The 55,188-nt window shown below is 62.2% G+C and carries 58 protein-coding genes and 1 pseudogene (2 of these 59 only partly in view); 26 read left to right on the top strand and 33 right to left on the bottom strand.

Annotated features, from left to right (window positions below):
- Positions 1–3 carry the 5' portion of a peptidylprolyl isomerase gene (locus tag JHW44_RS08115; protein WP_089343445.1) on the bottom strand. Its footprint begins 504 nt before the window's first position, so only the first 3 of its 507 coding nucleotides appear in the window; its start codon is at positions 1–3; its stop codon lies beyond the left edge, outside the window.
- 162 nt (positions 4–165) lie between these two features.
- Between JHW44_RS08115 and JHW44_RS08110 the strand changes: the two genes are divergently transcribed.
- The 3 genes from JHW44_RS08110 (at position 166) to JHW44_RS08100 (ending at position 4,771) form a co-directional block, all read left to right on the top strand.
- The gene (locus tag JHW44_RS08110) at positions 166–1,368 is read left to right on the top strand and encodes a phosphoglycerate kinase (RefSeq protein ID WP_089343446.1); all 1,203 of its coding nucleotides are present in this window, start codon (positions 166–168) and stop codon (positions 1,366–1,368) included.
- Positions 1,369–1,654: 286 nt separating this feature from the next.
- On the top strand, positions 1,655–2,581 hold the full coding sequence (locus tag JHW44_RS08105; RefSeq protein WP_089343447.1) for a class I fructose-bisphosphate aldolase: 927 nt from the start codon (positions 1,655–1,657) through the stop codon (positions 2,579–2,581).
- Between the two features lie 168 nt (positions 2,582–2,749).
- A complete protein-coding gene (locus tag JHW44_RS08100; RefSeq protein ID WP_089343448.1) occupies positions 2,750–4,771 on the top strand; it encodes an ASKHA domain-containing protein in 2,022 nt (673 codons plus the stop codon).
- Here the strand turns inward: JHW44_RS08100 and JHW44_RS08095 are convergent.
- The 10 genes from JHW44_RS08095 to mdh form a co-directional block, all read right to left on the bottom strand.
- Entirely contained in the window at positions 4,768–5,304 is a 537-nt protein-coding gene (locus JHW44_RS08095) for a lytic transglycosylase domain-containing protein (protein WP_245846892.1), read from the bottom strand. The genes JHW44_RS08100 and JHW44_RS08095 overlap by 4 nt on opposite strands.
- A complete protein-coding gene (lpdA, locus tag JHW44_RS08090) occupies positions 5,297–6,691 on the bottom strand; it encodes a dihydrolipoyl dehydrogenase (protein WP_089343449.1) in 1,395 nt (464 codons plus the stop codon). Before lpdA ends, JHW44_RS08095 begins: the two co-directional genes overlap by 8 nt.
- A 93-nt stretch (positions 6,692–6,784) precedes the next feature.
- Positions 6,785–7,174, bottom strand: a complete 390-nt coding sequence (locus JHW44_RS08085) for an MAPEG family protein (protein ID WP_089343450.1) — start codon at positions 7,172–7,174, stop codon at positions 6,785–6,787.
- Positions 7,174–7,428, bottom strand: a complete 255-nt coding sequence (locus tag JHW44_RS08080; protein ID WP_089343451.1) for a hypothetical protein — start codon at positions 7,426–7,428, stop codon at positions 7,174–7,176. The genes JHW44_RS08085 and JHW44_RS08080 overlap by 1 nt, the downstream gene beginning before the upstream one ends.
- A gap of 222 nt (positions 7,429–7,650) precedes the next feature.
- Positions 7,651–9,159, bottom strand: coding sequence for a 2-oxoglutarate dehydrogenase complex dihydrolipoyllysine-residue succinyltransferase (gene odhB / locus JHW44_RS08075; RefSeq protein WP_089343452.1), 1,509 nt, complete (start codon positions 9,157–9,159; stop codon positions 7,651–7,653).
- 4 nt (positions 9,160–9,163) lie between these two features.
- Entirely contained in the window at positions 9,164–12,130 is a 2,967-nt protein-coding gene (locus JHW44_RS08070; RefSeq protein WP_089343453.1) for a 2-oxoglutarate dehydrogenase E1 component, read from the bottom strand.
- A 44-nt stretch (positions 12,131–12,174) separates the two neighbouring features.
- Positions 12,175–12,450, bottom strand: a complete 276-nt coding sequence (locus JHW44_RS08065) for a hypothetical protein (RefSeq protein ID WP_089343454.1) — start codon at positions 12,448–12,450, stop codon at positions 12,175–12,177.
- 325 nt (positions 12,451–12,775) lie between these two features.
- Positions 12,776–13,660, bottom strand: a complete 885-nt coding sequence (sucD, locus tag JHW44_RS08060) for a succinate--CoA ligase subunit alpha (protein ID WP_089343455.1) — start codon at positions 13,658–13,660, stop codon at positions 12,776–12,778.
- A 5-nt stretch (positions 13,661–13,665) separates the two neighbouring features.
- Positions 13,666–14,859 (bottom strand): ADP-forming succinate--CoA ligase subunit beta, encoded by a 1,194-nt coding sequence (gene sucC, locus JHW44_RS08055; RefSeq protein ID WP_089343456.1) that lies wholly within the window; start codon positions 14,857–14,859, stop codon positions 13,666–13,668.
- Positions 14,860–15,102: 243 nt separating this feature from the next.
- Positions 15,103–16,065 (bottom strand): malate dehydrogenase, encoded by a 963-nt coding sequence (gene mdh / locus JHW44_RS08050; RefSeq protein ID WP_089343457.1) that lies wholly within the window; start codon positions 16,063–16,065, stop codon positions 15,103–15,105.
- 157 nt (positions 16,066–16,222) lie between these two features.
- Between mdh and JHW44_RS08045 the strand changes: the two genes are divergently transcribed.
- From JHW44_RS08045 to JHW44_RS07990, 12 genes are all read left to right on the top strand, one after another.
- Positions 16,223–16,972 carry a sulfite exporter TauE/SafE family protein gene (locus tag JHW44_RS08045; protein ID WP_089343458.1) on the top strand — a complete coding sequence of 250 codons (750 nt, stop codon included), beginning with the start codon at positions 16,223–16,225 and terminating at the stop codon, positions 16,970–16,972.
- An 81-nt stretch (positions 16,973–17,053) separates the two neighbouring features.
- Complete coding sequence (locus tag JHW44_RS08040; RefSeq protein ID WP_089343459.1) at positions 17,054–17,905, top strand: HpcH/HpaI aldolase/citrate lyase family protein; 852 nt, start codon at positions 17,054–17,056, stop codon at positions 17,903–17,905.
- A gap of 41 nt (positions 17,906–17,946) precedes the next feature.
- Complete coding sequence (locus tag JHW44_RS08035; protein ID WP_089343460.1) at positions 17,947–18,492, top strand: NnrU family protein; 546 nt, start codon at positions 17,947–17,949, stop codon at positions 18,490–18,492.
- Between the two features lies 1 nt (position 18,493).
- A complete protein-coding gene (locus tag JHW44_RS08030) occupies positions 18,494–18,700 on the top strand; it encodes a DUF1737 domain-containing protein (RefSeq protein ID WP_089343461.1) in 207 nt (68 codons plus the stop codon).
- Complete coding sequence (locus JHW44_RS08025) at positions 18,697–19,731, top strand: MaoC family dehydratase (RefSeq protein ID WP_089343462.1); 1,035 nt, start codon at positions 18,697–18,699, stop codon at positions 19,729–19,731. The genes JHW44_RS08030 and JHW44_RS08025 overlap by 4 nt, the downstream gene beginning before the upstream one ends.
- Before the next feature lie 237 nt (positions 19,732–19,968).
- Positions 19,969–20,361, top strand: a complete 393-nt coding sequence (gene sdhC, locus JHW44_RS08020) for a succinate dehydrogenase, cytochrome b556 subunit (RefSeq protein WP_089343463.1) — start codon at positions 19,969–19,971, stop codon at positions 20,359–20,361.
- Between the two features lie 14 nt (positions 20,362–20,375).
- Complete coding sequence (locus JHW44_RS08015) at positions 20,376–20,762, top strand: succinate dehydrogenase, hydrophobic membrane anchor protein (RefSeq protein WP_089343464.1); 387 nt, start codon at positions 20,376–20,378, stop codon at positions 20,760–20,762.
- Between the two features lie 7 nt (positions 20,763–20,769).
- Positions 20,770–22,572, top strand: a complete 1,803-nt coding sequence (sdhA, locus tag JHW44_RS08010; RefSeq protein WP_089343465.1) for a succinate dehydrogenase flavoprotein subunit — start codon at positions 20,770–20,772, stop codon at positions 22,570–22,572.
- On the top strand, positions 22,572–22,943 hold the full coding sequence (locus tag JHW44_RS08005; RefSeq protein ID WP_089343466.1) for a hypothetical protein: 372 nt from the start codon (positions 22,572–22,574) through the stop codon (positions 22,941–22,943). The genes sdhA and JHW44_RS08005 overlap by 1 nt, the downstream gene beginning before the upstream one ends.
- A 4-nt stretch (positions 22,944–22,947) precedes the next feature.
- Positions 22,948–23,268 (top strand): hypothetical protein, encoded by a 321-nt coding sequence (locus tag JHW44_RS08000; RefSeq protein ID WP_089343467.1) that lies wholly within the window; start codon positions 22,948–22,950, stop codon positions 23,266–23,268.
- Positions 23,269–23,270: 2 nt separating this feature from the next.
- Positions 23,271–24,119, top strand: a complete 849-nt coding sequence (locus JHW44_RS07995; RefSeq protein WP_143811437.1) for a hypothetical protein — start codon at positions 23,271–23,273, stop codon at positions 24,117–24,119.
- Between the two features lie 12 nt (positions 24,120–24,131).
- Positions 24,132–24,911, top strand: coding sequence for a succinate dehydrogenase iron-sulfur subunit (locus tag JHW44_RS07990; protein WP_089343469.1), 780 nt, complete (start codon positions 24,132–24,134; stop codon positions 24,909–24,911).
- A 366-nt stretch (positions 24,912–25,277) separates the two neighbouring features.
- Here JHW44_RS07990 and JHW44_RS07985 read toward each other — a convergent pair whose 3' ends face one another.
- From JHW44_RS07985 to JHW44_RS07950, 8 genes are read right to left on the bottom strand one after another with little or no spacing between them, the layout of a single operon-like run.
- A complete protein-coding gene (locus JHW44_RS07985) occupies positions 25,278–25,793 on the bottom strand; it encodes a DUF3299 domain-containing protein (protein WP_419182495.1) in 516 nt (171 codons plus the stop codon).
- Complete coding sequence (locus JHW44_RS07980) at positions 25,790–27,040, bottom strand: ABC transporter permease (protein WP_089343470.1); 1,251 nt, start codon at positions 27,038–27,040, stop codon at positions 25,790–25,792. The genes JHW44_RS07985 and JHW44_RS07980 overlap by 4 nt, the downstream gene beginning before the upstream one ends.
- Complete coding sequence (locus tag JHW44_RS07975) at positions 27,037–27,732, bottom strand: ABC transporter ATP-binding protein (RefSeq protein WP_089343471.1); 696 nt, start codon at positions 27,730–27,732, stop codon at positions 27,037–27,039. Before JHW44_RS07975 ends, JHW44_RS07980 begins: the two co-directional genes overlap by 4 nt.
- A gap of 2 nt (positions 27,733–27,734) precedes the next feature.
- Positions 27,735–28,397, bottom strand: coding sequence for a zinc uptake protein ZrgA (zrgA, locus tag JHW44_RS07970; protein WP_089343472.1), 663 nt, complete (start codon positions 28,395–28,397; stop codon positions 27,735–27,737).
- Between the two features lie 39 nt (positions 28,398–28,436).
- Positions 28,437–29,894 (bottom strand): ABC transporter ATP-binding protein, encoded by a 1,458-nt coding sequence (locus tag JHW44_RS07965; RefSeq protein WP_089343473.1) that lies wholly within the window; start codon positions 29,892–29,894, stop codon positions 28,437–28,439.
- The gene (locus JHW44_RS07960) at positions 29,891–30,364 is read right to left on the bottom strand and encodes an ABC transporter permease subunit (protein WP_245846913.1); all 474 of its coding nucleotides are present in this window, start codon (positions 30,362–30,364) and stop codon (positions 29,891–29,893) included. Before JHW44_RS07960 ends, JHW44_RS07965 begins: the two co-directional genes overlap by 4 nt.
- A 2-nt stretch (positions 30,365–30,366) precedes the next feature.
- Positions 30,367–30,711 (bottom strand): hypothetical protein, encoded by a 345-nt coding sequence (locus JHW44_RS07955; protein ID WP_245846894.1) that lies wholly within the window; start codon positions 30,709–30,711, stop codon positions 30,367–30,369.
- Positions 30,708–31,040, bottom strand: coding sequence for an ABC transporter permease (locus JHW44_RS07950; protein WP_336385698.1), 333 nt, complete (start codon positions 31,038–31,040; stop codon positions 30,708–30,710). The genes JHW44_RS07955 and JHW44_RS07950 overlap by 4 nt, the downstream gene beginning before the upstream one ends.
- On the opposite strand from JHW44_RS07950, the pseudogene JHW44_RS20425 reads away from it, so the two are divergent.
- Positions 30,963–31,145 (top strand): annotated as a pseudogene (locus JHW44_RS20425) (ABC transporter permease); the annotation flags it as partial. The gene JHW44_RS07950 and the pseudogene JHW44_RS20425 sit on opposite strands and share 78 nt — an antisense overlap.
- 18 nt (positions 31,146–31,163) lie before the next feature.
- Here the strand turns inward: JHW44_RS20425 and JHW44_RS07945 are convergent.
- From JHW44_RS07945 to JHW44_RS07910, 8 genes are all read right to left on the bottom strand, one after another.
- Entirely contained in the window at positions 31,164–31,637 is a 474-nt protein-coding gene (locus JHW44_RS07945; protein WP_245846898.1) for an ABC transporter permease family protein, read from the bottom strand.
- On the bottom strand, positions 31,634–32,677 hold the full coding sequence (locus JHW44_RS07940; RefSeq protein WP_272850261.1) for an ABC transporter substrate-binding protein: 1,044 nt from the start codon (positions 32,675–32,677) through the stop codon (positions 31,634–31,636). The genes JHW44_RS07945 and JHW44_RS07940 overlap by 4 nt, the downstream gene beginning before the upstream one ends.
- Positions 32,674–32,910: a DUF6525 family protein gene (locus JHW44_RS07935; RefSeq protein WP_245846900.1), complete on the bottom strand. Its 237-nt coding sequence runs from the start codon at positions 32,908–32,910 to the stop codon at positions 32,674–32,676. Before JHW44_RS07935 ends, JHW44_RS07940 begins: the two co-directional genes overlap by 4 nt.
- 62 nt (positions 32,911–32,972) lie before the next feature.
- Entirely contained in the window at positions 32,973–33,587 is a 615-nt protein-coding gene (locus JHW44_RS07930; RefSeq protein WP_089343474.1) for a DUF1826 domain-containing protein, read from the bottom strand.
- The gene (locus tag JHW44_RS07925) at positions 33,584–34,792 is read right to left on the bottom strand and encodes a GTP-binding protein (RefSeq protein WP_089343475.1); all 1,209 of its coding nucleotides are present in this window, start codon (positions 34,790–34,792) and stop codon (positions 33,584–33,586) included. The genes JHW44_RS07930 and JHW44_RS07925 overlap by 4 nt, the downstream gene beginning before the upstream one ends.
- 833 nt (positions 34,793–35,625) lie before the next feature.
- Positions 35,626–37,884: a glycine--tRNA ligase subunit beta gene (gene glyS, locus JHW44_RS07920; RefSeq protein WP_089343476.1), complete on the bottom strand. Its 2,259-nt coding sequence runs from the start codon at positions 37,882–37,884 to the stop codon at positions 35,626–35,628.
- Positions 37,884–38,360, bottom strand: a complete 477-nt coding sequence (locus JHW44_RS07915; RefSeq protein ID WP_089343477.1) for a DUF6446 family protein — start codon at positions 38,358–38,360, stop codon at positions 37,884–37,886. Before JHW44_RS07915 ends, glyS begins: the two co-directional genes overlap by 1 nt.
- Positions 38,357–39,280 (bottom strand): glycine--tRNA ligase subunit alpha, encoded by a 924-nt coding sequence (locus JHW44_RS07910; RefSeq protein WP_089343478.1) that lies wholly within the window; start codon positions 39,278–39,280, stop codon positions 38,357–38,359. The genes JHW44_RS07915 and JHW44_RS07910 overlap by 4 nt, the downstream gene beginning before the upstream one ends.
- A 120-nt stretch (positions 39,281–39,400) precedes the next feature.
- Here JHW44_RS07910 and JHW44_RS07905 point away from each other — a divergent pair, with 120 nt between their 5' ends.
- On the top strand, positions 39,401–40,717 hold the full coding sequence (locus JHW44_RS07905) for a hypothetical protein (protein ID WP_089343479.1): 1,317 nt from the start codon (positions 39,401–39,403) through the stop codon (positions 40,715–40,717).
- Here the strand turns inward: JHW44_RS07905 and JHW44_RS07900 are convergent, their stop codons facing one another.
- On the bottom strand, positions 40,718–42,169 hold the full coding sequence (locus JHW44_RS07900; RefSeq protein ID WP_089343480.1) for a TrkH family potassium uptake protein: 1,452 nt from the start codon (positions 42,167–42,169) through the stop codon (positions 40,718–40,720). It abuts the gene before it with no gap.
- A gap of 295 nt (positions 42,170–42,464) precedes the next feature.
- Here JHW44_RS07900 and JHW44_RS07895 point away from each other — a divergent pair, with 295 nt between their 5' ends.
- Both JHW44_RS07895 and JHW44_RS07890 read left to right on the top strand, forming a co-directional pair.
- On the top strand, positions 42,465–44,108 hold the full coding sequence (locus JHW44_RS07895) for an ABC transporter ATP-binding protein/permease (RefSeq protein WP_089343481.1): 1,644 nt from the start codon (positions 42,465–42,467) through the stop codon (positions 44,106–44,108).
- Entirely contained in the window at positions 44,105–45,694 is a 1,590-nt protein-coding gene (locus JHW44_RS07890) for an amino acid ABC transporter ATP-binding/permease protein (RefSeq protein WP_089343482.1), read from the top strand. Before JHW44_RS07895 ends, JHW44_RS07890 begins: the two co-directional genes overlap by 4 nt.
- Here the strand turns inward: JHW44_RS07890 and JHW44_RS07885 are convergent.
- Genes JHW44_RS07885 through JHW44_RS07875 form a run of 3 tightly spaced genes read right to left on the bottom strand, consistent with a single transcriptional unit; the run spans position 45,684 to position 47,845 of the window.
- Positions 45,684–46,655: a methyltetrahydrofolate cobalamin methyltransferase gene (locus tag JHW44_RS07885; RefSeq protein WP_089343483.1), complete on the bottom strand. Its 972-nt coding sequence runs from the start codon at positions 46,653–46,655 to the stop codon at positions 45,684–45,686. The genes JHW44_RS07890 and JHW44_RS07885 overlap by 11 nt on opposite strands.
- Before the next feature lie 10 nt (positions 46,656–46,665).
- The gene (locus JHW44_RS07880; protein ID WP_089343484.1) at positions 46,666–47,547 is read right to left on the bottom strand and encodes a 5,10-methylenetetrahydrofolate reductase; all 882 of its coding nucleotides are present in this window, start codon (positions 47,545–47,547) and stop codon (positions 46,666–46,668) included.
- Position 47,548: 1 nt separating this feature from the next.
- Positions 47,549–47,845 (bottom strand): virulence factor, encoded by a 297-nt coding sequence (locus tag JHW44_RS07875; RefSeq protein ID WP_089343485.1) that lies wholly within the window; start codon positions 47,843–47,845, stop codon positions 47,549–47,551.
- A gap of 178 nt (positions 47,846–48,023) precedes the next feature.
- On the opposite strand from JHW44_RS07875, the gene JHW44_RS07870 reads away from it, so the two are divergent.
- Positions 48,024–49,145 carry a Ppx/GppA phosphatase family protein gene (locus JHW44_RS07870; protein WP_089343486.1) on the top strand — a complete coding sequence of 374 codons (1,122 nt, stop codon included), beginning with the start codon at positions 48,024–48,026 and terminating at the stop codon, positions 49,143–49,145.
- Entirely contained in the window at positions 49,145–49,900 is a 756-nt protein-coding gene (locus tag JHW44_RS07865; RefSeq protein ID WP_089343487.1) for an RlmE family RNA methyltransferase, read from the top strand. The genes JHW44_RS07870 and JHW44_RS07865 overlap by 1 nt, the downstream gene beginning before the upstream one ends.
- Here the strand turns inward: JHW44_RS07865 and JHW44_RS07860 are convergent.
- Positions 49,888–50,709 (bottom strand): helix-turn-helix domain-containing protein, encoded by an 822-nt coding sequence (locus tag JHW44_RS07860; protein ID WP_179217653.1) that lies wholly within the window; start codon positions 50,707–50,709, stop codon positions 49,888–49,890. The two genes, JHW44_RS07865 and JHW44_RS07860, sit on opposite strands and share 13 nt — an antisense overlap.
- 293 nt (positions 50,710–51,002) lie before the next feature.
- Positions 51,003–51,890 (bottom strand): tRNA (adenosine(37)-N6)-dimethylallyltransferase MiaA, encoded by an 888-nt coding sequence (miaA, locus tag JHW44_RS07855; protein ID WP_089343626.1) that lies wholly within the window; start codon positions 51,888–51,890, stop codon positions 51,003–51,005.
- A gap of 85 nt (positions 51,891–51,975) precedes the next feature.
- Between miaA and pyrH the strand changes: the two genes are divergently transcribed.
- From pyrH to JHW44_RS07830, 5 genes are all read left to right on the top strand, one after another.
- On the top strand, positions 51,976–52,710 hold the full coding sequence (gene pyrH, locus JHW44_RS07850) for a UMP kinase (RefSeq protein WP_089343488.1): 735 nt from the start codon (positions 51,976–51,978) through the stop codon (positions 52,708–52,710).
- A 9-nt stretch (positions 52,711–52,719) separates the two neighbouring features.
- Positions 52,720–53,541, top strand: a complete 822-nt coding sequence (locus tag JHW44_RS07845) for an ion transporter (protein ID WP_089343489.1) — start codon at positions 52,720–52,722, stop codon at positions 53,539–53,541.
- Positions 53,542–53,676: 135 nt separating this feature from the next.
- Entirely contained in the window at positions 53,677–54,240 is a 564-nt protein-coding gene (gene frr / locus JHW44_RS07840) for a ribosome recycling factor (protein WP_089343490.1), read from the top strand.
- 7 nt (positions 54,241–54,247) lie between these two features.
- On the top strand, positions 54,248–54,979 hold the full coding sequence (uppS, locus tag JHW44_RS07835) for a polyprenyl diphosphate synthase (protein WP_089343491.1): 732 nt from the start codon (positions 54,248–54,250) through the stop codon (positions 54,977–54,979).
- A 14-nt stretch (positions 54,980–54,993) separates the two neighbouring features.
- Positions 54,994–55,188, top strand: partial view of a phosphatidate cytidylyltransferase gene (locus tag JHW44_RS07830; RefSeq protein WP_089343492.1) — the 5' end (the start) only. 636 nt of this gene lie beyond the right edge of the window; only the first 195 of its 831 coding nucleotides appear in the window; its start codon is at positions 54,994–54,996; its stop codon lies off the right edge, out of view.

Here is a 55,188-nt window from a genome sequence, read left to right as displayed (position 1 = left end):
CATCCGGCCCTCCTTTACCATGTTCACGCATGGTCTAGGGGTTCAGGCCCGCAAGGGCAACGCAGTTCACCACAGTTCGTGGTTCACGCCCTCGTCAGCAGTTGACCTTGCGCCCACCATGCGGGAGAACGCCAGCCAAAGCCCCACAGCCCGAAGGGACGCGAAATGGCCAAATTCAACACCATTGATGATATGAATCTGGACGGCAAGATCGTGCTGACCCGCGTTGATCTGAATGTTCCGGTCGAAAATGGCCGGGTCACGGATGCGACGCGAATCGAAAAGATCGTGCCCACCGTCAAGGACATTCAGGCCAGGGGCGGCATTCCGGTGCTGCTGGCCCATTTCGACCGGCCCAAGGGAAAACGCGTCGAGAGCATGAGCCTGAAGCAGATCGTTCCGGCTCTGGAAGAAGCGCTGGGGCAGCCGGTGAAATTCGGCGATGACTGCATTGGCGGCCCGGCCAAGCGCCTGGTTGCCAGCCTTGAGGCCGGCGATGTCGCCCTGCTTGAGAATACCCGTTTTCACGAAGGCGAGGAAAAGAATGATTCGACCTTCGCGGCCTCGCTGGCGGCCCTGGGCGGTGCCTATGTCAATGACGCCTTCTCTGCGGCCCATCGCGCCCATGCCTCGACCGAGGGGCTGGCCCGCTTGCTGCCCGCAGGGGCAGGGCGACTGATGGAGGCCGAACTGAAGGCGCTGGACGCAGCACTTGGCAATCCGCAACGCCCGGTGATGGCGGTCGTCGGCGGTGCCAAGGTCTCGACCAAGCTGGACCTGTTGATGAACCTGCTGGACCGGGTCGATCATCTGGTGATCGGTGGCGGCATGGCCAATACCTTCCTTGTCGCCAGGGGGATCGAGGTCGGAAAATCGCTGGCCGAACGCGATATGGCCGATACGGCGCGCGCCATCATGGAAAAAGCCGAAAAGGGTGGATGCACGATCCATCTGCCGGTGGATATCGTCGTGGCCCGCGAATTCAAGGCAGGCGCCGACAACGAGGTGCTGCCTGTCGATCAATGCCCCGCCGATGCAATGATCCTGGACGCCGGACCCGATACGGTCGCGGCCCTGCGTGGCGCCATGGAGCACTGCCGCACCCTGATCTGGAACGGGCCGATGGGTGCTTTCGAGATCGAGCCTTTCGACCGTGCCACCAATGCTGCCGCGCAGGCCGCCGCCGAATTGACCCGCAAGGATGAACTGGTTTCCGTCGCTGGCGGCGGAGATACCGTTGCGGCGCTGAACAAGGCCGGTGTCGCGGGCGATTTCACCTTTATCTCGACCGCAGGCGGGGCCTTCCTCGAATGGATGGAAGGCAAGGATCTGCCGGGGGTCGCGGTGCTTGAAGCAGCGGTCGACTGACCTGCCGGGGCATTTGCCCGGAGCAAGGAACTGACATTGAAACCGGTGCCGGCATGTCCTTTGCCTGCACCGGTTTTTCTTTGCGCGGTCGCGCGAAGCCGGGGCGATCCGGCACTGAATCGGCATGCCCGGGCATGAGTTGCAAGACCATCGAAAATCACCGACAACGGCCAGAATGTCGGTGTTTTGCAAGCGAGTTTCAGTCTTGTTGCGACCGTTAGCGTCAACAGCGTTGCCTCCGCCGACCCCCGTGCTATTCAGCCGGCATCATCATAGGAGACATTTCATGCAGATGACCGACACAGTTCGCCGGATCCTCGCCAATTACGAGGGTGAGACCCCCGGCGTAAAAGCTCAACTGGCGCGGATGCTGATGACCGGCAAGCTGGCTGGTACCGGCAAGATGATCATCCTGCCCGTCGACCAGGGGTTCGAACATGGCCCCGCGCGGTCCTTTGCGCCCAATCCCGCTGGCTATGACCCGCATTACCATTACCAATTGGCCATCGATGCTGGGCTGAACGCCTATGCCGCGCCTCTGGGCATGATCGAGGCCGGGGCCGACACATTCGCAGGCCAGATCCCGACCATCCTCAAGGTCAACAGCGCCAACAGCCTGATGTCCGAAACCGCCGGCAAGAACCAGGCCGTGACGGCCTCGGTGGATGATGCGCTGCGTCTGGGCTGTGCCGCGATCGGTTTCACGATCTATCCGGGTTCGGACATGGCGCTGGACATGTTCGAAGAGATCGTCGAAATGCGCCGCGAAGCTGCGGCCAAGGGTGTGGCCACCGTGATCTGGTCCTATCCGCGCGGTGAAGCGATTTCCAAAGACGGCGAAACCGCCATTGATATCGCCGCCTATGCAGCACAGATCGCCGCCCTGATCGGCGCGCATATCATCAAGATCAAGCTGTCGACCGATCACCTGGAACTGCCCGAGGCCAAGAAGGTCTATGAGGAAAAGGCCATCGACATCTCGACCCAGGCGAAACGCGTCGAGCACTGCATGCAGGCGGCCTTCGGTGGTCGTCGTATCGTGGTGTTCTCGGGTGGTGCTGCCAAGGGCGCGGATGCGGTCTATGACGATGCCCGCGCAATCCGTGATGGCGGCGGCAACGGCTCGATCATCGGTCGCAACAGCTTCCAGCGTTCGCGCGAGGATGCGCTGGACATGCTGGGCAAGCTGGTCGACATCTACAAGGGCGCCTGAGGCCCCGGGACAGGCAGATGACAAAAGGGGCGGTTTCCGCCCCTTTTTTTGACTGTGGGCGAATGCGCCCGCTGGCGGCGTCGCAATTCCTCGTGCAGTTGCCGCATTTGCGGTTTCGGTGATCCGCTTCGTGCCGTTACTCTGGACCTTGCAGGAACGAGGTGCGCGATGTCGGATGATGTCTTGGTGGTCTTTACCCCTTCCGGGAAAAGGGGGCGGGTGCCTGCCGGAATTTCGGTGCTGGATGCGGCGCGAAAGCTTGGTGTCGATCTGGATTCCGTTTGCGGTGGACGGGGCATCTGTTCGAAATGCCAGGTGGCACCGGGGGCGGGACAATTTGCCAAACATGGCATTGCCATGGCTCCGGACGCGCTGACTGCGATAAATGAGGTCGAACAGCGCTATGATCGGCTGCGCGGGTTGCAGGCGGGACGGCGTCTGGGCTGTCAGGCCCGGTTGCAATCGGACGCGGTGATCGATGTGCCGCCTGAAAGCCAGTTGCACCGCCAGGTGATCCGTAAATCGGCGAGCGAACGGGTGATGGTCATGGACCCCGCCGTGCGCAGCTATTTCATCGAGGTCACACAGCCGAGCCTGCATGATCCCGACAGCGACTTCGATCGGATTTCCAGCGCCTTGGCGCAGCAATGGCAGATCGAGGGCCTGACCGCGGATCTGCCGGTTCTGGCGCGAATCCAGAAGGTGCTGCGCAAGGGCGACTGGCAGGTGACGGCGATCATTGGACAGGCCGAGGGCATGGCGCCGCGTCTGATCGACCTGATCCCCGGTTTTGACCAGCAACCCCTGCTGGGTCTGGCGGTGGATCTGGGCACGACCACCATTGCCGGCCACCTTGTGGCGCTGGATGATGGGCGCGTTCTGGCCTCGGACGGGCTGATGAACCCGCAGATCCGCTTTGGCGAGGATCTGATGAGCCGGGTCAGCTATGGCATGATGAATGACTCGGGCGCGGCCGAGATGACCGCTGCCGTGCGGGCCGGGCTGGGTGATCTTGTCGCGCGATTGGCGGATGAGGCCGGCGTTTCCGCCCGGCAGATCGTCGATGCGACCATCGTGTGCAACCCGGTGATGCATCACCTGCTGCTGGGACTTGATCCGGTCGAACTGGGGCAGGCGCCTTTCCCGCCGGTGGTCTCGGATGCGCTCTCTCTGCCGGCACGTGATCTGGAGGTTCCGATCCATGAGGCCGCGCGAATCTATATCCTGCCGCTGATCGCGGGCCATGTCGGCGCGGATGCTGCCGCCGTTGTCCTGTCCGAGCAGCCGCAGAAATCCGCCGCACCGGTTCTGGTCGTCGATGTCGGGACCAATGCCGAACTGATCCTGGGGGACGAAACGCGGGTTCTGGCCTGTTCATCGCCCACCGGGCCGGCATTCGAAGGGGCACAGATCAACAACGGCCAGCGCGCCGCACCCGGTGCCATCGAACGTGTGCGGATCGATCCGGTCACGAAGGAGCCCCGCTTCCGCGTCATCGGTGTCGAAAGCTGGTCCGATGAAGATGGCTTCGAGGATGCGGTGAAGGCGACGGGCATCACCGGCATATGCGGGTCGGGGATCATCGAGATCGTGGCCGAGATGCGCATTGCGGGCATCATCGACCGCTCGGGCCTGATAGGTTCGCCCGAACAGACCGGCACCGCCCGTTGTATCCCTGACGGGCGGACCTTTTCCTATCTTCTCCATGATGGCAGCGAAACCGGCGGACCGCGCATCGCCGTGACACAGGGCGATATCCGCGCCATCCAGTTGGCAAAATCGGCGGTCCATGCGGGCGCTCGACTGCTGATGGATGAATTCGGCATTGAAGAGGTGGATCGCGTCGTGCTGGCCGGAGCCTTTGGCGCCCATATCTCGCCACTGCATGCGCTGGTTCTGGGGATGATCCCCAATTGCGATCCCGCGCGTGTGACCAGTGCGGGGAATGCGGCGGGGACCGGCGCACGAATGGCGCTGTGCTCGCGGGCCGCACGGCGCGAGATCGAGGCCGAAGTGCGCAGGATCACGCGGATCGAGACCGCCATCGCGCCGCTGTTCCAGCAGCATTTCGTGGCGGCCAATGGTATTCCACATGCCACGGATGCCTTTGACAAGCTGGCCGGGGTGGTCACCCTGCCGGATGTCGGGTTTCAGGCTTCGGCGGGGCGGGCGCGGCGCAGGCGCGGCTAGCTGCGCAGGCCGGTTTTCTTCAGCAGACCCTTGCGCTTGGCCTCATAGTAATAGCCGCGTGAATACCATTTGATGGTGTCATCTGGGTCGCCCTCTGCCACCAGCCATGCGCCGCGCAGATATTTCACGCCATAACGCAGGTTGGTATCGGCATCCAAGAGGCCCGAAGCCGGACCGCGATAGCCCATGGTGCGCGCGGTTTGCGGCAGGATCTGCATCAATCCGTAATAAGGGCCATTGCGTGCCTCGGGCCGATGCGAGGATTCACGGATGACGACCCGCTGCACGATTTCTGCCGGGATATTGTAGTGGCGGGCCCAGTAATTGATCCGGCTGCGCAGATAGGGCGTTTCATTCGGATACAGCCCGTTTGCGCCCAGGCCGGATGGCATCCTCTGGGTTCGCGACCGACCGCCACAGGCTGCCAGGGCCAGGGTGCCCAGGATCAGTGTGCGCCGCGAAGGCCCATGGCGGCGCATTGGCCCGCCATGGGACAAGGGCAGGCGCTTGTCGCCTGCCACCTGATCAGGCATGGATTGCGCCATCGCCACATGCCAGAGCCGCTTCGCGCACGGCCTCGGAGGTTGTGGGATGGGCGTGGCAGGTCAGGGCGATATCCTCGGCAGAGGCACCGAATTCCATCGCGACACAGACCTCGTGGATCATCTCGCCGGCATTGGGGCCGACAATATGGCAACCCAGAACCCGGTCGGTCTCGGCGTCGGCAATCATCTTGACGAAACCATCGGCCTGCATCATCGCCTTGGCACGGGCATTGCCCATGAAGGGGAATTTGCCGATCTTGACCTTGTGGCCGGCGGCCTTGGCCGCCTCTTCGGTCATGCCGACATTGGCAACTTCGGGGGTCGTGTAGATGACGCCGGGAATGACATCGTAATTCACGTGACCATGCTTGCCGGCGATGACCTCGGCCACGGCCATGCCTTCGTCCTCGGCCTTATGGGCCAGCATCGGGCCGGGGACGCAATCGCCGATGGCATAGATGCCTTTGACATTGGTCGCCCAATGCTTGTCGACCTTGACGAAACCGCGATCCGTCATCTCGACGCCAACCTTGTCCAGCCCGACGCCATCGACCTTGGGCCGACGACCCGTCGCGACCAGCACGCATTCAGCCTCGATGCTGTGTTCGCTGTCGTCCTTTTTCAGCGCATAGGTCACGGTCGCCTTGCCCTTGGTGACACTTGTGCCCTTGACGGCGGCGCCCAGAACGAATTTCAGGCCCTGCTTGGTCAGGACTTTCTGGAACTGTTTCTGAACCTCACCGTCCATGCCGGGGGTGATGACATCCAGATATTCCACCACGGTGACTTCCGCACCAAGGCGCGCATAGACCGAGCCAAGCTCCAGCCCGATGACACCGGCCCCGATCACGACCATGGATTTCGGGATCTTCGGCAGCGAAATGGCACCGGTCGAGTCGACCACGACACCGGCGTCATTGTCCACTTCGACGCCCGGCAGGCTTGATGGGGTCGAGCCGGTGGCGACGACGATATTCTTCGCCTCATGGACCGTGTCGCCGACCTTGACCTTGCCGGGGGCTTCGATGGTTGCCCAGCCCTTGAGCCAGTCGATTTTGTTCTTCTTGAACAGGAACTCGATGCCCTTGGTGTTGCCGGTCACGGTTTCGGCCTTGTAGTTCTGCATCTTGGCCCAGTCGACTTTGACCTTGGCCCCGGTCAGGCCCATCTTGTCGAAGTTTGCGTGGGTTTCATGCAGCATGTGGCTGGCATGCAGCAGCGCCTTCGAGGGAATGCAGCCCACGTTCAGGCAGGTTCCGCCAAGCGTTTCGCGCCCTTCGACACAGGCGACCTTGAGGCCCAGTTGTGCGGCACGGATGGCGCAGACATAGCCGCCGGGTCCGGCACCGATCACGATCAGATCATAGGTGGACATGGCTTACTCCTTCTTGTCCTTCGGACCCCGCACGGCGTCCACATCACAGGTCGGGCTGAAGGCTGGTTCAGTCCCGATATTTGCAGGCTGCACCTAGAACAGCGCAGCCAAGATCATCAAATTCGTTGCGGCGAAGCCGATGCCCCAGATCACCGACCGCCACGGTACCCAGCCAAAAGCATAGGCTGGCACATAAATCACTCGGGATATCAGATAGATCCACGCCAAAGCTGCCGTCATCCCCGAACCTTTGTCGCCAAGGGTGACAACAACGACGGCCAGGGTGAACAGGATCAGACCCTCGAAGTGGTTGTTCAGCGCACGCTGCAAGCGCCCCGCATATCCCGTCAGGCTGGGCGCATCGTCGCGTGGCCCCATGGCGATCCTGGTGCCGATCTGCCGGTTGGCCGCAACCGAATAGGCTGCGAACTGCGCGGTCTGCAACAGGCCTGCCAGTGCAAGGACGGTCAGTTCCGGTGACATCATGCGGTCTCGACGAAATGATAGGAGGTGTCGATCACCCCGCCATGGCTGTAAAAGACACCAGCGGCGCCCTCCAGATAGGCGCTGGCTGCCGCAGCGTCCGAGACCGAAAACAGCGCCCAGACGTTGCGGTCATCCTCTCGCCAGAGCTGCAAGAGGGACAGCCCGTTGTTTGCGCGATCCTCGGCATCGGCATCGAAAGCCGCCTTGAACGGTGCATATTCAACAATGCTGTAATGCGCGATCATCTGCATGGAACATTCCCTTTTCCCGGAAGACCGGATCGCGGGCGGCCCGAAGAACGGGACGGATCCGGCGACGGTCCGCTGGTCAAACGGTCAGGTTGGGGCGCGGTTCCGCCCGGAACGCGCGGGTGCCTGAAATACTGTTCTGTGGTGGTGCCGTGATCGGGCATTGCAAGACCTTTGAACAGGGGGTGGCCGGGCAGCTTGTCGCCGCCCGACCGAATGGCAGGATCAGAGATCCATCAACAGGCGGCGCGGATCTTCCAGCGCTTCCTTGACGCGCACCAGGAAGGTCACGGCACCCTTGCCGTCAACGATCCGGTGGTCATAGGACAGGGCCAGATACATCATCGGACGGATGACGATCTCGCCGCCGACAACCATCGGACGTTCCTGGATCTTGTGCATGCCCAGAATACCCGACTGCGGGGGGTTCAGAATGGGCGAGGACATCAGCGAGCCATAGACGCCACCATTCGAGATGGTGAAGGTGCCGCCCTGCATTTCGGCCATGGACAGCTTGCCGTCGCGACCTTTCTTGCCCAGTTCGGCAATTTCCTTCTCGATGCCGGCAAAGCTCTTCTGATCGGCGTCGCGGACAACCGGAACGACCAGACCCGAAGGCGTGCCGACCGCAACACCCATATTGACATAGTTCTTGTAAACCACGTCGGTGCCGTCGATCTCGGCATTGACCTCGGGAACCTCTTTCAACGCGTGGCAGCAGGCCTTCACGAAGAAGGACATGAAGCCCAGCTTGACCTTGTGCTTCTTCTCGAAGGCTTCCTTGTATTCATTGCGAAGCTGCATGATGCCCGACATGTCGGCTTCGTTATAGGTGGTCAGCATTGCGGCCGTGTTCTGCGCGTCTTTCAGCCGGCGGGCGATGGTCTGGCGCAGGCGGGTCATCTTGACCCGCTCTTCACGCGAAGCATCCTGCGGGGCCGAGGGCGCGCGCGGGGCAGCCGCGGGTTTCGGGGCAGCCGCCTTGGCGACATCTTCCTTCATGACACGGCCATCACGGCCCGAGCCCTGAACGTCGTCGCGGCTCAGACCCTTTTCGGCCATGGCCTTCTTGGCCGAGGGGGCGTCCTCGACATCCTTGCCCGAGGCCGCTGCCTGGGCAGGGGCCGCCTGTGCGGCAGCAGCAGGCGCAGCCTTGGCTCCAGAAGCGCCTTCGGCAATCACCGCCAGCTTGGCCGTGGCGTCAACCGTGGCACCTTCCTGTGCCAGGATCTCGGTCAGGACACCTGCCGCCGGGGCCGGGACTTCGACCGAAACCTTGTCGGTTTCCAGTTCGCACAGCATCTCGTCTGCGGCAACCTGATCGCCGACCTTCTTGAACCAGGTGGCAACGGTTGCTTCGGTGACGCTTTCGCCAAGTGAGGGGACCATCACGTCCACGGATTTGCCGCTCATGTCCTTATTGTCCTCCGGAGATGATACTGCCGCTTCTTGTTTGGGCTTGGGTTGTTCTTTGGGCGCAGCTTTCGCGGCGCTGCCAGCTTCATCGATCTGGGCCAGCAATGCGTCAGGCGCCACGGTTTCACCTTCGGCGGCTACGATTTCCGTCAGGACACCGGCGGTCGGACTGGGCACTTCGACCGTGACCTTGTCGGTCTCCAGCTCGCACAGCATCTCATCGACGGCGACGGCGTCACCCGGTTTCTTGAACCAGGTGGCAATCGTGGCCTCGGTAACGGATTCGCCCAGGGTGGGCACACGAACTTCGGTGGTCATCGGATTATCCTTCGATAACGAGCGCTTCGTTTACCAGCGCCTCTTGTTCTGCCTTGTGACGCGATGCCAGACCGGTGGCAGGCGAGGCCGCCGCATTTCGGCCGACGTAGCGGGCGCGGCTGTGCTTGGCGCCCAGACGTTCCAGCACCCATTCCAGGTAGGGCTCGACAAAGCTCCATGCGCCCTGGTTCTTGGGCTCTTCCTGACACCAGACGACTTCGGCATCCTTGAAGCGTCCGAGCTCCTTGACCATGGCCTGGGCCGGGAACGGATAGTATTGCTCCAGACGCAGCAGGTAGACATCATTGATCTTTGCTTCGTCGCGGGCCTTCAGCAGGTCGTAATAGACCTTGCCCGAGGAAATCACGACGCGGCGGATCTTGTCATCTGCAACCAGTTTGGTCGGCGAGCTGCCCCGTTCGGCGTCATCCCACAGGATCCTGTGGAAGGTCGAACCGGTCTGGAAGTCCTCGGCCTTGCTGACGGCCATCGGATGGCGCAGCAGCGATTTCGGGGTCATCATCACCAACGGCTTGCGGAAGCCACGATGGATCTGGCGGCGCAGGATGTGGAAATAGTTTGCCGGAGTCGTGCAGTTCGCAAAGATCCAGTTGTCCTCGGCGCACATCTGCAGGAAGCGTTCCAGCCGCGCCGACGAGTGCTCGGGGCCCTGACCTTCGAAGCCATGGGGCAACAGCATGACCAGGCCGGACATGCGCAGCCATTTCTTTTCGCCCGAGCTGATGAACTGGTCGAACATGATCTGGGCGCCATTGGCGAAATCGCCGAATTGCGCTTCCCACATCACCAGGCTGTTGGGTTCGGCCAGAGAATAGCCATATTCAAAGCCCAGAACCGCATATTCCGACAGCATCGAGTCGATGACTTCGTAGCGTGCCTGACCTTCGGAGATATTGTTCAGCGGGTAATAGCGGTCTTCGGTCTTCTGGTCGATAAAGGCCGAATGACGTTGGCTGAACGTGCCGCGCGTGCTGTCCTGACCCGACAGGCGAACGCCGTGACCCTCGGTCAGCAGCGAGCCGAATGCAAGCGCCTCGGCAGTTGCCCAGTCGAAGCCTTCTCCCTTGGCGAACATCTGTTTCTTTGCCTCGAGCAGACGTCCGACGGTCTTGTGCAGGTTGAAGCCGTCTGGCGCGGTGGTCAAAGCCTTGCCGACGCGGCTCATGGTTTCGGGCGGAATACCGGTGTCGCCGCGGACATATTCAGCGCCTTCGCGTTCAAAGCCCGACCACTTCCCGTCCAGCCAGTCGGCCTTGTTCGGCTTGTAGTTCTTGCCGATCTCGAATTCTTCATTGAGATGGGCCTGAAATGCCGCCTTCATGTCCTCGATCTCGCCTTCGGGGATCAGCCCGTCCGCGACCAGCCGGTCGGTATACAGCTGCAGGGTCGTCTTGTGCGACTTGATGCCGGTATACATTGCCGGGTTGGTGAACATCGGTTCGTCACCTTCGTTATGGCCAAAGCGGCGATAGCAGAAGATGTCCAGAACCACATCCTTGTGGAACTTCTGGCGGAACTCGGTCGCGACGCGCGCGGCGTGCACCACGGCCTCGGGATCGTCGCCATTGACGTGGAAGATCGGGGCTTCGACCATCAAGGCGATATCGGTCGGATAGGGCGAGGTGCGGCTGAAATGCGGCGCGGTCGTAAAGCCGATCTGGTTGTTCACCACGATATGGATGGTGCCGCCGGTGCGATGGCCGCGAATGCCCGACAATTGCAGACATTCCGCGACAACGCCCTGACCCGCAAAGGCCGCATCGCCATGCAGCAGCACCGGCAGAACCGCCGTGCGATCGTTCAGATCGTCGCGCTGATCGCCCTTGGCACGTGCCTTGCCCAGAACCACCGGGTTGACGGCCTCGAGGTGGCTTGGGTTCGCCGTCAGCGACAGGTGCACCTTGTTGCCGTCGAATTCACGGTCAGAGGAAGCACCGAGGTGATATTTCACGTCGCCCGAGCCATCGACATCCTCGGGTTTGAAGCTGCCGCCCTGGAATTCATGGAAGATGGCGCGATAGGGTTTGGACAGCACATTTGCCAGGACCGACAGGCGGCCGCGGTGGGGCATGCCGATGACGATATCCTCGACCCCCAGGGCGCCGCCGCGCTTGATGATCTGTTCCATGGCCGGGATCAGCGCTTCACCGCCGTCCAGACCGAAACGCTTGGTCCCCATGTATTTCACATGCAGAAACTTCTCGAAGCCCTCGGCCTCGACCAGCTTGTTCAGGATGGCGCGACGACCGTTCTTGGTGAACTGGATTTCCTTGCCATAGCCCTCGATCCGCTCTTTCAGCCATGCGGCCTCTTCGGGGTTCGAGATATGCATGTATTGCAGCGCGAAGGTGCCGCAATAGGTGCGGGTCATCAGATCGGAAATCTGCCGGATCGAGGCAACCTCAAGACCCAGGACATTGTCGATGAAGATCGGACGATCCATGTCTTCGGGGCCGAAGCCATAGGTCGAGGGCTTCAGTTCACCGTGATCGGGGACATCGCGCAGACCCAGGGGGTCCAGATTGGCGTGCAGATGGCCCCGGATCCGGAAAGCACGGATCAGCATCAGGGCGCGGATGCTGTCCAGCACGGCCTGCCGCATCTGGCCGGCCGACAGGCTGACGCCTTTTTCTTCGGCCTTGGCTGCGATCTTCTTCATCGCGGCATCCGCCTCGGCCTTGTCGCCAGCAGGCCATTCGCCGGTCAGTGCCGCGGTGGTCTCATCCGCGGGCAGGGGCGGCCAGTCGGCACGGGCCCAGCTGGCGCCTTCGGCTTCGCGAACCGCATCCGCTTCCGGGTCGCCCAGCCCGCGGAAGAATTCCGCCCAGGCCTGATCTACCGCTGCCGGATCCTTGGCCCATTGGCCATAGAGCTGTTCGACATAGGCTGCATTGTGACCCTGCAAAAATGACGAGTCGCGAAAATCTGAGTTGTTGGGTTGGTCGTTCATGGCGTTTCCCCGGTCAGGGCAGGAGGAGGTTGGCTGGATGGGTCTCAGGCACAGGTAATGTCGATAATGGTCGCGCCGGGATCGGCATAGGGATCAAGGCGCGGGATATGTTCGATGGCGGCAACGGGCCGCCGCTCAAGTCCGCACAGGGCGCGGGCAGCGTCTGTTTCGGCATTCGCGGGTGCACGGGAAGGATGATAGATCAACCGCCAGCCATAATCGCGGCGCGCGACGGTGCGCACGGCATTGGGTGGCAGCGTGCTGGCTTCGTGAAGATCGGTGCTGGCGGGAATGCCGCCGGGCAGGATGTCGGAGGTCATCTTTCCTCCGCAGGCCGAGAGACTGAGAAGCGCGACCAATGAAACCGGTGCTGCCTGTCGGCGGGCAAAGCCGAAAGGACCGGATCCGGTCGATGCAGGGTCGGCGCTGGTTGGTTGATCGGTCAATTTCTTCCCCGAAGCCTCGGTTTGCCGTGCCCCCCACACTCAAGAGGGGAGCGCGACTTGTCAAATGATCAGCAACAGATGCCCGATATGGGCCGGGCCGTTGCGGCTGTCGCGCGAAGGAAGCTCATCGTGATCTCCTCATGATCGGCCCGTGACATGATGTGCCGGGATTGCCGACACATCATGTCATTTTCCCGTATCAGGAATTGATGGCCTTCAACACGGCTTCGCCAAGGCCGGCCGGGCTGTCGGCAACGACGATCCCGGCCTTTTTCATGGCTTCGATCTTCGATTCCGCGTCGCCCTTGCCACCCGAAACGATCGCACCGGCATGACCCATGCGGCGGCCCGGAGGCGCCGTGCGGCCAGCGATAAAGCCAGCGGTCGGCTTCCATTTGCCTTTCTTCTTCTGTTCGGCAAGGAATTCCGCGGCTTCTTCTTCGGCCGAGCCACCGATTTCACCGATCATGATGATCGACTCGGTCTCGTCGTCGTCCAGGAACATCTTCAGAACGTCGATATGTTCCATGCCCTTGATCGGGTCGCCGCCGATGCCGACGGCGCTGGACTGACCCAGTCCGACATCGGTCGTCTGCTTCACGGCTTCATAGGTCAGCGTGCCCGAGCGCGAGACGACGCCGACGCTGCCGCGACGGAAGATGCTGCCGGGCATGATGCCGATCTTGCATTCGTCGGGGGTCATGATGCCGGGGCAGTTCGGGCCGATCAGGCGGCTGGCGGAACCTTCCAGGGCGCGTTTGACGCGCATCATGTCCAGAACCGGGATACCTTCGGTGATGGCCACGATCAGCGGGATCTCCGCGTCGATCGCTTCCAGAATCGAATCGGCTGCGAAGGGGGGCGGAACATAGATCGCCGAGGCCGTGGCGCCGGTTTTCGCAACGGCCTCATGGACGCTGTTGAACACGGGCAGGTCCAGATGCTGGGTGCCGCCCTTGCCGGGGGTCACGCCGCCGACCATCTGCGTGCCGTAAGCAATCGCCTGTTCGGTGTGGAAGGTCCCTTGCGAGCCGGTGATGCCCTGCGTGATGACCTTGGTGCTCTTGTCTACCAGAATTGCCATCGTGATTATCCTTTCACCGCTTTGACGATCTTTTCGGCTGCGTCCGACAGATCGTCGGCCGAAGTCACGTTCAGACCGCTTGCACTGATGATCTCTTTGCCCTTTTCGACATTCGTGCCTTCAAGGCGCACGACCAGCGGAACCTGCAGGCCGACCTCTTTCACCGCGGCGACGATGCCTTCCGCGATGATGTCGCAGCGCATGATGCCGCCGAAGATGTTGACCAGGATGCCTTTGACGTTCTGGTCACTGGTGATGATCTTGAAGGCCTCGGTGACCTTTTCCTTGGTCGCGCCGCCACCGACATCAAGGAAGTTGGCAGGCTCGGCACCATACAGCTTGATGATGTCCATGGTGGCCATGGCCAGGCCGGCACCATTCACCATGCAACCGATCTCGCCGTCCAGCGCGATGTAGTTCAGGTCGAATTTCGACGCGGCCAGTTCCTTGGGGTCTTCTTCGGTCTCGTCGCGCAGCGCCATGACATCGGCCTGGCGATACAGCGCGTTGTTGTCGAAACCCATCTTCGCGTCGAGGCACTTGAGGTTGCCATCGGTGGTGACGATCAGCGGGTTGATCTCCAGCATCTCCATGTCTTTTTCAATGAACATGCGATACAGGTTTTTCACCAGCGCGACGCACTGCTTGACCTGACCACCGGTCAGACCCAGCGCAAAGGCAACGCGGCGGCCGTGGAAATCCGACAGGCCCGAAGCCGGATCGACGCTGAAGCTGACGATCTTCTCGGGGGTGTTCGCTGCAACTTCCTCGATGTCCATGCCGCCTTCGGTCGAGGCTACAAAGCTGACGCGCGAGGTCTGACGATCGACCAGCAGCGCAAGATACAGCTCGGTCTCGATGTCGCTGCCGTCTTCGATGTAGATGCGGTTGACCTGCTTGCCAGCAGGGCCGGTCTGATGGGTGACCAGAGTGCGGCCCAGCATCTGCCGGCTCATCTCTTCGGCTTCGGTGACCGATTTGGCCAGGCGCACGCCGCCTTTTTCACCAGCTTCGGCCTCTTTGAAGTGGCCTTTGCCGCGACCGCCCGCATGGATCTGGGCTTTGACGACCCAAAGCGGTCCGTCCAGTTCGCCTGCGGCGGATTTTGCCTCATCCGCTTTCATGACCACGCGGCCATCGCTGACCGGCGCGCCATACTGACGCAGCAGCGCCTTGGCCTGATATTCGTGGATATTCATCTCGACCCCCTTATCCGGTTCGACAGATTTGCAAGGTTATTGACACAACAAATGGAAAGGGAAAAACGCTTTCCCGATATTTTCACGAAAAAATGCCTGTTTCGGATTGATGTGATCACAGCCAGAAATGGCGTGATCACAAAACGGCATTCTGTTACCGCAAGCATGATGATTCGTGATGGAAACGAAAAACGGCGCGCCATTGCTGGCGCGCCGTTGAATTCAAAGCCGGCAATGCGACCCTTACGCCAGGCTGCTGTCGATCCCCTTGCAGGCTTCGACCAGACCTTTGACGGCGTCGATCGACTTGTTGAACATGACCTGCTCGTCCTTGTCCAGCTTGATGTCGATGACTTTCTCGATGCCATTGGCGCCGATGACGGTCGGCACGCCGACATAGGTGCCCTTGAGGCCGAAGGGGCCGTCGACATAGGCCGCGCAGGGCAGGACGCGCTTCTGATCCTTCAGATAGGCTTCAGCCATTTCGATGGCCGAGGTCGCGGGCGCATAGAAGGCCGAACCGGTTTTCAGCAGGCCGACGATTTCCGCACCGCCGTCACGCGTGCGCTGAACGATGGCATCCAGCTTCTCTTGCGTGGTCCAGCCCATCTTGACCAGATCCGGCAGCGGGATGCCGGCCACGGTCGAATAACGGGTCAGCGGAACCATGGTGTCGCCGTGACCGCCCAGGACGAATGCGGTGACGTCTTTCATCGAAACGTCGAATTCCAGCGACAGGAAGTGACGGAAGCGGGCCGAGTCCAGCACGCCGGCCATGCCGCAGACCTTGTTGTGGGGCAGGCCGCTGAATTCGCGCAGCGCCCAGACCATCGCGTCCAGCGGGTTGGTGATGCAGATCACAAATGCGTCAGGGGCGTGTTTGGCAATGCCTTCGCCGACCGATTTCATGACCTTGAGGTTGATGCCCAGCAGATCATCGCGACTCATGCCCGGCTTGCGGGGAACGCCGGCGGTGACGATGCAGACGTCAGCGCCCGCGATATCGGCGTAATCGTTGGTGCCTTTCAGCGAGGCGTCGAAACCCTCGGACGGCCCCGATTCAGCAATATCCAGCGATTTGCCCTGCGGCGTGCCCTCGGCAATATCGAACATGACGACATCGCCCAGTTCCTTCATCGCGGCCAAATGCGCCAACGTTCCGCCGATCTGGCCTGCACCGATAAGTGCAATCTTGGGTCGGGCCATGGTAACCTCCGGTTTCTTGGATGGATTCTTGCGTGGTGGTTAAGGGGTCGCGCAACGAATCGCAAGTCTGTCTCGCTGCATCGCCGCGATGATGGCCCTAACACTTGCCTGTCGTGCAGCCTTGTCGCATCCAGTGCCATCGGCGGATGGAGGCAAAATGCTGGAATTGACTACTCAGGGATGGATCCTTGCGGTGCTTGCGGCGATCGCGGTGGGGCTTTCGAAAGGCGGGCTGGCAATGATCGGCATATTGGCGGTGCCGCTGCTGTCGCTGGTGATCCCGCCAGTGCAGGCGGCGGGGCTGATGCTGCCGGTCTATGTGCTGTCCGATATCGGGGGGCTGCTGGCCTATCGACGAGGTTTCGATATGGCGGTGCTGCGCACGGCATTGCCCGGCGCGATGCTGGGCATCGGCTTTGGCTGGGCCACGGCCCATCTGGTTCCCGACAGCGGCGTGACGCTGATCGTTGGAATAATTGGTTTAAGTTTTGCTGCCAACGCATTGATACGACCGGATATTTCAAATGGTTCGCGCAAGCCGTCTCTGGTGAAGGGCAGCTTCTGGGGGGCCTTGGCCGGCTATACCAGCTTTGTCAGCCATGCGGGGGCGCCACCCTATCAGGTCTATGTCCAGCCGCTGCGCCTGCCCAGCATGGTCTTTGCCGGAACGACGACCTGGTTCTTTGCCATCACCAATTTCGCCAAGCTCTTTCCCTATGCGGCGTTGGGACAGTTGTCGCTGGCAAACCTCGAGGCTGCGGCGATCCTGACACCGGTCGCCCTTGTCTCGGTCTGGGTCGGTTTGCGGATCGTGCGCATCATTCCTCAGGAGCTGTTCTACAAGCTGATCACCTGGGGGCTGCTGCTTATTTCCCTGCGACTGATCTGGCAGGGGATCATGGGATGATGCTGCGGTGCAGCAGAAAAAGGCTTGCCATTTCTGACGCAACAAGGCAGCTTCGCGCAAGATAATTGCCCGGAGGTTTTCATGACTCGCCCTTACAGGTCCGTTCTCTATATTCCGGCGGCCAATGCCCGCGCGATGGAAAAGGCGCAGAGCCTGCCGACCGATGCGATCATCTTTGATCTTGAGGATGCCGTGTCACCCTCGGAAAAGCCTGCCGCGCGCGACGCGTTGGGCGCGGCGCTGGAGTCGGGCTATGGTGCGCGTGCGCGAATCGTCAGGATCAATGGAATGGACAGCGAATGGGGTGCGGATGATGCCCGCGCCTGCGCCGGACCACTGGCAGGCAAGGCCGAGGCCGTGCTGATCCCCAAGGTGAACAGCGCCGCCGATCTGGACGTGGTTGCCGGAATCATTCCCGACACTCCGCTCTGGGCAATGATGGAGACACCGCTGGCAATGCTGAACGCCGCCGAGATCGCGGCGCATCCGCGCCTGGCGGGCATGGTGATGGGCACCAATGATCTTGCCAAGGAGTTGAACAGCCGTTTTCGTGCCGACCGTCTGCCGATGCAGGCAGGGCTGGGGCTGTGCGTTCTGGCGGCCAAGGCCCATGGCAAGGTGATCATCGATGGCGTCTATAATGCCTTCAAGGATGATGAGGGGCTGCGCATCGAATGCGAGCAGGGGCGCGACATGGGCTTTGACGGCAAGACGCTGATACATCCCGCGCAGCTGGCCGTTGCCAATGCCAGTTTCGCGCCCACCGAAGCCGAGGTCGAACTGGCGCGTCGTCAGATCGCGGCCTTTGACGAGGCAATGGCGCAGGGCAAGGGGGTAGCTGTCGTCGATGGCAAGATCGTCGAGAACCTGCATATCGAGACTGCCCGCAAGACATTGGACAAGGCCCGGGCGATTGCCGAGATGGCCGGTTAGGGGCAGGGTGCTTTCATAGACATCCAGCGAAAGGAAGCCAGATGCTGATCCTGATTCTCGGTCTTGCCCTGTGGTGGGGTGCGCATCTCTTCAAGCGGGTCGCCCCCGAAAGACGGGCCTCCATGGGTGAAAGCGGCAAGCGCCTTGTGGCGCTGCTGCTGTTGCTCTCTGTCGTGTTGATGGTCTGGGGCTACAAGACCGCCGATGGTCCGATATGGTGGGGGCCGTCGCCCGCGCTGGTCGGTATCAACAACCTGCTGGTGCTGATCGGTTTCTATCTCTTTGCAGCCAGCGGCATGAAGACCCGCGTCACGGCTGTGCTGCGTCATCCGCAACTCGTCGGTTTCTCGCTTTGGGCGATTGCCCATATGCTGGTGAATGGCGATTTGCCATCCTTGCTGTTGTTTGGCGGTCTGCTGGCTTGGGCGCAGGTTGAAATCATTGTGATCAACCGCACAGCCTGGACCCCGCCCGCCGGCCCGTTCGAGACGAGGAAAGAGTTCATGGCGCTGGCCGGTGCCGTGATCGTGACATTGGTGGTGGGGCTGATCCATGGCGTGATCGGTCCTTGGCCGTTTGGAGGATGAATTGCCCAGAATCTACAGATTGATCACCGAGGATGACACTTCGGCCTTTTGTCACCGGGTCAGCGAGGCCCTGTCGAAAGGCTGGGAATTGCATGGTTCACCCTCGACCGCCTTTGACAGTGCGCGTGGCGTCATGCGTTGCGCGCAGGCCGTCACCAAAGAGATCGAAGCCGAATATCATCCTGACATGAAGCTGGGGCAACAATGACCAAGACCAATCCGGGCCGGTTCTTCGAAGACTATCAGATCGGGCAGGTGATCCGCCACGCCGTGCCCCGCACCGTCGCCGAGGGCGAGCGGGCGCTCTACCACGCGCTCTATCCTGCGCGTCATGCGCTGTATTCCAGCGATGAATTTGCCGCCTCCTGCGGGTTGGAAAGCAGCCCGATCGATGATCTGGCTGCCTTTCATATCGTGTTTGGCAAGACCGTTCCCGACATCAGCCTGAACGCGGTGGCCAATCTGGGATATGGCGAGGGGCGCTGGCTGCGGCCGGTCTGGCCGGGTGACACGCTGCGTGCGGAATCGCAGGTGATCGGGCTGAAGCAGAACAGCAGCGGGAAATCCGGCGTCGTCTGGGTCCGGACGCGTGGGCTGAACCAGATGGACGAGCCGGTGCTGGAATATGTCCGCTGGGTCATGGTGCATAAGCGCGATCCCGAGGCCCCGGCTCCGGAAACGGTGGTCCCGGACCTGGCCGCTGCCGTGCCCGCGGCGGAATTGCAGCTTCCCGAAGATCTCAATTTCTCGGACTATGATTTTGATCTGGCAGGCGAAAAGCATCGTCTGGCCGATTACGAGCTGGGCGAGAAGATCGACCATGTCGATGGCGTCACCCTGGAAGAGGCCGAACATATGCTGGCCACCCGCCTGTGGCAGAATACGGCCAAGGTGCATTTCGATGCGACCCATCGCCCCGACGGCCGCCGCCTGATCTATGGCGGCCATATCATCAGCCTGGCGCGCAGCCTGTCGTTCAACGGGCTTGCCAATGCGCAGATGATCGTCGGCCTGAATTCCGGGGCCCATGCCAATCCGGCCTTTGCAGGCGACACGGTGCGCGCATGGTCCGAGGTTCTGGACAAGGCCGAGACTGATGCGCCGGGTGTCGGCGCCATCCGGCTGCGTCTGGTCGCGACCAAGGGGGACAGCAGCAGATTTTCGCTGAAGGGCGAGGATGGAAAATATCTGCCCGATGTCCTGCTGGATCTGGATTACTGGGCACTGATGCCATTGTGAACCGGCGGTTATGGCGATTGCCCGGCCTCGCGACGGGCTGTTTGCGGTAACTTGTGATCACGGCTGCCGCAAGCGTGATCACAAACTGCCGAATCGGCCATTTTTCGCGACCCGGGGTGGCATAACCGGGTGACAGGTGGCAGAAATAGGGACAGAAGGATCGTCAATCGCCAGCCCGCGCGGCCAGCCGAAAGCCTGCGACGGGTCGAGCTTGAACCGACAAAGGAGGGCCGCACCATGGCCGACGTGAACCGGGGTAACCGGCCGCTTTCCCCCCATCTTCAGGTCTACAAGCTGCCGATCGCGGCAGTGACCTCGATTCTGACGCGGATCACGGGGCACGCCCTGGTGGCGGGCGTCCTGCTTCTGACCTGGTGGCTTGTCGCCGCCGTCAGCAGTCCGGGCGCCTTTGCAGCCGCTGACTGGGTCGTTCGTTCCTGGCTGGGCTTCATCATCCTGACCGGCTCGGCCTGGGCGCTGTGGTACCACGCGCTGGCCGGCATCCGGCACCTGTTCTATGACGCCGGAATCGGGCTTGAGATCAAGGAGGCCGAGAAATCCTCCTGGGCGATCATCATTGGCTCTGTCGTGATGACGCTGATCTCTCTGATCCTGTTTTTCATCGGTTAAGCGAGGGCAAGACCATGCGTTACATCACCCCCCGCAAGGCTGCGACCGGTCTGGGCTCGGCACGTACGGGCACCGAGCATCACTGGGCCATGACCGTCAGTGCCTGTGCGCTGATTCTGCTGACCCCGGCATTTCTGCTGGTCATCGGCAGCGCCATCGGCCTTCCGCGCGAGGCATTGATTGCCTATTTCGGGCGCCCTTATCCCGGCATCGTGACGGCCTTGTTCATCATTGTCGGCATGATCCATTTCATGAAGGGCACGCGGATCATGATTGATGACTATCTGCAACACACCGAACGCAAGGTGGCGATCATCGCATCGGTGATCTTTGGCTGGGCCGTAATTGCCGCGGCAGTCTTCGCGCTGGCGAAGATGGCGTTCATCACCATCGCGATCTGAGGACAACATGGCTGCTTACCAAACCGAAACGCATGAATACGACGTGGTTGTTGTCGGGGCCGGGGGTGCCGGTCTGCGCGCCACGCTCGGCATGGCCGAACAAGGGCTGCGCACGGCCTGCGTCACCAAGGTCTTCCCGACCCGCTCGCATACGGTTGCCGCACAGGGCGGCATTGCTGCCTCGCTGTCGAACATGGGCCCTGACAACTGGCAGTGGCACATGTATGACACCGTCAAGGGCAGCGACTGGCTGGGCGATACCGACGCGATGGAATACCTGGCGCGCGAGGCGCCCAAGGCCGTTTACGAGCTGGAACATTACGGCGTTCCCTTCAGCCGGACCGAAGAAGGCAAGATCTATCAGCGTCCCTTTGGCGGCCATACCACCGAATTCGGTGAAGGCCCCCCCGTGCAGCGCACCTGTGCCGCAGCCGACCGGACCGGCCATGCCATCCTGCACACGCTCTATGGGCAAAGCCTCAAGAATAACGCCGAATTCTTCATTGAATATTTCGCGCTGGACCTGATCATCACCGACGGGCGCTGCACCGGCGTTGTCTGCTGGAAGCTGGACGACGGCACGATGCATGTCTTCAACGCCAAGATGGTCGTGCTGGCCACCGGCGGCTATGGACGTGCCTATTTCAGCGCGACCAGCGCCCATACCTGCACGGGCGACGGGGGCGGCATGGTTGCCCGCGCCGGTCTGCCTTTGCAGGATATGGAATTCGTGCAGTTCCACCCGACCGGGATTTATGGTTCGGGCTGCCTGATCACCGAGGGCGCACGCGGTGAAGGCGGCTATCTGACCAACAGCGAGGGCGAACGCTTCATGGAGCGTTACGCACCGACCTACAAGGATCTGGCCAGCCGCGATGTCGTGTCGCGCTGCATCACGCTGGAAATCCGCGAAGGACGCGGCGTCGGGGAACACAAGGATCACATGTTCCTGAACCTGATGCATCTTCCGCCCGAAAGCCTGGCGGAACGTCTGCCCGGCATCAGCGAATCGGCCAAGATCTTTGCCGGTGTCGATGTCACCCGCGATCCGATCCCGATCCTGCCGACCGTACACTATAACATGGGCGGCATTCCGACGAACTATTGGGGTGAAGTTCTGAACCCCACGGAGGAAAACCCCGATCAGGTGTTCCCGGGCCTGATGGCCGTGGGCGAGGCCGGCTGTGCCAGCGTGCATGGTGCCAACCGTCTTGGCTCGAACTCGCTGATCGACCTGGTCGTCTTTGGTCGCGCCGCTGCCATTCGCGCGGGTTCGGTGATCGACCGCGAAGGGGCTGTCCCCGCGACCAACCAGGCCGAAGTTGACAGGGCGCTTGATCGCTTTGACGGGTTGCGTCACGCCAAGGGCAATATTTCCACTGCCGATCTGCGGCTGGAAATGCAAAAGACCATGCAGGCTGATGCCGCCGTGTTCCGGACCGACAAGACCCTGGCCGAAGGCAAGGATAAGATGGGCGGAATTGCGGCCAAGCTGGATGACCTGCATGTGACGGATCGTGGTCTGATCTGGAACACGGACCTCATGGAAACGCTGGAGCTGACCAATCTCATGCCCAATGCCTTGGCAACGATTGTCGGGGCCGAGGCGCGCAAGGAAAGCCGTGGGGCGCATGCCCATGAGGACTATCCTGATCGCGATGATGCGAACTGGCGCAAGCATTCGCTTGCCTGGGTCGAAGGAAACGAGGTTAAACTTGCCTATCGTCCCGTTCACCTTGAACCTTTGACCAAGGTGGAAGAGGGCGGAATCGAGCTGAAGAAGATCGCTCCGAAGAAAAGGGTTTACTGATGCGTTTCCAACTGACCGCGATTTCTGGCGTTGTCGCTCTGGCCTTGGCCGGATGCGTCGCGCCGCTGCCGATGGCGACTTCGCCAACGACGGCACCGGCAACAACGACCACCCCCACGGTGCTTGACGCTGCGTCGCGTCAGGCGGCGCGAACGGCAATCAATTCCGAGATGCAGAAGCGTCTGCCGGGCGTCAATGTGCAGCCCTATACCGATTGCGTCGTGAACAATGCCACGACGGCCGAGATGATCGATATTGCGCGCTTGGCTGCCTCGGATTCGACGGGGGCAGCCAACAGTGTTGCCGCCATCGTCTCGCGTCCGGCGACGACACAATGCATCGCCAGCGCGGCCAGCGCGGCGGCCACCTGATCTGATGTCCGCGCGTCCGGCCATCATATTTGCCTTGCCATGGGTGGTGCTTGTTTCAGCCTGCGGACCGGTTCCGGTCGCGCAGGCCGAAACAAGCTGCCTGCGCGATGCAGAATTGGCGGCCAGCCCGCGCGGCGAGGTCACGATGGGCGTGGCCGGGGGACATGGCGCATCTCGGGGCGTGACCGGAAAGGTCGAACTTGAGCTTTCGACCGATTACCTCGCCGGACGCGATCCTTCGGATGTCTTCAACCGCTGCGTCATGCGACGTTCGGGGCAGTTGCCGACCCGTTCCCTGTATGACCATCCCGATTGGCGGGGCTGATCATGTCGGCGGAACATATATCCGGTTCCGGCGGGCGGCGGCGACTGATCATGCATCTGGGCGTGCACAAGACCAGCAGCACAGCCATCCAGCGGCATCTGTATCGCAATGCGCAGACGCTGTCGGACAGGCTGATCGTGCGCACACCAGTTCCGCAGACGCCGATGCAGGCGCTGGGTCAGGCGGCGATGCGCTTCAGCCTGACCCCGAGTTCCGATACCGAAACCTTGCTGAAGGTCGCTCTTGGCGAGGTTCTGGACAGTCTGCCCGACAATGATCTGCCGGTGCTGATCAGCCATGAAAATGTGGCAGGTGCACCGCCGGGCAAGGGAGGAGAGACACGTCTCTATCCTGCGTTGCCAAGAATAGCGGCGTTGATCCAGAAACGGGCGCGTGACTTCGATCTGTCCTTTGTCTTCTACAGCCGGGGCATGAAGTCTTGGCGGTCCAGCCTTTGGGCGCAGATCGTGCGCAGCGAAGGCTATGATCGTGAATTCAGCGTGTTCGCGCGCGAGACCCAGGACTTGCCGGGTTGGGGCGATCTGCGCAAACGTATGGCTTCGGCTGTGGGGGGAGATCATGTCGTCCGGTTCCGGCTGGAGGATGAAGAATCCTTTGCCCGCCCGGGCACGCAATTGCTGCGCCATGCCGGTTTGTCCGACGAGCAGATCGCCGCCCTGCCTGAGCTGTCGGGGTCCTCGAATGAGAGACTCCGCCCCGCAGCAACCGAATTCATTCGGCAAGTCAATGGCTTGTCATTAAATCCTCATGCGCGAAAGAAGGTGGCCGATCTGGTCGCCGAGGCGCAAAACCTGTTCACGGCCGAGACGCCGTCCGAAGGCGCTCTTTGAAAGGAGTAACCCATGGTTCAGCTTACACTTCCCAAGAACAGCCAGATTCGTGTCGGGAAAACCTGGCCCAAGCCCGAGGGTGCCACCAACGTCAAGAAATTCCAGATCTATCGTTGGGATCCCGATACCGGTGAGAACCCGCGGCTGGACACCTATTTCGTCGATCTGGACAAATGCGGACCGATGGTTCTGGACGCGCTGATCAAGATCAAGAACGAGATCGATCCGACGCTGTCCTTCCGCCGCTCTTGCCGCGAGGGGATCTGCGGTTCCTGTGCGATGAACATCGGTGGCGGCAACCATCTGGCCTGTATCTATGGGATTGATGAGGTCGAGGGCGACATCGCGATCTATCCGCTGCCGCATATGCCGGTCGTCAAGGATTTGGTGCCGGACCTGACGCATTTCTATGCGCAACATGCCTCGGTAAACCCCTATCTGGTGACGAAATCCCCGACGCCGGCCAAGGAGTGGAAGCAGTCGATCGAGGACCGCAAGAAGCTGGACGGTCTGTATGAGTGCATCCTCTGTGCATCCTGTTCGACGGCTTGCCCGTCCTATTGGTGGAATGGCGATCGCTACCTAGGCCCCGCCGCGCTGCTGCATGCCTATCGCTGGATCATCGACAGCCGTGACGAGTCGACGGGTGAACGGCTGGATGGGCTGGAAGACCCATTCAAGCTGTATCGCTGCCATACGATCATGAATTGCACCAACACCTGCCCGAAAGGCCTGAACCCGGCCAAGGCCATTGCCTCGATCAAACACATGATGGTTGATCGGGTCGTGTGATCCGGCCTTTTGGTTCCGGGCATCTGCCGATGACATGAGCGGGCTTTCCACCCGGCCTTGCACGCAAATCAGCCGCGTCGAGATCGTCGCGGCTGAATCATGTCGGGCAACATGAGCTTGTTTGGACAGGCAGGCGAATCCTGTCTTTACGTGATGTGCAAAGGGTTTGATCCGTGGCGGTCGCCCAGCCGTGCCGTCTTGAATGATACCTGCTGCTGCAGGTCATGGCCCAGGGTAAGGCGCTATTCGGTTAGACAGGATTGCTGCTGAACTGAGGCTGACGTGAATGGCCCGAACAACTGTCAGGTCCGGCCCAAGGTGGCCCCAGTTGTCCAAGTGGAAACATCGCGGAACGGGATCAAACGCTTACCATTCGTAGATCTCGATGCTGGTTGCCACGATCTGATAGCCGATCTCGGCAATTTCTGTCGATTGCAGTCTGGTGCTGAGACGACCATAGACCCAGACCGCATCCCAGAGGTTTTCCGAGGGCCAAGGCGTGGCGGTCGTCACGAAAACAAGTTGGTTTGGCGGAGGAGGGGGGACGTGGATGCAGGCCCCCACATATGGCACCAGGATGAAGCGCGAGACCCCGTCAGCATCCGTGTCGAGCGGGATGATATAACCGGGAAGCTTCACGGAAACACCGTCCAGGGCCGTGTTCAGCTTGGTCGCATTCTCGTCGAAGATCGGCTTCCAGGTGTCGGCCTGCTCATCGATCTCGCCGTCACCAATGATTTCCGAATAGGGGACGCCGGGCGGAATCAGATCATCCCAGGTGATTTCGCGAAACGGCGATGCCATCACACCGCAAGGCAGCAATGCTCCCGCCCCGGCGGTGAGCATGAACTGACGGCGTGTGAATCGGGGAATAATCATCATATCCTGACCATCATGCCATCTGCGAGAGAGAGGCGATAGGCCCTGATCGCTGGCAAGAGGCTGGCCAGACCTGCGGCGCCGATCACAGTTGCGAGAACCCAGACTTCGCGGGCGGCGGGCGGGTTGATGGGCAGCCAGATGCCGAAAGCCGTATCGATCCACGGCTGCACCAGCGCCAGCCCCAGGTAGAGAATCGCTATGCCGAGCGCAGCGCCCGCCGCCGCCATGAGCATGGCTTCGAGAACGAGAAGACCGAGAATCGTTGCAGGACGTGCGCCCATTGCCCGCCAGATCGCCATTTCGCGCCGGCGTTCGTTGAGGCCGGAGAAGATCATCGCCATCATTCCCAGAAGCGCGGTGACCACGACCATCACCGAGACGGCCATCAGCGCCGTTTCCGCGACACCCACGATCTGCCAGAGCTCGCCAAGCGCGACCCCCGGCAGGACCGCCAGCAGGGGTTCCTCGGGGTATTCATTGATCCACCGTTGCAAAGAGAAGATCTGCAATCGCGACCTTACGCCAACCAGTGCCGCCGTGACCGCCGAAGGTGTCAGGTCCATCGTCCTGATGACTTCGACCGGCGTCGTCTGGCCCGGTCTATGTGCGCCGGACTGCCAGTCGACATGGATCGCCTCGATGGCCTCGAGACTGACGATCACCGTTCGGTCTACGGGCGTGCCGGTCTTGGCGATGATCCCCGCGACGCGGAACGGTTGGTCGTCATGCGCCGTAAAGGATGCCAGCCCGTGCGAGACGATGATCGGATCGCCGACCTCATAACCCAATGTCGCCGCCACATCTGCGCCGATGACGGCGTCGTATAGATCGTCAAGGCCATGGCCAGTCGGGATGTCAAGCGATCGGCCCCCGCGATAGCTGTAGTGCTCGAAGAAAGCCTGCGTCGTGCCCATCACCCGGAACTGGCGATGGCTGTCGCCCAGTGAAATAGGTACGATCCAGTCCACCTCGGGGCGTGCGGCGATGTCCTGATAGCTTTCCCAGGTCACGTTGTTCGTCGCATTGCCGATGCGAAAGACGGAATAGAGAAGAAGTTGCACCGCGCCAGAGCGCGCCCCCACGATCAGATCAGTCCCGGAAATCGTATCGGCAAAGCTTGCACGTGCCCCCGTGCGCATCTTTTCGACCCCGAGAAACAGCGCGACGGACAGCGCGATGGCCAGCACTGTCATGCCGACGGTCAGCGCCCGCGCAAGAAGCGATCCGATGGCGAGGCGGAGGATCATGTGGCAAGCCTTTCGGTGGTCACGATGTCTTCAAGCCGGATGATCCGGTCGAAACGCCCGCCAAGGCGTTCGTCGTGGCTGACCATCAGCAAGGACGACCCCAGCTTGTCCGCCTGACCGAAGAGCAGGCTCAGGAAGCTGTCCTGTGTTCCGGCATCCAGCGCCGAGGTCGGTTCGTCCGCGACGATCAGCGGCGGGGCCCCGATCAACGCACGCGCCACGGCGACGCGCTGCTGCTGACCCACACTCAGCCGTCCTGCCTGTGTCGCCAGAACGTCGCCCGGCAGGCCCAGTGCAGCGCAGAGCCGCGCGGCCTCGTCGCGCGCGTCGCCAGCCCGCGCCCTGCGTTCGGGCGCAAAGCGCAGTGGCAACAGGATATTGTCCGCCACCCTCGCATAGGGGAGCAGGTTGAACTGCTGGAAGATCACGCCAATCCTTTCGGCGCGGAACCGGTCGCGGGCACCTGAGCGCAAGGCACCAAGGTCGGTCCCGTCGACGACAACGTTTCCCCTGTCCGCGGCGACAATTCCGCAGACCAGAGACAGGAACGTGGATTTCCCCGAGCCGCTTGCACCAAGCAGCAGGACGCTTTCGCCCAGGTCCACCGTGAAGGACGGGCAGGCAAGCGAGAACCCGCCCCGCCCAGGCCAGGCGAAGGTGACATCGGTCAGGGCAACGGCGGGTTCAGCCATGTTCAGTTCAGCAACAGTTCCGGTGCATCGCGGCCGATTTCGGCCGACCCGGCACCCGCAGCGGTGACAAACTGCGCCTCGATTTCTTGTGCGTTCTGGAAACGCTCGAAGAACGGGAAACCCACCGTTGCCAGTTCATCGGGATGCGCACATGTGAAGATGTATCGCAGGTGGAACTCGCTGTGGCTGGCGCCTTCCTCGTGGTGGTGATCCTCGCCTTCAGCATGATCACCATGATCATGTGCTTCCCCGTGATCATGCGCCTCATCATGTGGCTCGCCCTTGGCGTGGTCATGATGGTCCGCTTCTTCGCCATGGTCGTGGTCTTCATGCTCGGCGTGGTCATGCTCGCCACCGTGCAAATGCACCAGGACTTCGCCCAGCCGGCACTCGGCAGCCTCGGGGAGGGCGACGACGTTCTCGGGCAGCAGCAGGGTGCGGATTGCGGCCTCGACGGCATCCTTGTCTGCATCCGTGCTTGCCTCATATTCGAATCCGACGATATCCATGCCGGGCGAGAGCAGGTTCATTTCGAGGATGTTGCCCTCGACGGCAAGTTCGAGGGTGCTGACACCGTGCACATGGGCGTCCATGTGACGCGTCTCCTGCGCCATGAGCGGCGCGGCGGCGACGGTGGCCAAGACTGCCATCCGGATGGTTTTCATGATCTGTCCTTTCATTCCATTGGTCGATTTTATCGCGCTTCAATGCAACCCCGAAGCGACACGGCGGTGGGAAAAGGCGTTGGCGGACGGACGCGGATTGCCCGGAACACCAAGCGTCAGAACGGTATCGGACGTATGCCGTATCAGCGCCGCGTCATGGCTGACCAGCATCAGTGCCGTGCCATCCCGTTGTGTCGTTTCGGTCAGAAGCGCGATCACCCGCGCCTGCGTGATCGGGCCCAGCCGCGAGGTCGGCTCATCCGCGAAGATGAAGCTGGGGTTCCTGAGCAGGACCCGCAGAAGTGAAAGGCGCTGCAATTCGCCCCCGGAAACGGCGCCGGGCCGACGTTTCAAAAGCCCGGCATCAAGGCCGAGCCGGTCCAGCAAGTTCTCGACATCGCCCTGACGCGCGCCCGAAAGCCGCGCGGTATCGGCGATGGTCTGGCCAAGGGTGCGCCTGCCGGGAAAGGCCGAAACCGGATCCTGATAAAGCTTCTGAAAATCATGCGGATGGGGACCGGGACGGCGCGATATCGTTCCCCGGTCTGGTCCGATCAATCCAAGAAGCGCATCGCCCAAAGAGGATTTGCCACAGCCCGAGGGGCCGGTCACACCGAAGACCCCGCCCTGCATGACGTCAAGAGAGACACCGGAAAAGAGCATTTTTCCGCCGCGAGACAGGCTGATATCTCTTGCCGAGACCACCGCAGGACCGCCACGAGCGGCAGAGGGCCGCGGAATCCAGCATTCGGGATCGGCGGCGAAGAATTCCTTGGTATAGGCATCCTTGGGGTTGGCAAAGAGTGTCTCGGTTGCGCCGCGTTCCACGACCCTGCCAGCGCGCAGGACGATCATCCGGCCACCGAGTTGCCGGGCGAGGGCCAGATCATGGGTGATCACCAAGAGCCCGCCAGTCTCTCCCATTTCGGACAAAAGAAGCGAGGCCACGTCGTCCCGGCGTGCAGCGTCCAGCCCCTTGGTGGGCTCATCCGCGATCACGATCCGGGCACCACCCGCGCGTGCGGCGGCGATTGCCACGCGCTGAGCCATCCCGCCGGAAAGTTCGTGCGGATACCGTGCCTCTGCCCCGGCAAGTCCGAGCGCTGCCAGATCCGCCATTGCCTGCCTTCGCGCGTCGCTGCGACGCAGACCCCGCACGATCTCATGGGTTTCGGCGACCTGGTCCCGCGCAGGCATCAGCGGATCAAGCGAGAGCCAAGGTTCCTGCGGCAGCACCCCGATCTTGCGTCCCCAGAGCCCGCGAAACCGCTCTGGCGCGCCCGGATTCAAGACCTGCGTGCCAATGGCGACCCGGCCCTTGGCATGAAGCTCGGGGGGCAGCGTGCCCATGAGCGCCTGCGCCATCAGGCTTTTGCCAGAACCGGTTTCGCCCAGGATCACCAGCGGCTCTCCGGGGGAAAGCTGCAGCGATACCGGCTCCAGAAGGGTTGATTTTCCGTCCTGCACCGAAATGTCTTCAGCTTTCAGAAGGGTCATGTCCTGCGGCTCCCGGCCAGAAGGGTGAGGCCCAGAAGCAGGGCGAAAGTGGCAATCACCGGCGAAAGCAGGGCCAGTGGCGCCTCACGCCAATAAGGCAGAAGTTCGACCATCATCAGGCCCAGTTCGGGTGTCGGCGCGGGCATGCCCACATGCACGAAGCCCAAAGCGGCAATCGCCATGATGGCCGTCGCCGTCCCGAAGGCGGCGGCAGTCAGCATCATCGGCGCGATTTCGGGCCAGACATGAACGCGGAACAGATACGCAGGGCCAAATCCAAGCAATCGCGACGCCTGCACCGCCGGTGAGGCCAGGGTTTCGCGCGTCGCGGCGCGGGTCAGTCTGAAAAATTCCACCCAGAGCACCAGCGACAAACCGGCCCAGAATCCGAGAGCCGTTCCAGGCACCATCGCCAGCACGATCAGCACCAGCAGAAGTCCCGGAAGCGCCAGCAAGGCATCTGCCAACATGGTCAGGAGGCGGTCGATCCACCCGCCCCGCGCCGCCGCCAGCGTCCCCACAGCAGCAACCCGGCTGTCCCCGCCGTCGCAACCGACGCCAGGGCGATCAGCGGCGACAGGCGCAATGCCTGCGCGAGCCGATGATAGACAGAGCGTCCGAGATGGTCGTATCCCAGCGGCGCAGCCGCCTCTGGCCCCGCCAGGGCCTTCATCAGAGATTGCGCGAAAGGATCCCCTGGGACCATCAGCGGTCCAAGCGCGGCGAAGAGAACCACTGCCATGATGCAGGCACCGCCGATCACGCGCGCCACGGGCTGTCCGGGATCATGCTTCTCATATGTTTCCAGAACGCTCATGCCATCCCCCGTGGATCCAGTCGGCGTATGGCCAGATCGATTGCGGCATTGACGACGACAAAGCCCAGACCGAGCACCAGGGCCGTTCCCTGCACCATCGGCACATCGCGCGAGAAGATCGCATGCACCAGCGCATGTCCGATACCCGGCCAGCCAAAGATCGATTCAACGATGATGACGCCTTCGACCAGCGTCACGAACTGCAGACCCAGATAGGTGATGAGGGGCACCGCGACATTGCGCAATTCCTGATGGCGCTGGTGCTGATCGTCCTGATCGCGGTGCAACTGCGGTGGCTGCCTGCCGCCGGGCACGGCGAGGCGCGGCATTTCATCCTGCCCAGCCTGACGCTGGCCCTGGGCCTTGCCGCCGTGAATGCCCGCATCGCGCGGGACGCGATGGCGCGCATCGCCGAGATGCCGTTCTGGCGTTTCGCGCAATGGAAAGGGCTGTCACAGCCCCAGACCTTGATCCGTCACGGCCTGCGGCACCGCCTTCAGCCCCGTGGAGACGACCAGCAACATGCGATCCAGGAGTCCGCCAGCCCTGAGCCCGGCCAGAATCCCCAGCGGTGGTCCGATCAGCAGTGACAGCAGTATCGCCATGAGCGCCAGAGAGACGGATGCGCCAAGCTGATGGGCAATCTCGGCCGCCACCGGCTGGCCGGTCACAAGAGAGTTTCCGAAATCGAGTCGCGCCAGATCTCCGAGCCATTGCATGAGCGCCGGCAGGGCCGGTCCGTCCAGCCCCAGTTCCTGTCTTACCGCCTCGGCTGCGGCTGCGTTGACGTTGTCATAGCCATAGCGCCCGGCGGCAATGCGCCAGGCGGCATCTCCGGGCAGGCTGCGCATCATCGCGAAAGTCGCAGTCCCGATCAGGACTGCAACCATGATCGCCTGCACCAGCCGGGAGGCAACTGCGCTCATTCCGCCCACCTCATGTCCTGCAGGCCAAAGCTGCGCTCGAATGGATCGATGGTCGCACCCTCGACCTTGTCCGAGACGGCCAGGGTTTGCTGATACCAGGCGATCGGAATGATCGGCAGTTCGTCCTGCAGGATGGCGGCGGCCTCGGCACGGTCCGCATCGTCACCCTCACCGCGCGCAATCCCACCGACCAGTGTTGCGAATTCCTCGTTGTGCCAGTTCATGGCTCCCCAGTCGCCGTTCCCCACATAGTCGGATAGCACCGTGCCAATCGGATCCGGGATCAGCGAGAAGTTGCGGGCCACCAGACCAAGTTCCAGCGTGCCGTTCTGATGGCCCGCCGGGATTTCGGATGAATTGGTGGTGTTGATCGTCAGTTCCACGCCGATCTGACGGAATTGCTGTTCGAGCACGGCGGCAACAAGCGGCAGTTCCGGACGGTCGGGATATGTTGTCAGAGTCAGGGTGAAGCGTTCGCCGTCGCGGGTCAGGATGCCGTCGCTGCCCTGCAGCCAGCCAAGGCCCTCCAGAAGCGCCCGAGCCTCCTCGACGTCATGTCCAAGTGGGGGAAGCGCGTCGTCATGCCAGCCTGCGACCGAGGGCGGGAAGAGTTGCGTCGCGCCCTGGGGGTAGCGCAGCACGGCTCGGGCAATTCCCTCGCGGTCGATGGCAAGGCTCCGCGCGCGGCGGGCTTCGGGCTGGGACAGGAAGGGATGTCCCGCGTTAACCACGGCATCGGCGGTCATTGCCGTGTCGTCGTGGAATCTCACCCCATCTTGCAGGGTGAAGGTCCAGCTCAACCCGTCTTCGGCAACCTGCCAGTCGCTGGCCAGACCGGGGGTCAATCGTCCGTCAGCCTCGGCATTCACAAGAGTCTCGGAGATCCCCATCCGGGTGAAGATATAGCCGCTGATCGAGGGCTCGGGCCCCTGAATCTCGAACTGGGCGGCGACATCCAGCGTCTCGCCAGATCGTGCAACCGCCGGGCTGGCAAGCATCGCGAGAACTGCGGTTGTTGTCAGAATGGAACGGGTCATCATCGGCTTTCGTGTTCATGGGACGTTTGGCCGCCGACGCACGGCGGGAATGGGTCATTGGCAAGGCCAAGGCATTTCATCTCGGTCCGGTCCAATCTTGCCAGAATCGCTTCGACAGGTTCGCCCTCCAAGCGCGCCCGCATCCAGATGCGACGGCAGGACGCGGGTGACCACGGCATCGCGGCCTCGGCCAACCAGCGGCGCAGGGGGCATGGCAGGGTGTCGAAGGTGCGCATGGGGTCCTCGGCGCGGCTTCGTCTCCTGAGCCTGGTCGCTCCAAGGTTGGATGGACGTCTCATCAGCTGATCTCGGCCTCGCCAGCGGGATCGATCACGACGAGCAGCCGCGGGCTGCCTGCGTCGCGCGGCGGCGAACGGTGAAGGATGGCGGCGCGCCCTTGCCCCGGCCAGAGCTTGCCACGGAACAGACCGACAGCACCGCGTGCCATCCGGTGAATGGACCGTGGCGCGACATCAGGCCCGACGGCACCATATTCGGTGCCGGGGCCGCGCAGGGTGCAGAGCAGCCGTCCGGGCACGGCATCGACATGCCATTTCGGACAGGGCTGGCCTTCGGTAACGTCAAGGCGAATTTCCAGCAATGGCGAGGTAAAGACCCGCATGGCATGTGCTGCAAGTGCCTCGACATCAGCGGCCAGAAGCGCGGCGCATGCACCCGCTCCCGTCGCCTCGCAGGCCTCATGGACTGCCCCGGCGACGCTGGCGGGACCAAGGCGGCGGCGAAGCCGCGGCAGACGGTCCGCCGGCAGCAGGTCGAGCGGGCTTGCAAGGTCTTCATTCAACGAGCGGTTCCACAAGGCAAGCGATACGCCCGGCGTTCCAATCGTCAGGAGCACCTGCGGATCGCTGCTGCTGTTCACTGCTGCGGCAATCGAAGGCAGGACCGTCGTCATGCCGCCGCCACGCGCTGCCAGGACGGGAAGGGATCAGGCAGATCGGGAAGTGCATCCGGGCCCTGTGCCAGATGTTCGGGGACCAGGCAGCCATCCAGTCGGGACTTCAGCCGGGGCCAGTCGATCCCCGCTCCGATGAAGACGATTTCCTGACGACGATCTCCCCATGGCTCGACCCAATGCTCAGCCAGATAGGCCCGACCACTCTCGTGATCCGGCCACCGGTCCTTCGGCACCGATGCCCACCAGGTGCCGAGCGGCTTGATCGACGACAGCGCTCCGGCCAGCGAGAATTCCGCGACCCAATCAGGCCGCGTCGCGATCCAGAAATGTCCCTTGGCGCGGATCACGCCGGGCAGTTCACCGTTGAGGACGGCAAGAACCTTTTCCGGTGCAAAGGGCCGCCGGGCGCGGTAAACATGGGATGCGACACCGTATTCCTCGGTTTCGGGCACATGGTCGGCAAAGCCGTAAAGCTCTTTTGCCCACATCGGATGTTCATGCGCCTTGTCGAAATCGAAGAGCCCGGTATCAAGGATCTTCTCCGCGGGCACTTCCGAATGGTTTGTCTCGATGATCTGCGCGTCGGCGTTCAGGCTGCGGATGATCTTGCGCGCCGCATCGGTCTGTTCAGGGCCTGCATCCGCGACCTTGTTCAGAATGACCACATCCGCGAACTCGATCTGCTCGACCAGCAGGTTGACCAGGGTGCGGTCGTCCTCTTCACCCAGAGTCTCCCCCCGGTCGCGAAGAAAGTCGTGGCTGGAATAGTCGCGCAGCAGGTTCGCGGCATCGACAACCGTCACCATCGTGTCCAGTCGCGCGACATCCGAGAGGCTCTCGCCCATCTCGTCCCGAAAGTCGAAGGTCGCGGCAACGGGAAGCGGTTCCGAGATGCCGGTCGATTCGATCAGAAGATAATCAAAGCGCCCTTCGGAGGCGAGGCGGCGCACCTCAATCAGCAGGTCGTCGCGAAGTGTACAGCAGATGCAGCCATTCGACATCTCGACCAAAGTCTCGTCGGTGCGGGAAAGTTCGGTATCGGCGCGCACGAGATCGGCGTCGATATTGACCTCGGACATGTCGTTGACGATCACCGCGACGCGTCGGCCATCACGGTTGTTCAGCACGCGGTTCAGAAGCGTCGTCTTGCCGGCACCAAGAAAGCCGGAAAGGACGGTCACGGGAAGGCGGGAGTCGGTCATGCAGCGGTCTCCATGGCGGGAACGGGAAGATGCCGCGAGGCGGGGCAGGCTGTTTCTGCCTGCGCCCCGTCAGCGAGTGTAAAATTGGTCGTTGAAGTCCGGTGAGGGGCTGGCGCGAGTAAAGCGATGCATCGCGCCATCGTCGGGGCATGGCCAATGGGTCCAGTCCGATATCCAGGTTTTCGAACTCATCCCGGATCTTGCATGTCGTCGTCGTGGAACCGCGTTTTCAGGAACATCAACAACTTAAATCTGAATCTGGATGCCTTGTTCTCATGCGAAATCCCTCTGGGTCGAAATCTGATTCTTTTGTTATCGTATAACATAACATCCCGCAACCGCTTTCATCACCCGGATATCTTGGCAACGGCCCAATCGTATGGCTGCGGGTCCAGTTTCTCGGCGCTCCCGGATGGGGCTTGGCGCCTCGGACATCAGCTTGGCGATGAAGGTCTGCACCCGTACTTTCGGAAGGGGGCCCCACCATGAATCCGTTCATTACCCGGCGCCTGACCCCGTGGACGGGACCGGTTATCGTGACGGTGATTGTTTGATGGCAAGCAGCCCATAGGTTTCGCGACGTGCTCTCGGCCATCGCACGGACTGGTCACAGCGGGCGGTGATCAGTCACTTCTTCAGATGAAAAAAGCCGGCATCTGCCAGGGCCCTGTCAAGCGTTTCGCAATGACAGTGCTGCGCGTCCGATGCCCTGCGCCGCATGCGCATGTTCAGATCAGAGGCAAAGGGTGGCCGAACTGACGGTTGTTGTCCCCGGCCTGAATTTGGATGGCATTGGCGGCAGGGCAGCAATGATGATGCCCTGCCGCCTGTTTTCAGCCCTCGATCCGCGTGAAATCGGCGATCTGGCGGCCTGCCTCGCGGATACGGCTGAGCAGGTTCAGGCGATTGCGCCGGACAATCTGGTTGTCGGTATTGACCTGAACTGCCTCGAAGAAGGCGTCGACCGGGCCGCGCAGGGCAGCGATGGCCGTCATGGCGGCGGGGAAATCCTCGGTCGTCATGGCCTGCTTGATGGCGGGTTCGGCGGTGTCCAGCGCGGCGAAGAGGGCGCGCTCTTCGTCGGTTTCGGCAAATTTCACATCGGCGCCAAAGCTGTATTCGACGCCGTCCTTTTCCTCGGCCTGCGTCAGGATGTTGCTGGCGCGTTTGATGCCTTGGGTCAGGTTCTGACCGTCATCGGTGGCCAGCATGTCGTTCAGCGCGGTCGCGCGGTTGACGACAAGGACGAGGTCGTCATTGCCCGGTTGGGCAAGAACGGCGTCGATGATGTCGTGGCGGATGCCCTGATCGCGAAGATAGACCTTGAGGCGGTCGTGAAGGAAGGAGAGGAGGGTTTGAGGGTTGGATGCTTTCGTCGCTTTCCTTGCGCTCAGTTTGGCAACAAGTTCCTGCGATTTCGTTTCGCGTTCTTCCTCGGTCGTGAGGGCGTGGCGGATCTCATCTTTCATCGAGCGCAGGTCCGCTGCGTCGACGCCCAACCAATTGGCTGCTGACTCGGCTTCTTCTGCATCCTCCTCCATGAAACGGCGCAATTCCTGGAAGTAATGCTTGATCGTTGCGCTAGAGGTGAGGGTCACAAGATCGAGGCGCGCTTCATTTTGCAACACCAGCCGAATAACCCCCAATGCGGCGCGGCGCAGCGCGAAGGGGTCTTTGGAGCCGGTCGGTTTCTCGTCAATCGCCCAGAACCCGGTCAGCGTGTCGATCTTGTCAGCCAATGCGACGGCGACCGAAACAGGCGCAGTCGGCACATCGTCGGACGGTCCCAGCGGCGAATAGTGGTCGCGGGCGGCATCGGCGACGGCTTCGGGATGGCCTGCGGCCAGGGCATAGTAGCGCCCCATGATGCCCTGCAGTTCCGGGAACTCGCCAACCATGGCGCTGCGCAGGTCCAGCTTGGCCAGTTTCGCGGCCAGTTCGGCCTGCTCGGGATCGGCACCGACCAGCGGGGCGATCTCGCGCGCCAGCGCGGCAATGCGGGAAATGCGATCGGCCTGACTGCCCAGCTTGTTGTGGAAGGTCACGGATTTCAGGCCCTCGGCCCAGATTTCCATGCCTGCCTTGGCCTCGCGCAGGTCGTTTTCATAGAAGAAGGCCGCATCAGACAGGCGCGCGGCCAGAACGCGCTGGTTGCCGGACAGGATTGCCGCGCCATCATCGGGGGTCTCGATATTGGCGACGGTGACAAAGCCCTCGATCCGGCCGGTTCCGGGGTTGCGGGCCGAGAAGAACTTCTGATGCTCTTTCATCGAGGTCTGCAACACCTCGGGGGGCAGGTCGAGGAAGCGGTCCTCGATCACGCCCATCAGCGGCACGGGCCATTCGACGAGGCCGGCAACCTCGGCCATCAGCCCTTCGTCGGGCATGATTTCCCAGCCTCGCGCAAAGGCGAGATTCTCGGCCTGCTGGCGGATGGCGGCTTCGCGTTCGGCCGGGTCGATCATCACGCAGGCCCGGCGCAGCTTGGCGGCATAATCGTCAAAGCTGGTCACGGTGAAGCTGTCGGGGGCCATGAAACGGTGGCCGCGGGTGCTGTTGCCGGCGGCAATGCCGTCCACGGTCAGCGGTACGACCTGCGCGCCTGAATCATCGGACAGGATGCAAAGGATCGAATGCAGCGGGCGGACCCAGCGCAGATTGCCCGCGCCCCAGCGCATGGATTTCGGCCAGGGGAAATTGCGGATCGCATGTTCCAGCGCTTCGGCCACGATATCGGCGGCGGGGCGACCAGGGTTCTCGATGGTGGCGAACCAGACCTGGCCCTTCTTGTCGTCGCGGACCTCAAGTTGATCGCGGGTCAGCCCGGTCGAGCGCAGAAAGCCTTCCAGCGCCTTTTCGGGGGCATCGACGCGGGGGCCCTTGCGCTCTTCGCGCGTGGTGGGGCTGTGGTCGGTCAGCCCCTCGACGGTCAACGTCAGGCGGCGCGGGGTCGAGAAGGTCCCGGCGCTGGCATAGGTCAGCCCTGCCTCGACCAATGCATCGGTCACCAGACGCAGCAGATCTTTGCGCGCGCGCGCCTGCATCCGGGCGGGGATTTCCTCGGAAAAGAGTTCGATCAGCAAGTCGGGCATCAGTCCATCACTCCGCGTTCCGGGGTCTTGTCATTGAATTGGTGCCAGCCATAGATCCGGCCATCGGGATAGACCGCCAGAATGCGGTCCACATCCGGGCGGATTTCGGACTGGCTGAGGATTGCGATGGCGGCACCGCTTTCCAGATCGCTGCCAATGCTGGCGGCGTCATAGCAATCGAACCAGCCCGGTCCGTTCAGGGGCTGGGGATCGTCAAAGGGGATCACATCGCCGGGCAAGGGGCCGTCAAGGCGCAGGCAGGCCCGCCAGCGCAGCGGAGAGCTGTTGGCGTCGATACCTTCGAATGAGCTTGCGTTCAGGGGCACGGGACCGCTGGTCGTCTGGACCAGCACCTGTGCGGCCGGGCTGTCGGGATCGATCCGGTCGTAGAAACCGTATTCCTGAGCATACCACATCCCCACGCCCGCCGCAGCCATGGAGCCGATCAGGGCAAGGCCGACGATCTTGCCGTTCACGCCGTCACCCCTGCCGCCTCGGTGGTCAGGAACAGATCGGCGCAGCTTTTGGCCAATGCCCGCACGCGACCGATATAGGCCTGACGTTCGGTGACGCTGATCACACCGCGCGCGTCCAGCAGGTTGAAGATATGGCTTGCCTTGATGCACTGGTCATAGGCGGGATGGGCCATGGGGATGCGGCGTCCCGCGCTGTCGGTTTCAGCGGCGGCAAGGATGCGGGCGCATTCGGCCTCGGCATCCTCGAAATGGCGGAACAGCATCTCGGTATCGGCCTGATCAAAGTTCCAGCGCGAATATTCCTGCTCGGTCTGGCGGAACACATCGCCATAGGTCAGCGGGATGGGCGCATCGGGGTCGTTGAAGGGCATGTCCATGACATGTTCCACGCCCAGCACATACATGGCCAGACGTTCCAGACCATAGGTCAACTCGCCCGATACGGGGCGACAGTCATGACCGCCGACCTGTTGGAAATAGGTGAACTGGCTGACCTCCATGCCGTCACACCAGACTTCCCATCCCAGACCCCAGGCCCCCAGGGTCGGGCTTTCCCAGTCATCCTCGACAAAGCGGACATCATGGATCATCGGGTCCAGACCAATGGCGCGCAGGCTGCCCAGATACAGTTCCTGCAGGTCTGGCGGGCTTGGTTTGATGATTGCCTGGTATTGATAGTAATGCTGAAGCCGGTTCGGATTTTCCCCGTAGCGGCCATCGGTGGGGCGGCGTGAGGGCTGCACATAGGCCGCCGCCCAGGGGCGCGCACCCAAGGAACGCAGCGTCGTTGCGGGGTGGAATGTCCCGGCACCGACCTCCATATCATAGGGTTGCAGCACAGCGCATCCCTGTGCCGCCCAGTAGTTCTGCAGGCGCAGGATGATTTCCTGAAAGCTGCGGGGTCGGTTGGGGCTGGTCATCGGGCCATCCTTTTGCATAGATCAGGCAAAGCGTTGGCGCCTTCTAGGCGCGGCGTACGACAGGGTCAATAAAGGCCCGAAAGACGAGGGGGGCACTTTGCCCCGAAAATGGAGAGCGGAATGCGGCGTTTGGCTTGGATCATGATGGCGGCAGGATTGCCGGCGACTGGATTTGCACAGGACGCGGTCATCCGGATCGAAGCCAAGCGGAGCGAGGCTGCGGCAGCGCAGGCGGCAGCGAACTGGGATGAGCGTTTTGACGATGTGGTGACCTTTGACCTGCCGCGCGGCTGGACTGCCATCGGATTGGGACCATTCTCGCCCGAAGAGGCTGAAAAGCGGTTGCAGGACATGAAATCCGCGCAGCAGATTCCACAGGACAGTTTTGTTGCCATTCCCGGTGATGATGTCATCCTGACCCCATTTGCGGCCGATGCCCGGGAAGCGCTGTCCGAAGGTGAACTGGCGCCCGCAGCCAAAGACACGGCTACGCCGGTCGAACTGCCAACCGGCAGCTATATTCGTCTGCAATCGCTTCAATCCGAGGCCGAGGCCCGCGATGCGCTGGAAGAATGGCGCAAGACTTTCCCGGCCGCCGGGCTGTGGGCGCTGGGAAATGGCTGGTATTCCGTTGCCCTTGGCCCGATGACGCCCGAGGCGGCGCAAGGCTGGCTGAGGGCCTTCAATGCCAGCGGTGATGTGCCCGGGGATGCCTTTGCCTCGGAAGCCGTCGAAATGGGCGATATCCTGATTGAAGGACAGGATCCGCAGCTCGGTCTTGGCGAGGCGGTCGCCTTGCCGCCGCTGGATCAGGTTCAGCGCGTCCTGAAATGGGCAGGCCGATATGATGGCGACATCGACGGCAAGACCGGCCCGATGACGCGAAAGGCCATTGCGACCGCCGTGTCGGATCTGCGGGTCTCGCCCGATGCGGGTGCGACGATCGCCGAGCTGATGCGTCAGCGGGATGCCTGGCGCGTCGAGATGGGGCTGAGCACGTTGCGCGACGAGGCAACCGGCCTTAGCTTGTCCGCCCCGATGGAGAAACTGAGCTTTGATCGCGCCGAACGGGCGCTGTCGATCTACAAGCCCAGAAACGGTTCGGGGGCGGCACTGATCCTGTTCAGCCAGCCGGGCGGTCAGCAGGAACTGCAGGATCTGGCGGGGCTGGTGACGGCGCTGGGGTGGGTGCCCCGGCCCGAACGAATGGTCGAGCGCGGCCACATCCTGCTGCGTGGTGCCAATGATGATCACATCAGCCATGCCGAAGGCTGGGTGCGTGACGGGCGTGCCGAGGGTTTCGTGCTGATCTGGCCCGGTTCGGATGCGCAGAATCAGGCCCGAATCGCGGCGGAAATCACCGACAGCCTGACGCGTCATGCGCCGGGCGCGAACGAAGCCCGTATCGCGGACCCGGCCACGGCGCTGACCCCCTGATCAAGGACGCCAGAATCGCGGCATCAGCAGGACCAGAACCGACACCAGTTCCAGCCGGCCAAGATACATCCCCAGGATCATCAGCCATTTGGACAGCGGCGGAAATTCCGCGACCGAGCCATTGGCGGTGATCTCGGGGCCCCATGCCGGGCCGACATTGGCGATGGCCGTCCAGGCAGCCGTAAGCGCGGTCTTGGGGTGCAGGCCAGAGAGCGACAGCGCGACGATCAACAGGCCGAAAGTCAGCATGAACAGCGTGAAGAAGGCCATGACCGAATTGACAACATCGCGATCCAGCGGGCGGCCCTCGTAGCGCAGGGGATAGACCCGATGGGGCGAATGCATCCGCCGCACCTGCGCGCGCACCGCCTGAAACAGCACCAGATAGCGAAATACCTTGACCGAGCAGCCGGTCGAACCGGTGCAGCCACCGATCAGCCCGACAATGATCAGGATCGCAAAGGGCAGATGCCCCCAGGCCATCATGTCGGTCGAAGCAAAGCCCGTTCCCGAGAAGGTCGAGATCGTGTTGAAGACGGTCTCGCGCACCAGCTCGATGGGATGAGCGTCCTGTTCCATGTAGATCAGCCGGTAGATGACGATGACCGCGCAGGCGTAGAATATCCAGCGCAGATAGGCGCGGACCTGTCGGTCCTGATACAGCGGCGTGAAATTTCCGCGCATTGCCTGCACCATGCGGATGAAGGGGATCGAGGCCAGCACCATGAAGATCGAGGCCGCCCATTCCGGGCCGCCCAGATAGGCCCCGAAACTGGCGTCATAATTCGAGAATCCGCCGGTCGAGCAGGTGGCCAGCGCATGGATGACCGCGTCAAAACCCGTCATGCCCAGCATGATATAGGTCAGGATGCAGGCCGCCGTCAGCATCACGTAGATGCGCGTCATCTCCGAGGCGATTTCACCGGCGCGCGGCAGGACCTTGCCAAGCGTGTCAAAGCCCTCGGAACGAAAGAACTGCATGCCGCCGACCTTCATCACCGGCAGAAAGACCATCGCCACGACGACAATCCCCAATCCACCCGACCATTGCAGGATGGCCCGCCACAGATGGGTGCCCTTGGGCAGGCCGTCCAGTCGGGGAAAGGCGGTGGTGCCGGTGGTCGTCACGCCCGACATCGCCTCGAAATAGGCATCGGACAGGCTGGCATGGGGGGCACCCAACATGAAGGGCAAGGCCCCGAAAATCGGCAGCACGGCCCATAGGCCCGATGTGATCATGAAGGCCTGCTGGATGGTCAGGGAATCATGTTTTCCCCGTGTGGCAATCGTGGTCAGAACCCCCAGAACCATGGTCAGTGCGCCACATTCCAGAAAGACGATCCAATGCGGATCGCCATGCCACATATCGACAATCATGGGCAAAGCCATCCCGGCACCCAGGGCTGAAACGATTTTTCCGATCGGGTGCGCGACGGGGCGAATATCTATCATAGGGTCTGATTGCCGCGCGACAGCGCTTGCGTCAAGCCGAACCCGATGAGGGCCAGGAGAGTGTGAGGCGGGATCAGGGCTGTTCGCGACCGGCCGGGGCAGCCAGCTTTCCGGGCATCATGGAAAACGGCGCGGCCTGCTTGAGATGGCTTTGCCGACAACCGGAAACATGATGGCATGAAAGGAAAATGACCGAATGGCCAGACCTTGTTAGGGATTTCGCCTTTGCGCAGGGACCGCAGCCGCGACCTCGCGGCGCATTGACGTCGTGGGGCCAGGACGTGAAGACCGCAGCATGAGCATTTCATCCTCTCGGGTTGCAGGAAAACTGCGCGAATTGACTGCGCCGCAAAAGCGGCAGATGCAGTTCGGCGCGCTGATGGTGGTTCTGGCTGAAATGCTGTGGCTGCCGCAGGCGGGAATTCTGGCCGCATCGCTGGGGGCGATGACGGCGGGAAGGACGCCCGACCTGTTCCTGACGGCGGGCGCTGTGCTGGGGCTTGGGCTGTTGCGTGCAGTTCTGGGCATGATCGCCGCGCGACAAAGCGAGATGGCAGCGGATGCGATCATCGCACAGGGCCGTGCAGAACTGCTGATGCGGGCGGAAAAGCGCGCACCCGGTGCCGATCTGCCCTCTTCAGCCGAAACAGCGGCGCTGCTGGTGGACAAGTTGGCCATGATGCGCGCCTATCTGCTGCGCTGGCAGGCGGCGAGGGCGCGGGTCATGGTGGTTCCGCTGTTGATCATGGCCGTCACATTTCCGGTCTCATGGGCGGCGGGGCTGATCCTGATGATCAGCGGGCCGCTCATCCCCGTGTTCATGGCCCTGATCGGCATGGCGGCCAAGGATGCCTCGGCCCGGCAGATGGACGAGATTTCCAACCTCAATTCCCTGTTGGTGGACCGTCTGGCCGCGCTGATTGATATCCGGTTGCTGGGGGCGCAGGATGCCATGCTGGAGGATTTCTCGACAAGGGCGGACCGCCTGCGCGTCAAGACCATGCAGGTGCTGCGCATCGCCTTTCTGTCCAGTGCCGTGCTGGAGCTGTTTGCGGCCCTGGGCGTGGCGATGATGGCTGTCTATATCGGTTTTACTCTGCTGGGACAGCTGGATTTCGGCAGTTGGGGGCAGGCTCTGCAACCGGCGGAAGGGATCTGGCTGCTCTTGCTGGCCCCGGCCTTTTTCCAGCCTCTGCGCGATCTGGCGGCGGCCTGGCATGACAGGGTGGCGGCGCAATCGGTGGCGGCAGAGTTGATCGGCGACGAAGATCGGCAACTGCCAACCATGCCGGGGCAGGGTGGTCGTGCCACGCCGATCACGGGGGATATTCACCTGCGCAACCTGATCCAGCGGGGCCGGGCCTATCCGGATCTGGATATCGCGGCGGGTGAAAGCGTGGCGATCACGGGTCCGACAGGCAGTGGCAAGACCACGTTGCTGTTGACGCTGGCGGGAATATTGCCGGCCTCGGGGGCGCTGCGCATCGGCGACAGGACCATTGACGAGGACGCGGCGGATGGTTGGCGCGAGTCACTGGCGCTGATCCCTCAACATGTGCATTTCCTTGATGCCTCACTGCGCTGGAACCTGACATTGGGTGCCGATTTCGATGATTCCAGCCTGGCCGAGGCGCTGAGAATCGCGCAGGCCGAACATATCCCCGCGCGACTGCCGCAGGGGCTGGATACGATTCTGGGAGAGCAGGGCGGTGGAGTTTCGGGTGGCGAGGCAAGGCGGCTGACCATCGCCCGTGCCGCGCTGTGGAACCGCCCCCATGTGCTGGCCGATGAGCCGACCGCCGATCTTGACGATCACACGGCCCGGGCGATCATCGCCGGTCTGCTGGCGATGCATGCGCGCGGGGCCAGCGTGATCGTGGCGACCCATGACCCGCGCCTGATCGAGGCAATGGACAGACGGGTGGATGTGACGCCATGACAGAGCTTTGGCAGATATTGCGACTGATCTGGCGCGCAAGACGGGCCGAGATGTCGCGGGCGTTGACACTGACGGTGGCCGTGATGCTGGCTGGACTGGCGCTGCTGGCGCTGTCGGGCTGGTTCATCGTTGCCGCAGGTATCGCCGGTCTGGCAGGCACCGGAGCGGTGTTCGATGTGTTTCGGCCCTCGGCCGGGATCCGCTTTCTGGCCATGGCCCGCACCGCAGGGCGCTATGGCGAGCGGCTCTTGTCCCATGATGCCACGCTCAAGGTCCTTGCCAGCCTGCGCGTGACATTGCTGTCGGGCCTGTCACAGGCCGGATATGCCACGCTTGTCCGTCTGCGTGGTGGCAAGGCGCTGAACCGGCTGACAGCGGATGTCGATGCGCTGGACGGCGTGGCGATCAGGCTGGTCTTCCCGGTGCTGGCCGGGCTTCTTGCCGCGCTGGCCAGCTTTGCGGCTCTGTGGATGCTGGTCGCGCCGGTTGTCGCGATCTGGGCGATCGGCAGCTATGTCGCAGGAACCGCGATTGCATTCACCTGGGGCGGGCGTTCCGCGGCCCCGGTTGCCGCATTGGCTGAAGATCTGCATCAGGACTTGCGCGCCGGAGTGATCGACCATCTGCGCGGACGGGTTCTCCTTGCGACGATGGGTCATCTGTCGGAAAGCCGACAGGCACTTTTGCAACTGGATCAGCAGGCTCGCGACACCGCCATGACGCAATCGCGGGTGGAATGGCGGGTCGCGGCGTTGTTGCAGGGCGTGGCCGCATTGACATTGGCGGGAACGATCCTGATTGCGGGCAGAATGGCTGTCGAGGCGCAGATCGGTGCCGCGCAGGCCGCGCTGGCGATCTTTGCCGCGCTGGCCCTGACCGAGCTGGGCGGAGCCATGCAGCGTGGTATTGCGGAACTGGGCCGCATGCGCAGCGCCGCGCGAAGAATCGTGCCGGCCCTGCAGCCCCAGCCTGAGCAGGTGCCCGCCCAGCCCTCGTTGCGGGTCGCAGGCGGCGGGTTGCAGTTGAAGTATGTCTCCGTCAGACCGATGCCCGGTGCTGCGCCTGTCATCCACCAATTCACCCTCTCCGTCGCGCCGGGAGAGACCGTCGCCCTGACTGGCCCCAGCGGATCGGGCAAGACGACGCTTCTGAACGCGATTTCCGGTTTGCTGCCCCTCGATGGCGGTCAAATCTGCCGGGACGGAAGACTGGGCTATCTGCCCCAACGGCCCGCCTTGATGGCCGGCAGCCTGCGGGACGCGCTGCATTTTGCCGCGCCGGACAGCGATGATCACGACAAAGACGCTGTTCTGGCGGTTTGCGCGCTGCCGGTCGCGCTGGATTACCAATTGGGAGAGGGCGGTTCCGGCCTGTCAGGTGGCGAATATCGGCGACTGGCGCTTGCGCGGGTGTTGATCCAGCGGCCCGACATCCTGTTGCTGGATGAGCCGACCGAGGGGCTGGATGCAGCAACTGCCGAAAGGGTTCTGCGTGGATTGCGCGACTGGTTGCCCGATTGCGCAATCCTGATCGCGGCGCATCGGCCAGCCGAAATGCGGCTGGCCGACCGTATCATCAGCCTTTAGCCGAACGCGATCTGCGCCCGCCACGACGTCCACTGCCCGCAGTGGACGAGGCATCCTTGCTGGCCTCGGCAAAGCTGGCGCCCTGTTCGACCGCCTCGATCACGCGCGCAAAGCGGATCCATTCGCCGCCATTGGGGTCATGGTCCATCAGCAGATTGGCAGCGCGGATGGCCTCCATCTCGACCATGCGTACGGGGTTCATGATGGCGCTGGTCATGCCCGCTCCGATGGCCATGGGCAGGAAGGCGGCATTGACCCCGTGGCGATGGGGCAGGCCAAAGCTGATATTGCTGGCCCCGCAGGTGGTATTCACGCCCAGTTCCTCGCGCAGACGGCGGACAAGGGAGAACACCTGCCGTCCGGCCGTGGCCATGGCGCCGACCGGCATGACCAGCGGATCCACAACGATATCATGGGCCGGGATGCCGAAATCGGCGGCGCGCTGGACGATCTTGCGCGCGACGGCAAAGCGGACATCGGGGTCTTCGCTGATGCCCGTGTCGTCATTGCTGATCGCGACAACCGGAACATCGTATTTCTTGATCAGCGGCAGGACCGTTTCCAGTCGATCTTCCTCGCCCGTGACGCTGTTGACCAGCGGGCGCCCCTGCGCTGTCTCCAGCCCGGCCTCAAGCGCGGCGGGAACCGAACTGTCGATGCAAAGCGGCACATCCACCAGTCCCTGGACCAGTTCGATCACCCTGCGCATCAGCGGCGGTTCGGTGATGTTGGGATCGGGGTTCGAGTTGTAGACCACCCCGGCATTCACATCCAGGACCATGGCACCACAGGCAACCTGCAGGACGGCATCGCGTTCGACGGTGGAAAAATCGCCCGCCTCCAGTTCTGCGGCCAGTTTCTTGCGGCCGGTCGGATTGATCCGTTCCCCGATGACGCAGAATGGCTCGTCAAAACCAATTGTCGCGGTCTTGGTCGCCGATTGAAGAACGGTTCGGGTCATGTATCACCTTTCATTCTGTTCGGGCCTTGTTCAGCCAGTCTGTCGAGGCCGATATTCCGCCAAGGGGAAAGAGATGGGCGGCGGAAATGGGGAAATCGGGATCATTCTGTCGGGCCTGCGCCAGCGCCGACACGAATTCGGTCGGTTCATAGGGGGTCAGCAGTTTCGTGACATCACGGGCACGGCGCTGCAACACGCGCAACGACGGGCCAACCCCGCACATGATCGCGAATTTCAGCATGGTCTGCAGTTTCGCCGGACCCGCGACACCAATCCGGATCGGCATGGAAATTCCCGCCTGCCGCAGCCTCTTGCCCCAGGCGATGACCGGCTCGGCTTCAAAGGCGAATTGGGTGACGATCTGGAATTCTGCATCGCTGCGCGCGGCGAAATCGGCTTTCCATTTCAGCGCACGCATTACCTCGGCCTCGCCGCCATCGGGGTCGATGTCGCGGTTTCCCTCGGGGTGGCCGGCAATGAAAAGCTGGCTGAAATCGCGAATGTGACCGCTGTCCAGCAATTGCATCGAATCGGAATAGGGGCCCTTGGCCTCTGCCAGTCCGCCAGCCAGCAACAGCAGACCCGAAGCGCCGCTGTCACGATAACCGCTGACCCAATCGCGCAGCGCGGCTTCATCTGGCAGCAGCCGCGCGGGCAGATGAGGCACGACGCGATACCCCTCGGCAGCCAGTCGCGAGACGGCGGCGCGCATGTCTTCGACCGCAGTGCCGTCAATATGGGCAACAAAGACCAGCGCGCCGGCGGGCAGATGGGGCCGCAGATCGGGAATCTTGTCCAGGGTGCGCGGCATGACCTCAAGCGAGGCATCCTGCAGGAACTCTGCCATCGCGGCATTCTGGGCAGGCGGAGAGCGAAAGCGCATCAGGGCCATCCTAGTCATCCTCATCTGCGGGCCGGAAACCGGCATTGTCGATCAATGCGCGAATCCTCTGGCTGTCGTATTCTGTCTCGATCTGCGCGGCGAGGCTGGCGGCATCCGGGGCATCCAGACTCTCGCGGCGCCATTGCGACAGGTAGTCATCCGTGCCGGAAAGCCCGGCCTTCATTGCCGCGCGGTCGATCGCCTGTTCAAAGCGTTCAGACAAGGACACACGGGTTGCGCCGCGGCCCTTTCCCTGCATCACCTGCGCCGGGATGTCGCGCCAGTATACCAGTGTCACGCTCGCCATCTGTCCACGTCCTTGCCGTCATGCGTCAAAGTTCGCACAGGAGTATTTCCGGAATGGTTCACTTGCGACCATGTGGATGGTCGTTTGCGACCTCCGGGTCATTTGCGGGCGCGGCCTCTTGTATGCGCATCGTCGGCAGGCTACCTTTCATTCAACTTACCATCGGAGGGCGTGTGTTATGGCGCCCAAGCGTCCTGCGGGTGCGGACGCGTTCCCGAGAAATGCGGTCGAGCCGTCGGTCACCCGCCATTCCGAGGAGGGGGCGCTTTATGCTGCCCTCGATCTCGGCACAAATTCGTGCCGGATGCTGATTGCGCGACCGCGCGGCAGTCAGTTTACGGTCGTGGACAGCTTCTCCAAGCCGGTTCAGCTTGGGCAGGGGCTGGAAGCTTCGGGACGCCTGTCCCGCAGCTCGATGGCGCGTACCGTTCACGCATTGCAGGTATGTCGGCGCAAGCTGGATCAGCATCAGGTGCGCAACATGCGGCTGGTCGCGACCGAGGCCTGCCGGCGGGCCCGCAACAGTCGCGATTTCCTGCGCACGATCCGGCGCGAGACCGGTCTGCCCTTCGAGGTGATCGGGGCCGAGGAAGAGGCACGCCTGGCAGTCATCTCCTGCGCGCCACTGGTCAGCCAGTCCACCGAGACGCTGATGGTCGTGGATATCGGTGGCGGTTCGACCGAGCTGGTCTGGATCGATCTTGAAGATGTCGAACCCAAGGAGCGTTCCCGTGCGATCATGCGGCTGTCTGATGGTTTCGGCAGCCCGCAGCCCGGTGGTGCGCGTGTGGTCGACTGGATCAGCGTGCCCCTGGGTGTTGCGACCCTGCGCGACCAGTTCGCGGATGTCGAGGAAGATCAGGGCCGTTTCGCGCTGATGAGCTGGTATTTCGAGGAACTTCTGTCCGATTTCGCGCCCTATGCCGATGGCTCGCCCGATGAGGGTTTCCAGATCATCGGGACATCAGGCACGGTCACGACGGTCGCGGCCAGCCATCTGGGTCTGCGCCGCTATGATCGCACCAAGGTGGACGGCCTGGAAATGACCAGTGACCAGATCGACAAGGTCATACATTCCTATCTGCAGTTGGGCCCGGATGGGCGACGCCGCGATCCGCGCATTGGCCGCGAACGCCATGCGCTGATCATGTCCGGTGCCGCCATTTTGCAGACATTGATGCGCGTCTGGCCGACAAATCGGCTGTCCGTGGCGGATCGCGGACTGCGTGAGGGGTTGCTTTATGCCCAGATGGTGCGCGATGGGGTGCTGACGCCGGATGGCATGAACGGAGTTGCATGATGAGCAAGGGACCAAGCAGTCGCGCTGGAAAATCCAGCGGGCGTGGGCAGCGCGACCTGCGCGTGCGGGTCAAGACGGCCAAGGGACGCAGATTGTCCAGCAAGCTTTGGCTTGAGCGGCAGTTGAACGACCCCTATGTCACGCGTGCAAAACGCGAAGGGTTTCGCGGGCGCGCGGCCTACAAGATACTGGAACTGGACGACAAATACCGTTTTCTGGTGCCGGGTGCCCGGATCGTTGACCTGGGCTGCGCGCCGGGGGGCTGGTGTCAGGTCGCCGTGCAGCGCGTGAATGCGCTTGGCGAAAGGGGCGACAAGCCGATCGGCCGCGTGGTCGGCGTTGACCTGCAGGAAGTGGACCCGATTTCAGGGGCCGAGATTCATCAGCTCGATTTCCTCTCGGAAGGCGCGGATGATCTGGTCAAGGGCTGGCTGGGTGGACCCGCCGATGTCGTGATGTCGGATATGGCCGCCTCATCCTCGGGGCACAAGACGACCGACCATTTGCGAATCGTCGCCCTTGTCGAGGCTGCGGCCGAACTGGCCTTTGACGTGCTGGAACCGGGCGGCACCTTTATTGCCAAGGTTCTGGCAGGCGGGGCCGAGGCCAATATGCAGGCCATGCTGAAAAAGGCATTCACCAAGGTGGCCAATGTCAAGCCGCCGGCAAGCCGTAGCGATTCATCCGAGAAATTCGTAGTTGCGACAGGGTTCCGTGGCCGTCCGGATATGGGCGGGGCGTCTCAGCAAAGCTGAGCGCGAAAGGCGTCCGGCGTGCGGCCCGTTGCCGCCACGAAGCTGCGGGTGAAATGGGCAAGGCTGGAATAGCCAAGCTGCGCCGCGATTCCGGCAGGCGTTTGATTGCTCTGGCGCAGCAACTCGACCGCCAGTTCCAGACGCAGCTTGTTCAGCATCTCGACCGCGCGCATTCCGCGCGCGGCAAGGCAGGCGCGATCCAGCGTGGCGACGTTGCTGTCCAGCTTTCGGGCCAGATCGGCCACCGATACCTGTCCCAGAGGTTGATGGCGCGCCAGCGTCAGAAAGCGCTCGGCCAGCGGGCGGTCCGCTGTCTGTTGAGGTCTGCTGGGCGCGTGGCGATCCAACGGGCTCAAGCCTTCAAGGATTTCCGCCAGTCCGGCCAGCGGTGCGAAAATTTCCCTTGCTTCGCAAGCGGCCAGTTTCCGCAGGCATTCCAGCAGTGCGGGCGATGTCGCTCCGATATGGCCTGCAATGCCATCTGCTGGCAGGATCGCACGCATATCCTGGATCAAGGCCGACGGAATCAGAGCGACATAGCCTTCGGTATCGCGCATCGGAATGCTGGCGAAAGCCGTGCCGGCCGGAATATATCTCAGGTCTCCGACACCAAGGCGATGTTCGCGTCGCGGAAAGTCGAGACCAAGATGGCCCCTGGTGACCCAGACCAGGCAATGCTCGGTGCGGGTTCTGGGTTTCGGACGGGGTCCGGGTGCCCCCCAGACAAAGGTCGCCAGAGGCAGAAGGCTGACGCCCTGCGGCTTGCCGTGTCTGCCATGTCCGCCCCCGCGCCCTTGCGGAGACGTCATCCGGACCGGTCGCTCTGGATGCGTGAATGTCAGGCTGTCGGATGATTTTCTTGCCGGAAACGAGGGAATCTTGCTGTCACAGATGCCGGCCCGCGCCAACCGCCGAGCCTCCTGTCCCGACACGCTGCGCGCCTTGATGCGTCCCAGACCCGCAGATTTAAAAGGAAATCCCGGTGGTAGATCTGTTCTCTCGCCATCCATTTCAGCGCCATCCCGGCCAGACAAGTCATGAGCGGATTATCGCCTATTCTCTGATTCTTCTCAAGCGATATGGGACAGCGAGGTGCAAACCGTCATTGATCGGGTCCGACCGGCCAGTTTGTCCAGTCGCGCATGCGTCCCCGAAACCAGATGCGCTGGGATTTCGCATATTGCCTGGTGGCGATGACGGCGCGTTCGGTCGCGGTTTGCAGATCCATGTCGCCCGCCAGAAAGGCCATCAACTCGGGAGCACCGATGGCGCGGGCCCATTGCTGGCCGGGATCCCAATGGGGCTGCAACTGACGCGCCTCTTCCAAAGCTCCGGTGGCCATCATCTGGTTGAAACGAAGCGCGATCCGGTCGGCCAGCCAGTCGCGATCTGCCGTCAGCACCAGATTCTGAGAATGCTGCGGCGCGATCAGGGGCGGGGGCGTGTCATCCTGCCATTCCGACAGGCCGCGTCCGGTGGCCCGCAGCACCTCCCAGGCGCGCTGGACGCGGGCGGGGTTGCGAATGTCGATGCGGTCGCGCGTGCGTGCGTCCAGATCCGCCACCATTCGCGCCAACCCGTCTTCCTGCGCCAGCAAGGTATCACCCTCGGCCCGAAATTCCGGTGGCACGGGGGGAACATAGGCCAGCCCGCGCGTCAGTGCGGTCAGGTAAAGTCCCGTTCCTCCCACAATGATCAGGCGCTGGTTCAGCAGGGGCTCGACATCGCGCAGCCAGTCGCCGACCGAATAGCTGGCCCCGCGATGCACATGCCCATACAGCCGATGTGGCGCGGCGGCCTCGTCCTGGGGGCTGGGGCGCGCGGTCAGCACCCGCCAGCAGGACCAGATCTGCAGGGCATCGGCATTGACGATCAGCCCGCCCTGCGCCTGGGCCACGGCCATCGCAAGCGAGGATTTTCCGCTGGCGGTCGGACCTGCGATCAACAGGTGGCGGGTGGAATCGATCCGGGATAGATCGGTAGGGCGCATCTGACGTTCCGGGCTGTTGATTGTCCGGGTCTTTTGCGACATTTTGCGCCGCGATGAAAGCGACGGGCCCATGGAAGGACAGCTCATGACCGAAGAAACGGGCTCCGCGCCCACTCAGTACAACCGGGTGATGCTCAAGATTTCAGGCGAGGCGCTGATGGGGGACCAGGGTTTCGGCCTGCATCCGCCCACCGTATCGCGAATCGCCAACGAGGTGGATGTCGTTGCCAAGATGGGCGTCGAGGTCTGCATGGTGATCGGTGGCGGCAATATCTTCCGCGGTCTGCAGGGCAGCGCGCAGGGAATGGAGCGGACAACGGCTGACTATATGGGCATGTTGGCCACCGTCATGAATGCGCTGGCGATGCAATCCGCGCTGGAAGCCCTGGGCCATCATTGTCGGGTGATCAGCGCGATCCGCATGGATGAGGTCTGCGAACCCTATATCCGCCGCCGCGCCATCCGCCATCTTGAGAAGAAGCGGATTGTCATTTTTGCTGCCGGCACCGGCAATCCCTATTTCACCACCGACACTGCAGCGACCCTGCGCGCCAACGAGATGACCTGCGAGGCGATCTTCAAGGGCACCAAGGTCGATGGTGTTTACGACAAGGACCCGGCCAAGTTCCCCGATGCAAAACGCTATGGCGAAGTCAGCTATGACGAAGTGCTGCAAAAGCATCTGGGCGTCATGGACGCCTCGGCCATCGCACTGGCGCGCGACAACCGGCTGCCGATCGTGGTGTTCTCACTGGATGAACCGGGCGGCTTCCGCGCGATTCTCGAGGGACGGGGCACCTATACCCGCGTTCATGTTTGACAGGCTGACATGAATTCTCTGCGCGCCCGTATCGACCTGATGGTTCACAGTCAGGTCGCTCAGCATGTCATCACCGCCGTCATCATGTTCAACGCGGTGATTCTGGGTTTTGAGACCTCGGATGAGGTCATGAGCCACTTCGGACCGCTGATCCTGTTTCTGGACGCGCTGTGCCTGTCGATCTTCGTGATCGAGCTTGCGGCAAAGCTCTTTGCTCGCGGAGCACGGTTTTTCCGCGATGGCTGGAACGTCTTTGATTTCGTCATCGTCGGAATCGCCCTGATGCCGGCGACCCAGGCGTTGTCGGTCCTTCGGGCGTTGCGAATCCTGCGGCTGCTGCGAATCGTTTCGGTAACGCCGCGTCTGCGTCGCGTGGTCGAGGGATTCCTGGATGCCCTGCCTGGCATGGCCAGCGTTTTCCTGCTGATGGGAATCATCTTTTACATTGCGGCCGTGATCGCGACGAAGATGTTCGGCCCGACCTTTCCCGACTGGTTCGGGACATTGGGCAAATCGGCCTATTCCCTGTTTCAGGTCATGACGCTGGAAAGCTGGTCGATGGGAATCGTCCGCCCGGTCATGGAGGTTCATCCCAAGGCGTGGCTGTTCTTTGTGCCCTTCATTCTGGTGACGACATTTGCAGTCATGAACCTCGTGGTGGGTCTGATCGTGAACTCGATGCAGGACGCCCATCATCAGGAAGAAAACGAGAATACCGGGGTCTATCGCGACGAGGTTCTGGCACGGCTGGACAGTATCGAGAAGCGCCTGTCCGGACTGCCGACGGGGCAGGTCGGCGGACCGCGCCAGAACGGCGAGGCAGGGGATTAGAATACCAGCGCCGGCAGGGCTTGTGCGATCTGTTCGATGGACGGCTGACCTTTGCCTGACACTTGGGCAAAGCCTTTGCCAATGCTGCGCATTATGGTTACAAGCAAACGAAATTCAATTCAGAGGCAGTCCGATATGGCAGAGGACATCGAAATCGACATTGACGATCTGGAACGTCGCATGAAGGGCGCCATGGAAAGCCTGCGCCACGAATTCGCATCGTTGCGGACCGGTCGTGCGTCGGCATCCATGGTTGAACCCGTGCAGGTAGAGGCCTACGGCCAGATGACCCCGGTGAACCAGCTGGGAACGGTCAATGTGCCCGAACCCCGGATGGTGACGATCAACATCTGGGACAAGTCGATGGTCGGCAAGGTCGAGAAGGCCATTCGCGAAAGCGGACTTGGCATCAATCCGCAGACCAATGGCACCATCATCATGTTGCCGATCCCCGAGTTGAACGAGGAACGGCGCAAGGAACTGACCAAGGTCGCCGCCCAATATGCCGAAAGCGCCCGCGTTGCCGTGCGCAATGTGCGTCGTGACGGCATGGACCAGGTCAAGAAGGGCAAGGCCAATGGCATGCCCGAAGACGACCAGAAATTCTGGGAAACCGCAGTTCAGGAATTGACCGACAAGATGATCCGCCTTGTTGATGAGGCGCTCGAGGCCAAGCAGGCCGAGATCATGCAGGTCTGAGGTAATAATGGCCGCGAAAACTGCACAGGCTCTTGCGTCAGAGGGCGCCACGTCGAATCGTCACGTGGCCATCATCATGGACGGCAATGGCCGTTGGGCGGTCGAGCGCGGCTGGCCGCGTCTTGTCGGCCACAGACGGGGCGCGGAACGGGTCAAGCAGATTGTCCGTGCCTGCCCCGATCTGGGGGTGAACTGGCTGACGGTCTATGCCTTTTCCACCGAGAACTGGAAAAGATCGACCGAAGAGGTTCTTGGCCTGATGAAGATCTTTCGCCGCTACATCGAGCGCGAGGCCGAGGGCATGTCCGCCGAAGGCGTGCGCATGCGATTTATCGGTGGGCGCGAGCGTCTGGACCCAAAGCTTCAGGCGCTGATGGCGTCAATCGAATCCCGGACGGCGGGAAACACCCGCCTGAACCTGACCGTCGCGATCAATTACGGCGGTCGGGACGAGTTGACGCGCGCTGCCGGTCGTCTGGCGCAAAAGGTTGCAAGCGGTGAGGTTGATACGCCGAGCGAGGCGGATCTGGCCGCATGTCTGGACACGGCGGGTCAGCCTGATCCTGATCTGGTGATCCGGACATCCGGCGAAACCCGGACATCGAATTTCCTGCCATGGCAGGCGGCCTATGCCGAATATGAATTTACCCAGACGCTCTGGCCGGATTTCACGCCCGATCATCTTGCCGAAATTCTCGAGAGGTTCGGTCTGCGCGAGCGTCGTTTCGGAGGCGTATGAGCAAGAGGGATCCCATGACACCACAGCCCTCGACTTCGGGAAAATGGGGCGATCTGTCGCGACGCATCGCCTCGACGGTGGTTTTGTTGGGCATCGGGGTTCTGCTGGCCAGCGCGACTGGAATCTGGTTGCGTCTGGGCATGGCAGTGATCTGTGCGGTCACCTTCTGGGAACTGGCCAATATGACTGGCTGGCGCCATCCGCAACTG

The sequence above is a fragment of the Paracoccus seriniphilus genome (assembly GCF_028553745.1).
In the GTDB taxonomy this organism is placed as follows: Bacteria; Pseudomonadota; Alphaproteobacteria; order Rhodobacterales; family Rhodobacteraceae; genus Paracoccus; species Paracoccus seriniphilus.
Note: the sequence above shows the minus strand (reverse complement) of the source record. Positions and strands in the feature narration are given on the sequence as shown.

What these genes read in the sequence shown, in the direction of transcription:
- JHW44_RS08095 (WP_245846892.1), bottom strand. Translation starts at nt 5,304, where the DNA reads ATGCCTGATCAGGTGGCAGGCGACAAGCGCCTGCCCTTGTCCCATGGC.
- JHW44_RS07880 (WP_089343484.1), bottom strand. Translation starts at nt 47,547, where the DNA reads ATGGCCCTGATGCGCTTTCGCTCTCCGCCTGCCCAGAATGCCGCGATG.
- JHW44_RS07845 (WP_089343489.1), top strand. Translation starts at nt 52,720, where the DNA reads ATGAATTCTCTGCGCGCCCGTATCGACCTGATGGTTCACAGTCAGGTC.
- zrgA (WP_089343472.1), bottom strand. Translation starts at nt 28,397, where the DNA reads ATGAAAACCATCCGGATGGCAGTCTTGGCCACCGTCGCCGCCGCGCCG.
- JHW44_RS08040 (WP_089343459.1), top strand. Translation starts at nt 17,054, where the DNA reads ATGACTCGCCCTTACAGGTCCGTTCTCTATATTCCGGCGGCCAATGCC.
- lpdA (WP_089343449.1), bottom strand. Translation starts at nt 6,691, where the DNA reads ATGTCCACCTATGATCTGATCGTGATCGGTGCCGGACCCGGCGGCTAT.
- JHW44_RS07980 (WP_089343470.1), bottom strand. Translation starts at nt 27,040, where the DNA reads ATGATCCTCCGCCTCGCCATCGGATCGCTTCTTGCGCGGGCGCTGACC.
- JHW44_RS08000 (WP_089343467.1), top strand. Translation starts at nt 22,948, where the DNA reads ATGTCCGCGCGTCCGGCCATCATATTTGCCTTGCCATGGGTGGTGCTT.
- JHW44_RS07965 (WP_089343473.1), bottom strand. Translation starts at nt 29,894, where the DNA reads ATGACCCTTCTGAAAGCTGAAGACATTTCGGTGCAGGACGGAAAATCA.
- JHW44_RS07875 (WP_089343485.1), bottom strand. Translation starts at nt 47,845, where the DNA reads ATGGCGAGCGTGACACTGGTATACTGGCGCGACATCCCGGCGCAGGTG.
- JHW44_RS07945 (WP_245846898.1), bottom strand. Translation starts at nt 31,637, where the DNA reads ATGAGCGCAGTTGCCTCCCGGCTGGTGCAGGCGATCATGGTTGCAGTC.
- JHW44_RS07910 (WP_089343478.1), bottom strand. Translation starts at nt 39,280, where the DNA reads ATGACCAGCCCCAACCGACCCCGCAGCTTTCAGGAAATCATCCTGCGC.
- JHW44_RS08025 (WP_089343462.1), top strand. Translation starts at nt 18,697, where the DNA reads ATGACCAAGACCAATCCGGGCCGGTTCTTCGAAGACTATCAGATCGGG.
- JHW44_RS07890 (WP_089343482.1), top strand. Translation starts at nt 44,105, where the DNA reads ATGACAGAGCTTTGGCAGATATTGCGACTGATCTGGCGCGCAAGACGG.
- JHW44_RS08105 (WP_089343447.1), top strand. Translation starts at nt 1,655, where the DNA reads ATGCAGATGACCGACACAGTTCGCCGGATCCTCGCCAATTACGAGGGT.
- JHW44_RS07870 (WP_089343486.1), top strand. Translation starts at nt 48,024, where the DNA reads ATGGCGCCCAAGCGTCCTGCGGGTGCGGACGCGTTCCCGAGAAATGCG.
- miaA (WP_089343626.1), bottom strand. Translation starts at nt 51,890, where the DNA reads ATGCGCCCTACCGATCTATCCCGGATCGATTCCACCCGCCACCTGTTG.
- JHW44_RS07860 (WP_179217653.1), bottom strand. Translation starts at nt 50,709, where the DNA reads ATGACGTCTCCGCAAGGGCGCGGGGGCGGACATGGCAGACACGGCAAG.
- JHW44_RS07930 (WP_089343474.1), bottom strand. Translation starts at nt 33,587, where the DNA reads ATGACGACGGTCCTGCCTTCGATTGCCGCAGCAGTGAACAGCAGCAGC.
- JHW44_RS08080 (WP_089343451.1), bottom strand. Translation starts at nt 7,428, where the DNA reads ATGCAGATGATCGCGCATTACAGCATTGTTGAATATGCACCGTTCAAG.
- odhB (WP_089343452.1), bottom strand. Translation starts at nt 9,159, where the DNA reads ATGACCACCGAAGTTCGTGTGCCCACCCTGGGCGAATCCGTTACCGAG.
- JHW44_RS07995 (WP_143811437.1), top strand. Translation starts at nt 23,271, where the DNA reads ATGTCGGCGGAACATATATCCGGTTCCGGCGGGCGGCGGCGACTGATC.
- JHW44_RS08035 (WP_089343460.1), top strand. Translation starts at nt 17,947, where the DNA reads ATGCTGATCCTGATTCTCGGTCTTGCCCTGTGGTGGGGTGCGCATCTC.
- JHW44_RS08085 (WP_089343450.1), bottom strand. Translation starts at nt 7,174, where the DNA reads ATGTCACCGGAACTGACCGTCCTTGCACTGGCAGGCCTGTTGCAGACC.
- JHW44_RS07895 (WP_089343481.1), top strand. Translation starts at nt 42,465, where the DNA reads ATGAGCATTTCATCCTCTCGGGTTGCAGGAAAACTGCGCGAATTGACT.
- JHW44_RS07900 (WP_089343480.1), bottom strand. Translation starts at nt 42,169, where the DNA reads ATGATAGATATTCGCCCCGTCGCGCACCCGATCGGAAAAATCGTTTCA.
- JHW44_RS08015 (WP_089343464.1), top strand. Translation starts at nt 20,376, where the DNA reads ATGCGTTACATCACCCCCCGCAAGGCTGCGACCGGTCTGGGCTCGGCA.
- JHW44_RS08110 (WP_089343446.1), top strand. Translation starts at nt 166, where the DNA reads ATGGCCAAATTCAACACCATTGATGATATGAATCTGGACGGCAAGATC.
- JHW44_RS07865 (WP_089343487.1), top strand. Translation starts at nt 49,145, where the DNA reads ATGAGCAAGGGACCAAGCAGTCGCGCTGGAAAATCCAGCGGGCGTGGG.
- sucD (WP_089343455.1), bottom strand. Translation starts at nt 13,660, where the DNA reads ATGGCAATTCTGGTAGACAAGAGCACCAAGGTCATCACGCAGGGCATC.
- JHW44_RS07885 (WP_089343483.1), bottom strand. Translation starts at nt 46,655, where the DNA reads ATGACCCGAACCGTTCTTCAATCGGCGACCAAGACCGCGACAATTGGT.
- JHW44_RS08045 (WP_089343458.1), top strand. Translation starts at nt 16,223, where the DNA reads ATGCTGGAATTGACTACTCAGGGATGGATCCTTGCGGTGCTTGCGGCG.
- sdhA (WP_089343465.1), top strand. Translation starts at nt 20,770, where the DNA reads ATGGCTGCTTACCAAACCGAAACGCATGAATACGACGTGGTTGTTGTC.
- JHW44_RS07905 (WP_089343479.1), top strand. Translation starts at nt 39,401, where the DNA reads ATGCGGCGTTTGGCTTGGATCATGATGGCGGCAGGATTGCCGGCGACT.
- frr (WP_089343490.1), top strand. Translation starts at nt 53,677, where the DNA reads ATGGCAGAGGACATCGAAATCGACATTGACGATCTGGAACGTCGCATG.
- JHW44_RS07990 (WP_089343469.1), top strand. Translation starts at nt 24,132, where the DNA reads ATGGTTCAGCTTACACTTCCCAAGAACAGCCAGATTCGTGTCGGGAAA.
- sucC (WP_089343456.1), bottom strand. Translation starts at nt 14,859, where the DNA reads ATGAATATCCACGAATATCAGGCCAAGGCGCTGCTGCGTCAGTATGGC.
- glyS (WP_089343476.1), bottom strand. Translation starts at nt 37,884, where the DNA reads ATGCCCGACTTGCTGATCGAACTCTTTTCCGAGGAAATCCCCGCCCGG.
- uppS (WP_089343491.1), top strand. Translation starts at nt 54,248, where the DNA reads ATGGCCGCGAAAACTGCACAGGCTCTTGCGTCAGAGGGCGCCACGTCG.
- JHW44_RS08070 (WP_089343453.1), bottom strand. Translation starts at nt 12,130, where the DNA reads ATGAACGACCAACCCAACAACTCAGATTTTCGCGACTCGTCATTTTTG.
- JHW44_RS07950 (WP_336385698.1), bottom strand. Translation starts at nt 31,040, where the DNA reads ATGCCGCGCCTCGCCGTGCCCGGCGGCAGGCAGCCACCGCAGTTGCAC.
- mdh (WP_089343457.1), bottom strand. Translation starts at nt 16,065, where the DNA reads ATGGCCCGACCCAAGATTGCACTTATCGGTGCAGGCCAGATCGGCGGA.
- pyrH (WP_089343488.1), top strand. Translation starts at nt 51,976, where the DNA reads ATGACCGAAGAAACGGGCTCCGCGCCCACTCAGTACAACCGGGTGATG.
- JHW44_RS07925 (WP_089343475.1), bottom strand. Translation starts at nt 34,792, where the DNA reads ATGACCGACTCCCGCCTTCCCGTGACCGTCCTTTCCGGCTTTCTTGGT.
- JHW44_RS07955 (WP_245846894.1), bottom strand. Translation starts at nt 30,711, where the DNA reads ATGAGCGTTCTGGAAACATATGAGAAGCATGATCCCGGACAGCCCGTG.
- JHW44_RS08065 (WP_089343454.1), bottom strand. Translation starts at nt 12,450, where the DNA reads ATGACCTCCGACATCCTGCCCGGCGGCATTCCCGCCAGCACCGATCTT.
- JHW44_RS07960 (WP_245846913.1), bottom strand. Translation starts at nt 30,364, where the DNA reads ATGTTGGCAGATGCCTTGCTGGCGCTTCCGGGACTTCTGCTGGTGCTG.
- JHW44_RS07985 (WP_419182495.1), bottom strand. Translation starts at nt 25,793, where the DNA reads ATGATGATTATTCCCCGATTCACACGCCGTCAGTTCATGCTCACCGCC.
- JHW44_RS08100 (WP_089343448.1), top strand. Translation starts at nt 2,750, where the DNA reads ATGTCGGATGATGTCTTGGTGGTCTTTACCCCTTCCGGGAAAAGGGGG.
- JHW44_RS08005 (WP_089343466.1), top strand. Translation starts at nt 22,572, where the DNA reads ATGCGTTTCCAACTGACCGCGATTTCTGGCGTTGTCGCTCTGGCCTTG.
- JHW44_RS07975 (WP_089343471.1), bottom strand. Translation starts at nt 27,732, where the DNA reads ATGGCTGAACCCGCCGTTGCCCTGACCGATGTCACCTTCGCCTGGCCT.
- sdhC (WP_089343463.1), top strand. Translation starts at nt 19,969, where the DNA reads ATGGCCGACGTGAACCGGGGTAACCGGCCGCTTTCCCCCCATCTTCAG.
- JHW44_RS07940 (WP_272850261.1), bottom strand. Translation starts at nt 32,677, where the DNA reads ATGATGACCCGTTCCATTCTGACAACAACCGCAGTTCTCGCGATGCTT.
- JHW44_RS07935 (WP_245846900.1), bottom strand. Translation starts at nt 32,910, where the DNA reads ATGCGCACCTTCGACACCCTGCCATGCCCCCTGCGCCGCTGGTTGGCC.